The 57,671-nt window shown below is 46.7% G+C and carries 48 protein-coding genes (1 of these 48 running past the window's edge); 25 read left to right on the top strand and 23 right to left on the bottom strand.

Annotated features, from left to right (window positions below; all coding sequences use genetic code 11):
* Positions 1–2,608 carry the 3' portion of a hypothetical protein gene (locus tag ACJ2PR_RS07835; protein ID WP_446876615.1) on the top strand. It extends 1,136 nt beyond the left edge of the window, so the window shows 2,608 of its 3,744 coding nt (coding positions 1,137–3,744); the start codon falls outside the window, past its left edge; it ends in the stop codon at positions 2,606–2,608.
* A 96-nt stretch (positions 2,609–2,704) separates the two neighbouring features.
* Here the strand turns inward: ACJ2PR_RS07835 and ACJ2PR_RS07830 are convergent, their stop codons facing one another.
* Positions 2,705–3,397 carry a chemotaxis protein CheW gene (locus tag ACJ2PR_RS07830; RefSeq protein WP_446876614.1) on the bottom strand — a complete coding sequence of 231 codons (693 nt, stop codon included), beginning with the start codon at positions 3,395–3,397 and terminating at the stop codon, positions 2,705–2,707.
* Between the two features lie 170 nt (positions 3,398–3,567).
* Between ACJ2PR_RS07830 and ACJ2PR_RS07825 the strand changes: the two genes are divergently transcribed.
* Positions 3,568–3,969: a transposase gene (locus ACJ2PR_RS07825; RefSeq protein ID WP_446876613.1), complete on the top strand. Its 402-nt coding sequence runs from the start codon at positions 3,568–3,570 to the stop codon at positions 3,967–3,969.
* A gap of 475 nt (positions 3,970–4,444) precedes the next feature.
* Here ACJ2PR_RS07825 and ACJ2PR_RS07820 read toward each other — a convergent pair whose 3' ends face one another.
* On the bottom strand, positions 4,445–5,320 hold the full coding sequence (locus ACJ2PR_RS07820; RefSeq protein ID WP_446876612.1) for a GNAT family N-acetyltransferase: 876 nt from the start codon (positions 5,318–5,320) through the stop codon (positions 4,445–4,447).
* Between the two features lie 101 nt (positions 5,321–5,421).
* Between ACJ2PR_RS07820 and ACJ2PR_RS07815 the strand changes: the two genes are divergently transcribed.
* From ACJ2PR_RS07815 to ACJ2PR_RS07800, 4 genes are all read left to right on the top strand, one after another.
* Positions 5,422–6,285 (top strand): hypothetical protein, encoded by an 864-nt coding sequence (locus ACJ2PR_RS07815; RefSeq protein ID WP_446876611.1) that lies wholly within the window; start codon positions 5,422–5,424, stop codon positions 6,283–6,285.
* 595 nt (positions 6,286–6,880) lie between these two features.
* Entirely contained in the window at positions 6,881–7,906 is a 1,026-nt protein-coding gene (locus ACJ2PR_RS07810; protein ID WP_446876610.1) for a DUF1350 family protein, read from the top strand.
* A 94-nt stretch (positions 7,907–8,000) separates the two neighbouring features.
* Positions 8,001–8,855: a cyanophycinase gene (locus ACJ2PR_RS07805; protein WP_446856395.1), complete on the top strand. Its 855-nt coding sequence runs from the start codon at positions 8,001–8,003 to the stop codon at positions 8,853–8,855.
* A 505-nt stretch (positions 8,856–9,360) separates the two neighbouring features.
* On the top strand, positions 9,361–10,032 hold the full coding sequence (locus tag ACJ2PR_RS07800; RefSeq protein ID WP_446867449.1) for a LabA-like NYN domain-containing protein: 672 nt from the start codon (positions 9,361–9,363) through the stop codon (positions 10,030–10,032).
* 107 nt (positions 10,033–10,139) lie between these two features.
* Here the strand turns inward: ACJ2PR_RS07800 and ACJ2PR_RS07795 are convergent, their stop codons facing one another.
* On the bottom strand, positions 10,140–11,042 hold the full coding sequence (locus ACJ2PR_RS07795; protein ID WP_446876609.1) for a cation diffusion facilitator family transporter: 903 nt from the start codon (positions 11,040–11,042) through the stop codon (positions 10,140–10,142).
* A gap of 476 nt (positions 11,043–11,518) precedes the next feature.
* Positions 11,519–13,135, bottom strand: a complete 1,617-nt coding sequence (locus ACJ2PR_RS07790) for a C2 family cysteine protease (protein ID WP_446876608.1) — start codon at positions 13,133–13,135, stop codon at positions 11,519–11,521.
* Between the two features lie 147 nt (positions 13,136–13,282).
* Between ACJ2PR_RS07790 and ACJ2PR_RS07785 the strand changes: the two genes are divergently transcribed.
* Positions 13,283–13,624 carry a hypothetical protein gene (locus ACJ2PR_RS07785; protein ID WP_446876607.1) on the top strand — a complete coding sequence of 114 codons (342 nt, stop codon included), beginning with the start codon at positions 13,283–13,285 and terminating at the stop codon, positions 13,622–13,624.
* 82 nt (positions 13,625–13,706) lie between these two features.
* Here ACJ2PR_RS07785 and ACJ2PR_RS07780 read toward each other — a convergent pair whose 3' ends face one another.
* The 3 genes from ACJ2PR_RS07780 to ACJ2PR_RS07770 all read right to left on the bottom strand — a co-directional run bounded on the left by ACJ2PR_RS07780 (position 13,707) and on the right by ACJ2PR_RS07770 (position 15,333).
* Positions 13,707–13,925 carry a hypothetical protein gene (locus ACJ2PR_RS07780; protein ID WP_446876606.1) on the bottom strand — a complete coding sequence of 73 codons (219 nt, stop codon included), beginning with the start codon at positions 13,923–13,925 and terminating at the stop codon, positions 13,707–13,709.
* A gap of 133 nt (positions 13,926–14,058) precedes the next feature.
* Positions 14,059–14,688: a ribonuclease H-like domain-containing protein gene (locus tag ACJ2PR_RS07775; RefSeq protein ID WP_446876605.1), complete on the bottom strand. Its 630-nt coding sequence runs from the start codon at positions 14,686–14,688 to the stop codon at positions 14,059–14,061.
* A gap of 105 nt (positions 14,689–14,793) precedes the next feature.
* Entirely contained in the window at positions 14,794–15,333 is a 540-nt protein-coding gene (locus tag ACJ2PR_RS07770; protein WP_446867455.1) for a CAP domain-containing protein, read from the bottom strand.
* Positions 15,334–15,741: 408 nt separating this feature from the next.
* On the opposite strand from ACJ2PR_RS07770, the gene ACJ2PR_RS07765 reads away from it, so the two are divergent.
* The gene (locus ACJ2PR_RS07765; protein WP_446856387.1) at positions 15,742–16,068 is read left to right on the top strand and encodes a hypothetical protein; all 327 of its coding nucleotides are present in this window, start codon (positions 15,742–15,744) and stop codon (positions 16,066–16,068) included.
* On the opposite strand, the gene ACJ2PR_RS07760 is transcribed toward ACJ2PR_RS07765, so the two are convergent.
* Together ACJ2PR_RS07760 and ACJ2PR_RS07755 are read right to left on the bottom strand one after the other, a co-directional pair.
* The gene (locus ACJ2PR_RS07760) at positions 16,065–17,705 is read right to left on the bottom strand and encodes an ArnT family glycosyltransferase (protein ID WP_446876604.1); all 1,641 of its coding nucleotides are present in this window, start codon (positions 17,703–17,705) and stop codon (positions 16,065–16,067) included. The two genes, ACJ2PR_RS07765 and ACJ2PR_RS07760, sit on opposite strands and share 4 nt — an antisense overlap.
* Positions 17,705–19,435 (bottom strand): ArnT family glycosyltransferase, encoded by a 1,731-nt coding sequence (locus ACJ2PR_RS07755; RefSeq protein ID WP_446876603.1) that lies wholly within the window; start codon positions 19,433–19,435, stop codon positions 17,705–17,707. The genes ACJ2PR_RS07760 and ACJ2PR_RS07755 overlap by 1 nt, the downstream gene beginning before the upstream one ends.
* A 650-nt stretch (positions 19,436–20,085) precedes the next feature.
* Here ACJ2PR_RS07755 and ACJ2PR_RS07750 point away from each other — a divergent pair.
* The 5 genes from ACJ2PR_RS07750 (at position 20,086) to ACJ2PR_RS07730 (ending at position 25,389) form a co-directional block, all read left to right on the top strand.
* On the top strand, positions 20,086–21,054 hold the full coding sequence (locus tag ACJ2PR_RS07750) for a hypothetical protein (RefSeq protein ID WP_446876602.1): 969 nt from the start codon (positions 20,086–20,088) through the stop codon (positions 21,052–21,054).
* 41 nt (positions 21,055–21,095) lie between these two features.
* Positions 21,096–24,299 (top strand): tetratricopeptide repeat protein, encoded by a 3,204-nt coding sequence (locus tag ACJ2PR_RS07745; protein ID WP_446876601.1) that lies wholly within the window; start codon positions 21,096–21,098, stop codon positions 24,297–24,299.
* Positions 24,300–24,334: 35 nt separating this feature from the next.
* A complete protein-coding gene (locus ACJ2PR_RS07740) occupies positions 24,335–24,784 on the top strand; it encodes a tetratricopeptide repeat protein (RefSeq protein ID WP_446867462.1) in 450 nt (149 codons plus the stop codon).
* Positions 24,785–24,893: 109 nt separating this feature from the next.
* The gene (locus ACJ2PR_RS07735; RefSeq protein ID WP_446867463.1) at positions 24,894–25,157 is read left to right on the top strand and encodes a type II toxin-antitoxin system HicB family antitoxin; all 264 of its coding nucleotides are present in this window, start codon (positions 24,894–24,896) and stop codon (positions 25,155–25,157) included.
* Positions 25,150–25,389, top strand: a complete 240-nt coding sequence (locus ACJ2PR_RS07730) for a type II toxin-antitoxin system HicA family toxin (protein WP_446867464.1) — start codon at positions 25,150–25,152, stop codon at positions 25,387–25,389. Before ACJ2PR_RS07735 ends, ACJ2PR_RS07730 begins: the two co-directional genes overlap by 8 nt.
* A gap of 183 nt (positions 25,390–25,572) precedes the next feature.
* Here the strand turns inward: ACJ2PR_RS07730 and nadA are convergent, their stop codons facing one another.
* The 7 genes from nadA to ACJ2PR_RS07695 form a co-directional block, all read right to left on the bottom strand.
* On the bottom strand, positions 25,573–26,544 hold the full coding sequence (gene nadA, locus ACJ2PR_RS07725) for a quinolinate synthase NadA (protein ID WP_446876600.1): 972 nt from the start codon (positions 26,542–26,544) through the stop codon (positions 25,573–25,575).
* Positions 26,545–26,936: 392 nt separating this feature from the next.
* Positions 26,937–28,040 (bottom strand): glycosyltransferase family 2 protein, encoded by a 1,104-nt coding sequence (locus ACJ2PR_RS07720; protein WP_446876599.1) that lies wholly within the window; start codon positions 28,038–28,040, stop codon positions 26,937–26,939.
* Between the two features lie 160 nt (positions 28,041–28,200).
* Positions 28,201–29,178 carry a glycosyltransferase family 2 protein gene (locus ACJ2PR_RS07715; protein WP_446876598.1) on the bottom strand — a complete coding sequence of 326 codons (978 nt, stop codon included), beginning with the start codon at positions 29,176–29,178 and terminating at the stop codon, positions 28,201–28,203.
* Positions 29,179–29,413: 235 nt separating this feature from the next.
* Complete coding sequence (locus ACJ2PR_RS07710) at positions 29,414–30,499, bottom strand: glycosyltransferase family A protein (RefSeq protein WP_446876597.1); 1,086 nt, start codon at positions 30,497–30,499, stop codon at positions 29,414–29,416.
* An 11-nt stretch (positions 30,500–30,510) separates the two neighbouring features.
* Positions 30,511–31,818, bottom strand: coding sequence for an ABC transporter ATP-binding protein (locus ACJ2PR_RS07705; protein WP_446876596.1), 1,308 nt, complete (start codon positions 31,816–31,818; stop codon positions 30,511–30,513).
* Positions 31,815–32,702, bottom strand: a complete 888-nt coding sequence (locus ACJ2PR_RS07700) for an ABC transporter permease (RefSeq protein ID WP_446876595.1) — start codon at positions 32,700–32,702, stop codon at positions 31,815–31,817. The genes ACJ2PR_RS07705 and ACJ2PR_RS07700 overlap by 4 nt, the downstream gene beginning before the upstream one ends.
* Before the next feature lie 1,528 nt (positions 32,703–34,230).
* A complete protein-coding gene (locus tag ACJ2PR_RS07695) occupies positions 34,231–34,779 on the bottom strand; it encodes an RNA 2'-phosphotransferase (RefSeq protein ID WP_446876594.1) in 549 nt (182 codons plus the stop codon).
* Positions 34,780–35,004: 225 nt separating this feature from the next.
* On the opposite strand from ACJ2PR_RS07695, the gene ACJ2PR_RS07690 reads away from it, so the two are divergent.
* Both ACJ2PR_RS07690 and ACJ2PR_RS07685 read left to right on the top strand, forming a co-directional pair.
* Positions 35,005–36,333 (top strand): D-alanyl-D-alanine carboxypeptidase, encoded by a 1,329-nt coding sequence (locus ACJ2PR_RS07690; RefSeq protein WP_446876593.1) that lies wholly within the window; start codon positions 35,005–35,007, stop codon positions 36,331–36,333.
* A gap of 60 nt (positions 36,334–36,393) precedes the next feature.
* Positions 36,394–36,783, top strand: coding sequence for a tautomerase family protein (locus tag ACJ2PR_RS07685; protein ID WP_446876592.1), 390 nt, complete (start codon positions 36,394–36,396; stop codon positions 36,781–36,783).
* Here the strand turns inward: ACJ2PR_RS07685 and ACJ2PR_RS07680 are convergent.
* On the bottom strand, positions 36,780–37,610 hold the full coding sequence (locus ACJ2PR_RS07680; RefSeq protein WP_446876591.1) for a Uma2 family endonuclease: 831 nt from the start codon (positions 37,608–37,610) through the stop codon (positions 36,780–36,782). The genes ACJ2PR_RS07685 and ACJ2PR_RS07680 overlap by 4 nt on opposite strands.
* 12 nt (positions 37,611–37,622) lie before the next feature.
* On the bottom strand, positions 37,623–38,561 hold the full coding sequence (locus ACJ2PR_RS07675; protein ID WP_446876590.1) for a CNNM domain-containing protein: 939 nt from the start codon (positions 38,559–38,561) through the stop codon (positions 37,623–37,625).
* Positions 38,562–38,914: 353 nt separating this feature from the next.
* On the opposite strand from ACJ2PR_RS07675, the gene ACJ2PR_RS07670 reads away from it, so the two are divergent.
* The 5 genes from ACJ2PR_RS07670 to ACJ2PR_RS07650 all read left to right on the top strand — a co-directional run bounded on the left by ACJ2PR_RS07670 (position 38,915) and on the right by ACJ2PR_RS07650 (position 44,689).
* Positions 38,915–39,814 (top strand): universal stress protein, encoded by a 900-nt coding sequence (locus tag ACJ2PR_RS07670; protein WP_446876589.1) that lies wholly within the window; start codon positions 38,915–38,917, stop codon positions 39,812–39,814.
* Positions 39,815–39,918: 104 nt separating this feature from the next.
* Positions 39,919–40,281, top strand: coding sequence for a Lin0512 family protein (locus tag ACJ2PR_RS07665; protein ID WP_446876588.1), 363 nt, complete (start codon positions 39,919–39,921; stop codon positions 40,279–40,281).
* 13 nt (positions 40,282–40,294) lie between these two features.
* Positions 40,295–41,215, top strand: a complete 921-nt coding sequence (locus ACJ2PR_RS07660) for an RluA family pseudouridine synthase (protein ID WP_446876587.1) — start codon at positions 40,295–40,297, stop codon at positions 41,213–41,215.
* 355 nt (positions 41,216–41,570) lie between these two features.
* On the top strand, positions 41,571–42,296 hold the full coding sequence (locus ACJ2PR_RS07655; RefSeq protein WP_446856367.1) for a hypothetical protein: 726 nt from the start codon (positions 41,571–41,573) through the stop codon (positions 42,294–42,296).
* 53 nt (positions 42,297–42,349) lie between these two features.
* The gene (locus tag ACJ2PR_RS07650; protein ID WP_446876586.1) at positions 42,350–44,689 is read left to right on the top strand and encodes a Tex family protein; all 2,340 of its coding nucleotides are present in this window, start codon (positions 42,350–42,352) and stop codon (positions 44,687–44,689) included.
* An 87-nt stretch (positions 44,690–44,776) separates the two neighbouring features.
* On the opposite strand, the gene ACJ2PR_RS07645 is transcribed toward ACJ2PR_RS07650, so the two are convergent.
* The 3 genes from ACJ2PR_RS07645 to ACJ2PR_RS07635 form a co-directional block, all read right to left on the bottom strand.
* A complete protein-coding gene (locus ACJ2PR_RS07645) occupies positions 44,777–46,537 on the bottom strand; it encodes a ribonuclease J (protein WP_446876585.1) in 1,761 nt (586 codons plus the stop codon).
* Between the two features lie 237 nt (positions 46,538–46,774).
* Complete coding sequence (gene dapA / locus ACJ2PR_RS07640; protein ID WP_446876584.1) at positions 46,775–47,659, bottom strand: 4-hydroxy-tetrahydrodipicolinate synthase; 885 nt, start codon at positions 47,657–47,659, stop codon at positions 46,775–46,777.
* Positions 47,660–47,729: 70 nt separating this feature from the next.
* Complete coding sequence (locus tag ACJ2PR_RS07635; protein WP_446876583.1) at positions 47,730–48,770, bottom strand: aspartate-semialdehyde dehydrogenase; 1,041 nt, start codon at positions 48,768–48,770, stop codon at positions 47,730–47,732.
* A 442-nt stretch (positions 48,771–49,212) separates the two neighbouring features.
* Here ACJ2PR_RS07635 and tig point away from each other — a divergent pair, with 442 nt between their 5' ends.
* The 4 genes from tig to ACJ2PR_RS07615 all read left to right on the top strand — a co-directional run bounded on the left by tig (position 49,213) and on the right by ACJ2PR_RS07615 (position 53,917).
* On the top strand, positions 49,213–50,670 hold the full coding sequence (gene tig, locus ACJ2PR_RS07630; protein WP_446856362.1) for a trigger factor: 1,458 nt from the start codon (positions 49,213–49,215) through the stop codon (positions 50,668–50,670).
* Between the two features lie 216 nt (positions 50,671–50,886).
* Entirely contained in the window at positions 50,887–51,579 is a 693-nt protein-coding gene (gene clpP / locus ACJ2PR_RS07625) for an ATP-dependent Clp endopeptidase proteolytic subunit ClpP (protein WP_446876582.1), read from the top strand.
* Between the two features lie 9 nt (positions 51,580–51,588).
* The gene (clpX, locus tag ACJ2PR_RS07620; protein ID WP_446856360.1) at positions 51,589–52,935 is read left to right on the top strand and encodes an ATP-dependent protease ATP-binding subunit ClpX; all 1,347 of its coding nucleotides are present in this window, start codon (positions 51,589–51,591) and stop codon (positions 52,933–52,935) included.
* Between the two features lie 76 nt (positions 52,936–53,011).
* Positions 53,012–53,917, top strand: coding sequence for an alpha/beta fold hydrolase (locus ACJ2PR_RS07615; RefSeq protein WP_446876581.1), 906 nt, complete (start codon positions 53,012–53,014; stop codon positions 53,915–53,917).
* A 57-nt stretch (positions 53,918–53,974) separates the two neighbouring features.
* On the opposite strand, the gene cofG is transcribed toward ACJ2PR_RS07615, so the two are convergent.
* Positions 53,975–54,979, bottom strand: a complete 1,005-nt coding sequence (gene cofG, locus ACJ2PR_RS07610) for a 7,8-didemethyl-8-hydroxy-5-deazariboflavin synthase subunit CofG (protein WP_446876580.1) — start codon at positions 54,977–54,979, stop codon at positions 53,975–53,977.
* Positions 54,980–55,107: 128 nt separating this feature from the next.
* A complete protein-coding gene (locus ACJ2PR_RS07605) occupies positions 55,108–55,833 on the bottom strand; it encodes a helix-turn-helix transcriptional regulator (RefSeq protein ID WP_446867486.1) in 726 nt (241 codons plus the stop codon).
* Positions 55,834–56,307: 474 nt separating this feature from the next.
* Between ACJ2PR_RS07605 and ACJ2PR_RS07600 the strand changes: the two genes are divergently transcribed.
* On the top strand, positions 56,308–57,432 hold the full coding sequence (locus ACJ2PR_RS07600) for a hypothetical protein (protein WP_446867487.1): 1,125 nt from the start codon (positions 56,308–56,310) through the stop codon (positions 57,430–57,432).
* Positions 57,433–57,671: the final 239 nt, after the last annotated feature.

Genomic DNA, 57,671 nt, shown 5'->3' with positions numbered 1-57,671 from the left:
AATGTCCTGGTTACTTTGGCGCTTGATTCCTCCGACAACTCAGGTACAGATTGTTGAATTTTCTACGCGCCTGACTGAAACTCAAGGAATCCCAGCAGCATTGTTAGGGTTGATTTTATTTCCCTACGTGCCTATCACGCTAGCATTGTCAGAATGGTTGCACCAGCAGCAGAAACCAGCCTTAGAAAAACTCGCTGCCAGAATTGCATTAGCGTTGGGAATTTTGTTCACTGGGCTGAGTGTATTTGTGCCCCTGACTCAAACCTGTAATTTATTCTTATCGACTGTCACGCTGGTATGCGTTACCTGGCGCTGTCGTTCTCGTTTAGCCTATGATTCTTTAGTTCATTTCACTCATCTCACTGGGTTATTTACAATTCTATCTGCGATTCACTATTGGTTTCCAGATTTAGACCAGAGCCATTGGGCAGGAGTCTTGCTCGTGTTCACGATCGCAGAGTGGGTTTTTAGCGTAACCGTTCAAACTGTATTGCAGAAAAGCCCCTGGTATGTTGGATTCGGCTTCGCGGCTGCATCCTATACGCTGTTATTAGAGAAAGCTCCACCAATTTTATCAACCAGTTGGTTAGTGATTCCTTTAGCGTTAACTGGAATTGCCGTTCGATTCTCAGACAGACGACGAATTGCAAGCTGCATCAGCACGATCGCGCTTCTGGCGGCTCAGTTTCTTACCTTACAATCTCCAGAAACAGGACTCTTTAGCTTGGGGTTAGCAGCCTTATTGACGGTCGTAAACTCACGCTGTTTGCTCCAACTCGAAGCGGCTCAGATCGCAATTGGGTTCAGCTTAACGTTTATCAGTTGGCTGCTTTGGCATTGGGTGCCGGGAATGCGAGAAGCAGAAAGTTGGCTTTTGGTTGGTGCCATCGCGGCCACTGTACTTTGGCAACTGCGTCGAATCTTTCAAACTCGAACCTCACAAATTCTTGCCCTTTATGAAACTGCCAGCGATGGGTGGGCCCTGTTTCTCTGTGCAGGGGTTTTGATTGGTTCAACGGTTCATGCGATCGCACTTTACGCAGCGCTTACTTCGCCCTCCCTAGTTGTCCTGGCAGCAATTTTCCTCGTGACAGCCGCCAGCACCCGTACCTGGCAAACCCGCTCAGAGCTATCATTTTGGGTCATCGGACTGGGCTTAGAGTTACTAGTTGCCGAAAGCCTGGCCTGGGCAGAACCCTCCATTCCCTATCTGAGCATTATCAACGTCGGATTAGGATTGGCGACTCAAGTGGTGGGCGATCGACGGCAGACAAATGGAGTTTGGGGTTGGCATGGATTGCCATTGGTCTACGGTAGTTTTGCGCTGTTTCTGCGTCTGCAAACCTTTGAGGCGTGGACGGGCATGATTTCTCTGGGTGTGGCGCTGATTGCCATTGGAGTCGGTCGCCGCCTTCCGACGCTTAAACCACTGACTTATTTGGGCGCGATCGGCATCTCTCTATCGGCTTATGAACTGCTGTTTTATCAAATTCAGGCATTAGATTGGAGCGATCGCTTAATGGCTATGGCAACTCTTGGTGCCGTTCTGATGGCGCTCTACAGATGGCTATTTCCGCTGTGGTCAAACTACTTTCGATTAAGTCTTGCCGAAGTGAAACAACTGGCTCATCTTCACTGGGGAATGAGTAGCCTTATTTTAATCGGAGCGGCTGTTCTCACATTACTTGTCCCCACTCCTGGGACTTTAGCGCTAATTGGTTTTACAACAGGAATGATCCTCTCGCTGTATGCCATTTTTCAGGCACGACGACACCCTAGCCTCACAACAGCCGAATTTTGGCTCTACGCAGGTCTCTTAGAAGCCGCAGGATTAGCCTGGTATCTCAGCACAAAACCCTGGTTTAGCGGAATTTTTAGCAGCGTTTTCCGTCCTTATGCGGGGGCACTTACGGCGATCGCTGCCTTCTTGATCTTCGTGACTCCGTGGGATCGGTTGGGTTGGGCAAAGCGCCCCTGGCAAAGGGTTTCGTTGGCGGTTCCTCTTTTGGTGCTGGTGGGAACGGCAGCGATCGTACAGCCGCTCAGTCTGATTGTTACAGGCGTTTTCTATAGTTTAGTTGCTTCCATTCGTCGAGAAGTGCGCTGGACTTATCTCAGCGTTGGCTTACTAAATTGGTTAGTTTTGAGCCAGTTAAATCGGCTGAATGTTGATTTGTTGTTCTGGCAGGTGCTACCGATCGGGGTTTCAATTTTGTACTTTGCTTACATTGAGCCATCTTTTCAGCAATCAGACAAGCATGAATCTCGGCACCATGTTCGGATTTGTGGAGTGGGTTTAATTTGCATTGTTGCTTTGTTTACTCAAGAGAACTATGGTATTCTTCCGGGCATTATCAGTTTGATTGCGATTTTTGCTGGATTGGGACTAAAGACCCGTGCATTTCTGTATGTCGGAACGGCTGTCTTTTTGCTTAATGTATTCAATCAGCTTGTGATTTTAGCTACGGTCTACTCATTCCTCAAGTGGGTAATTGGTCTGTGTATTGGAATTCTCCTAATCTGGGTGGCTGCTAACTTTGAAACCCGTCGAGAGCAAGTCACAACCTTGATGCAAAACTGGCTTTCTCAGCTACAGGAATGGCAGTGATGAGGAAGGAGACTTGAAGGACTCGTAGGGTAGCACTTCTCACTACCCTTTTAGTATCATTTTCCTAAATAACTTTGAACTAGAGAGTTTGTCACTCTACTGAGTGATTAGTCCTTTTGCAAATAATGTAGGTAGATCAAGAATGTACAGCGATCGCTCTTGATAAGGCACTGTTCCTTGAAGATAGTCAACGGGCACGGACTCGATCGCATTTGAGATCTTGGACAATTTGCGTGGATTTAACAAAAACATGGTATCTCGAATTCCATCAACCACGATACCAACCACAAGGCTATTAACCTCGATGACCATCACTTTAGCAGGACTAACAAACGTCTTTAATGGCTGATTTAACAACCCCTTAATATCAATTAAAGTAAGAATCTCACCCCGAAAGTTGATGTTTCCAACAAAATGACCGGGGCAGCAAGGAATCGGAATGACTTGACGAACATCTAGAAATTCTTTGATGATTTTCAAGTCAAACCCAAAGACCTCATTGCCCAACGCGATCACCGCTAAAGAATTTAATCCTTCTGCATGTTTCCCATCTGCGGATTGTTTGAGCCTGTTTGTTCGCTCTTGTAGAATTGCTCTTTCTTCCGAGGTCGCAGTTGAGCAAAATTTAAGCTGCTGTACTGATAAAGATTGAAGACCCTCCGATCGCTCTCCATCGTCATCACCGTTACCATTAGTTCTGTTGTTTAACCAATCAACGCTAGTGATATTTTGTTGAATCTCTGGAAAACAGCCCCACTCCTCTGGAGCGTTTAATACCAAATCAACCAACAAATGATACTCATAAAAATCAGTTAATTAACCGATTTCTATCTCTCAGATTTGAAAAACCCCCATCAGGGAAGCCGTTTCAAAGTCCCCCAAAATGGGGGATTTAGGGGGCGAGGATCTGTATCAGTAACTAGTGAATTTGGTATAAGATAAAGATCTCCTCGTTGATCGTGATATCAGCAATCGTAATATCAGCAAGGATATGGTGTGCAATCAAAGCGACGAATGGGATCAAACGGCATCTGGCGGTTGATAGCTTAGGCTTTCCGTTTTTTACCCACTGCACCAGGGCGAATGTGACCGATGACCAAGGACTCATTGAGATGCTGACCCAGAACATCGACTACTTCCGACAGAAGCCTTCCGACCTGCCCAAGGCGACCCTTTTGCTCGACCACGGCTATCACCCTGACAAGCTTCAGAAAGCGCTGGAGCAGGTCTGTCCAGAGATTATGACTAAGATTGAGTTTGAGGTGTCAGAGAAACCGTCCAAGGCTCAGAAGGCGGCTCAAGGCAAGTCAGGGTTTGTGCCTATGGCAGTGCGATGGGTAACTGAGCGCACAGCCCTGTAGGAGGGTTTCCCTCCGTCCGCCATCGACTGGGCAAGAGAGCGGTCTAATAGTTGGGTGGAACGGTGCAAGAACTTGGTCAAAAACTTTGAGTGGACATTAGAACATGCAAGAACAAAGCTCAATCTTTGCTTCATTCGGTTGATGGTGAAGCGATTAGCAACTTAAATAGATGTCAAATGGATTCTATAGTATCTGCAAATTTTTACGAGATACCCCTGCATTCAAAGAAACCCCCATTATTATTCTTACGGGCCAGAACAAGTCTTCAATTGATCGAACCCGTGCAACAATGGTCGGTGCAACCGAATTTTTAATTAAACCTCCCCACCCTCCAGAGCTGTTGAAACTTGTTAAGAAGCATTTGGATTTGAAGGGCGAGACTAACTCAGCTTCCACATCATAGTTATTAGGTTCATACATTTGAATTAGGTCAAGGCTCCTCTTTTGAGGGTTCCTGAAAAATCAGAGATGAAACCTAACCTAACTCCAAACTGGTGACACCAAAAATACGATCGCTCTCTACGTCTGGAATCCGACCATGATACATGCGGACACAGGTAAACACAGGCTGTAGTCGGTACTTTTGAATTAGAGACGCGATCGCTGGATTCACATCAGGTAGATCAATGAAGACAGGTTGATCTGCAACATGACCGATCAAAGCACGAAAAATACAATCCGCAATGTCAACGTGATCAGCAAACAAAGCCCCAATTTTGAAACCTTGACGACAGGGACGTAACACGCCATATCCCACCAAGCGATCGCTGGACAACACTCCGTAGGCGGCTCCTCCTCGGACAGATATCCAGAATTTTAGAAAGTGAGGACGACTGGCTAAAAAGAGTTCGGCATCATAACGGGCAAGCTCTGCAAACGGCACATTGATTAATGGAGTCACTTCATCAGATGGGACGGGTGCAGATCCTTGTGCATGGCTCGACGCTTGATAAACATGACGAACATGACGATAAGCCGGGATAAACTCAAGGCGGCAACAAGTGGCTTCTCGATCGACCACTCCATCCAGTCCAATCCAGTGCTGAGACGGCTCTAATCTTGTAGATAATTGCTGCCACGCAGCTTGCCAAATCTGTTGCCCGTAGCCCCGTTTCCGCCACTCTGGTTTGACAATGTATAGACCGATGAATGCGAAGGTGCGATCGTAACAAACCGCCGAAATACAGCCGATCATTTCTCCATTGATCTCTGCCTTGAGAAAGCCTGCGGGATCTGCTGCATAAAACGCGATCGCGTCCTCAAGTCCCGGATTCCAGCCTTCCAGAGCAGCCCAATCTAACGCCAATTGCACATCCGCCAGCGACATCGATCGCACCTTCAAATCATTCATTCCTGCCTCCAAAACAGATTACCCGCATGGGCACTGTAGAAGTTTAGGAAAATTAGCAGAATTTGAGAAGTACAGCCTACACCCAATTCTCAAAGGAACCCATGATAGAAGTCTCAACCCTGGAACTCTTGGTCAAGCGGATTGCTCCTAAAATGGCATTACCTCCCGCAGCGCAATCGGTTGCGCGTCGCGTCGTTCAAGGCTACTTTTTGACAATCTCTAACCTCGAAGCCAAAGATCTGAGATATCGATTAGAGTTTCGCATCAGTTTGCCTGACAGTCCCGCGGATATGGATGCGGTCGATCGCATTCTAGAAGGCAACACCTTTTTGATCTACGACATTGCTGGGTTTAACAACATCTTGACGCTCAATCGCATTGGCATGACGGGTCGATATGTGAGCCAGGAGTTCATTATTCCTGCTCAAAAAACGGCTTCTGTCGAACTGCTACCTGATGTCACCAAGTTTGCCAGTTTGCCTGATCCCCAGTTAGAAATTCGCGGCTATGTGTCGCTGTCGTTGCCTCGCGATTTTTCGGGTTCGACTCCGTTTGAAAAACTGATTGGCAAACCCCAACTGCCTCAGCCCGCCAAAGTGCTACTCAATGCTGAAATTCGCGGCACGTTTTTGCCCAACGATTTCCCCAGCAATCCCAACAGTGCTGACTTTGACCAAATCAACTACTCTCTAGCATTGGCAAGCGGCAAAGCGCTGAATCTGGTGCCCTCTGAGCCTTCTAGACTGTTGGTGCCCGGTAGTGCAGTTGGAATCGAAGTCACTTCTGAAATCCCCAGTCTGCCCCCTGCCAATGGAACCGGAACCGACTCCGCAAATCTTGTGTCAATGTTGGCTGCAATGTTATCTAATGGCAACGGTAACGGAAGTGGAAATGGGAACGAAATTGAAACCTTAAATCAATCGTTCGCCGAGCTAAATCTACCGCTGAGAATGTCTGCGCTCTAAGTTGTTAAATCCTTCATGGGGGAACTTTGAACCAAAACTTATGGCTTGAAGTTCTCCCTAACTAGAGGGTTTGATTAGACGACGTGATCAATAACGCAGTCAACGACTTTATTGAATTTACAACAATTCGCGTTGAAGCCTCGATCGACGTAAGTTCGACAAAGTTTTCTGCTTCGGTTTCAGGTGCTTCTGCCTCCCAGCCCTACCGTGTATACACAAGTCGTCGCTTCGTTTCAGGCGGCTTCAGCCCCCTAAATCCCCCATTCTGGGGGACTTTGACCAAGGAAAGATTTCCAAAGTTCAGAGCCATGACGACGGCTCAAAGTCCCCCATTTTTGGGGGATTTAGGGGGCGAAGGATCTCAGCAATGACAGATTGATCAACTTGTGCGTACACGGCAGAACCCCTCAACCTGGGGGACTTTCAGACAGAATCTTTGGTTCAAAGTCCCTTACAAGTGCGGAATTTGAGGGACAACTTGATGCAACCAAACTAAAGCATTGCGTTGAGTTCATCGTCGAATTCTCCTGAGAAACGATCGCTGCCCACAATCACACTTTCCGTTTCCCGTCCTTTCTCTTCCTCCTTCACTGTCATGAATGCAGAATTTTGCTTTCGGCCGCTTTCTTTTAGCTGGGTTGCAATTCATCCTCAACCGAGGGGCGTAGTACAGTTTATGGGAGGCGCTTTTTTTGGCACGTTTCCCACACTGTTTTACCGATACTTGCTTAGACGGGTCTATGAGGCAGGTTATACAGTGATTGCGCTGCCGTTTCGGTTTAGCTTTCGGCATTGGCCGCTGGCGGTAGGTCTACTCAAAGAACAGGATGAACTGCGGCGAGAAATTGCGCTGACGGCTCAACAGTTGGGCTACGAATGTGACCTTTATCAAGACAAAACTCGCTACTTTTGGATGGGTCACAGTCTCGGCTGCAAATACATTGCACTACTAGAATTTTTGAGCGACGATCGCTGGCCTTCTCTTCTAGAAACCTGTACAAATGCTCGTCAAGTTGAGCAACTCAAACACGCCATTGCTGACCTTCGCCCCAATACCGTTTCGATCAAGGGACAACCCTCACTTTTGCTGGCACCCGATATTTCAGATACCGAGAGTGCGATTCCGATTCGGGCGCTGGCTCAACTGCTCGATCGCCTTCAATTAGGTGTATTACCTACGCGCAAACAGACCCAATGTTTGATTGCTCAAAGTGATTTATTTAATTTGACGGGCTTGATCTCTTTTGATCGCGACACCATTGCTGGAAGTGTTGCCAATCCTGGACAAAAACCATACACCGAGAATGATGTTTTGTGGTTACTAAATCAACTTAAGCAACGGGCTTTTCCACTACTCCATCAAGAGCTTTTGGGTAAACATCTCGAACCTGTGGGCGTGAAAATTGGATCATTCATCGTGGATCTCAATCCCTTTGATAAGTTTGTCAAGAGAATTAGCGATCGTCCCCTCGAAGATAATGTTCTTCAATTTCTAAAAGAGTTGCAGCAACGCCAACAAGCTCCTAACCTGGCTTCAAATGTTCAAAGCTTAGAGGACAATAATAGTATAAAAAATAGTATAAAAATTCCAGTGTCAGCAGTCTCTATTTCACAAGACTGAGAGATGTTTTGTATTGAAATCTACCAATTGGATGTTATTTGTGGCTGGGCTGTCATGATTTAGTGAACAACATACTCACAAATTCGGAGGCAGCATGGTCGCAAATCAGGTGCAAGAGGCAGCAGAAACTGAACCTCAAGAAAGTGTCGCATTGCCCGAAACACACGGACAGCTAGTAATCATTGGTGGGGCAGAAGACAAAGAAGGAGATTGCAAAATCCTGCGGGAATTTGTGCGGCGATCGGGCGGTCTGCAAGCGCGACTTGTGATCATGACTGTTGCAACAGGATTGCCCGGAGAAGTTGGCACCCAATACACCGAACTTTTTGAGGGAATGGGCGTTGCGAGCGTCAAAGTTTTGGACAATGCCAAACCAGAAGATGCCAGTGACCCAAGAGCGTTGGAACTGATCGAGCAAGCAACGGGTGTCTTTTTTACGGGAGGCAATCAGGCACGGATCACCGAGTTGCTCAAAGACACAGAACTAGAAGCCTTGTTGCATAAGCGGTTTTCAGAAGGCATTGTGATTGCGGGGACGAGTGCAGGCGCGGCGATGATGCCCGACATGATGATTGTTGAAGGCGAATCAGAAACCAATCCTCGGATGGAAGTTGCCCAAATGGATCGCGGCATGGGCTTTTTGCCAGGTGTGGTGGTCGATCAACACTTTGCCCAACGCGGCAGAATTGGCCGTCTCCTATCAGCCGTTGCTCAACAACCTGTTAATCTAGGATTTGGCATTGATGAAAATACAGCGATCGCTATCAATGGCAAAGAGTTAGAAGTGATTGGCGAAGGGGCAGTGACAATTGTGGATGTTGCCAATATCACTCATAACAACGTTGATGAACTTCTCAAAGATGAGCCACTTGCTTTGTGTGGTGCCACGTTGCACATTCTGCCCCAAGGCTACAAATTTGACTTAGAGAAGCGGCAGCCGATCGACTAGTCAGCAGTGAGTTGATAGTCAACTTCATAGCAAGCTGACAAGTTAAATTCAACATCTCCTCAGATCCCTGGTTTCATCAAGAAGTCGGGGATCTGTTTATGTGAAAGGTTTGATTTACTAATCAGTCATATTAAGTCGGACTAATACTTAAGAAATAATAAGATTTGTGTGTTTGTATCAAACGATGCTAGAGACTGTTAGGGAAATCAAGTAATAGATAAAAAAAGATAAGAACTGTTCAATTTCTTTAAACGCGATTTAGGAGAAGTTTAACCGACTCTTCAATTCTCCGTTTAGGATAGACTGTGAACACGATTCTGAAGGCAGGGTTTGACCTATTCGGAGTTTGAGGCCTGGGCAGTTTCTCCTACTTCCTTTTCAAAACGAGCCACTCTTGAAGCTCTGTGCCTATTTCAGTTCACTGTCATGTTTACTTAATTATTTTAACGGCGAATTTTCCATCCATGAGTTCGATCGAAATGCCGCTCTAAAGGAGTCATTCAAAATGCAGCTAGTTCCACGACCACGACGGGATGGAGAGTCCTCTAAAAAGTTTGAATCTGATCATCCGCCAAATCAACCCTGGATTGCGTTTACCGAGCAGTCAAAGGTGGGAGATGACAGACGCTCTCGTGACCTGCACACTGGAATTTTGCGCGATCGCTACACCGATGACGCTCTAGATTATCGTGAGTCTGATCGCGTGGTGATTTTGGTTGATGGCTCCAATCTGTTTTATGCGGCTTCTCAACTCAATTTAGAAATCGATTATGCGCGGCTGCTGGCTTATTTAACCAAAAATCGTCGTCTGGTGCGGGCTTATTTTTACACGGGGGTCGATCGCTCCAACGAAAAGCAGCAAGGGTTTTTACATTGGATGCGGCGCAATGGCTATCGAGTGGTTACTAAAGATTTAATCCAGCTTCCAGATGGTTCCAAAAAGGCGAATCTGGATATTGAGATTGCGATCGATATGCTGACATTGGCGGCTCACTGCGACACGATGATTTTGCTCAGTGGCGATGGCGATTTGACTTATGCAGTCAATCAAATTAGCTATCAAGGTGTGCAAATCGAAGTGGTTAGCTTGCGTTCGATGACCAATGATACGTTGATTAACGTTGCTGATTCCTACATCGATCTCGAAACCATTCGCCAAGATATTCAAAGACTGTAGTCAAAAGTGTGGCGGTCTTGTTGGGTGATCGGGGTTGTGGGGCAGTCGATCGACTCCTTCCAACTCTCCTGAATCCAAACTGTGGTGTGACTATTCGCAGACGAGTCTTACGATCGCGCCTCATAGCTAATGTGATCTGATTGATAAGCGGGTGGCTCTACGTGAATCAGGACTCTGACAGGACTGTACTTTTCCGCCAGCCGAGTTTCGACTTCTTCGGTAATGTGGTGCGCCGTCTCGACATCTTGAGCATCTACAATCAGGTGCATTTCAATAAAAGATTGACGACCGACCACTCCCCGCGAGGCAATGTCATGACAATTTAGGACTCCAGGCACCTGCGTTGCAGTTTCGTAAATCGCTTCGGGCGCGATCGCCATCTCATCCACTAGCCAGGGCAAATTTTGGCGCAGCACTGACCATCCACTCGTAAAAACCAGAATCGCCACCGGAAAAGACAACGCCACATCCAGCCATTGCCAGTTAAACGCCCAGATCCCAATCAAACCAGCCAACACGCTAATCGTCACCCACACGTCGCTCATGGTGTGTTGGGCATCCGCAATCAAAATCGGACTGCTGACCCGTTTTCCTTCTCCCCGCTCATAGAATGCCACAAAGATATTCACGCCCAAAACCAGCAATAGTAGCCAGAGTTCGGTTGCAGAGATTTGAATGGGTTTGTTGGTGCCAATCAGCCGTTCGATCGCGCCTTGAATAATCTCAAAACAAGCAATTCCTAGAAAGGCAGAAATGCCCAGTGCGCCGACCGCCTCAAACTTTTGGTGTCCGTAGGGATGGTCGCGATCGGGCTGAGGAGATGAAAAGCGACTGGCAATCAATCCCAAAATATTATTAGCGCTATCGGTGAGGCTATGAAGGGCATCCGCCAGCAGACTCAGCGACCCTGTTGAGTATCCAACGACGGTTTTGAGCGCCATGACAAATAGGTTGAGCAGTAGAGTAACGACTAATACTTTGCGTACTGTCGATCGATTGTCCAGAATCACAAGATCCACCTGATACCGTTTAGTTGCTATGACGATTAGTGTAGAACAGAGCGGGCTAAAAAATTCTGAAGTCTTGACTGCTTATAGAATTCAGCTTTCTATAGCGTGTGTGAACTCTTGAGGCTACTGTCAACTAGCGATCGAGCAAGACGGTTAAAAGCGCAAGTCTTTGTGATTGAGAGGCTGTTTCTTTATGTGTATCTTTGTCATTTAAGAAAACGTGAATTCGATGGAGTTTTCTCACTTCGTTATTCAGCACTTCTGCCCCTCAACCCCCCAATTTTGGGGGACTTTGAGACAATATTTCTCGTTCAAAGTCCCTCACTTGTGGGGGATTTAGGGGGCTGAAGCCGATTGAAACGAAGCGAGTCACTCTCATCGAACTGACGTTAAGAAAGTGTTGTTTTCTTTCTTGAGCAACTTAGAATCTATCAATAGGCGGAGCTATCGTTGTTGTCTTCATTTCGTTAAACCTGTCAAGAGACGGTTGTAAAATCCCAACTGCTGAAGTTATCTGCAATCTGTTTGCGTGTGACTTCGATTTGAGTGCCCCAGGGATTGTAAAGCTGAAAGCGATCGCTGATGGCGTTGTAGTTGAGAAGTGTGTAAGAGTGATTGGCCACAATGCCATACTCAACCGTCGCTCTTGTGTTGAGTGCAACCATGCTGCCAGCGTTCATTAAGCTGATCAGATGATTGGCGTTATTGGGTTGGGTGTGACTGCTCGTAGTGCGTCCTGTCAGTTGTGTCAGCGTGTCGTCTGGCCAACCGTAGTTGATTCCACTGGCGTTGGTAAAAGTGGCTGTAGTCGCAATCGTTTTACCGTTGTAAGAGTTGCTATTGTCTTGACCGATCCAGCCTGATTCATTGAGTTGAGCATAGGCTTTCTCGATGAGGGCGACCCACAGTTCGTTATTAGGATTGGTGAAGTGACCGCCCCCCCAACTGGCAAAGGCCGCCGCTCCTTCGGGACGAACGGGCAGAAAGCGATCGACCGTCACATAATCTGCAACGCCCTTGTTAAAAAAGCGAACCGTGTAAGTGTCGTCTCGATTGTCAATCAACATGCTGAGAATGGTATTAGGAGCGCGCAACGCAACCGCCCCCAACGCCGAAAGCAAGTAGCAGTTTGATACATCTTGCTGCACGATATCTTGGTAGCTGATTCCGTTTTGAAAGAGATCGCCATTTACAGACTCGTATTGATAAGTTGTAGTGCGATCGTAGGAAAGCGCGATCGGACGATCCTGTCCCAAAAACCATTTGCCGATCAGACGATCGAGTTGTCCAGCGCTGCTGTTGGCATAGAGACTGCCGATTCCAGAGCGCAGATTGGCGGGTTCACTGTAGACGACTTTGTTGGCAAGAACCTTGACGTATTCTGGCATTCCAAACTGAGCCGCATGAGTCACGATCGCTCTCAAGTCGGTCAATTCTGTAGGGTCGATCGTGCTGTAGTCTTTGGTTTCTCGAAGCAGCGTAATCATGTCGTTGCGATTGAGGGAGCCGTCTGCAAACAGTAAGTAGCGCGCTTCGCCAATCAGTCCTGCATCGCGTAAGTTAGTACTAAACCAATCGCCTTCGGAAATGCTGAGATGATAGCGAGTGTCACCGCTAAATTGTTTGACTTGTACAAAGTAAGTTCCGATAGATAACTCTGCGCCAATTAATTCGGCAACACTGCCCCGTTGAAGAGAATTAACAATAGAATCACTGTCATCTACAATTTTATTACCGTTAGTATCGCGGACTAATTGAATATCTGCGTCACTAGCCAACCCAGTTAAGGTAATGCTGGCAGAAATGCTGGAGGTAACGCTAAATCGATAGTTGTCTGAGGGATTGCGATCGCTCACATCACCCCTTAATATGCGAGTCCCGGCTAGCGTTCCCAAGTCCATCTCCTGAGTAGAGACCCCAGGCTGAACCGAGCCTCCCACACCGGACTGAGAAGCAGCACTCACCGCAAGAGCAGTCTGTAGCGGAGCATCACAACTCCAGAAACTCAAGGGGTTGGCATCAAGTTGGAGGCGATCCGATGTGGGCATCTGTTCTGTCCTTGTATGAGCGATCGGGGCTGATTTGCGACTCATTTTTTAGCTTCACAAATCTAGTTAAGCCTTCCCCCTGTTTTCAATAACAGCACAGGTTTGGGAGAAAATGAAAAAACGGAAATCAAAAAAGACATTTCTAGAAGCCCGATCGCCGTACCATAAAAGAAAGATTTATCGCTTTATGCCATGACATCCCTGACTCTAAATTTAATCGAAGGTTCTGTTACTTTTCGGTTTACCCCCGAAGCCGCTGCCGACCTAAAGGGAGCGATCGCTCAACTGATGGAAAGCCTGAAAGTTACTGCTACCAAGACTCTTGGCACTAGAGCAACGCCCCAAAAGCCGATGGAATATCGCTACACGGGCGATGTTTTTCTAGAAATCTTCTGCAACCCCAATATTTGGCCTACTCCATTCGCCGCCAAAGTGCTGATTACATTGAGGGACGATCGGATTCGCATCACCACCGAAGCTGAACTAAGTCGGATCATTGACGATCTCAACCAGTATATGGAACAATCTAGCTAAATTTTAGTTTGAAAGCAAAAAGCCTCCCTTAGACTGATCTTAGAGAAGCTTTTGCAGGCATTTGTATGTATTTAGATTGGCTCTACTCCATTGGAGAGATGTCGGTTTCTACATGCCAATGCTCGTTACTGGCGTTGTTTGGCGGAGCGCCCTCGACAATTAAATAGCTCCAACAATACTTTTCGCGCTGTGCTCCAAGGATATAACCAGGTCTTTGGTTTACTTGAACTTTTTGCCCAAAGTGAAACTTGGGTGCTGTGAAGGAAATGACTGAGTTATCGATTTGGATTGGTTCAAGCATATTACATCAGAAGGATTTCTATTAAGCCTCTTGTTAGTGAATCTGTAAGAGGTCTGGTTATCGTTCCCAATCTGTAAGAGTTTCAGCCTCGGTGCCAGAAATTCGTCATCAGTGGGATGTTTGAAGATTTTTGTTAATGCTCGAAGATGTTTTGATATTGCAATAAGTCCAGCGATGCAAAGACGGGAAGACATTGGAAACACTGTTCAGCCAGGTCTAGTCGCTCCTCTCGCTCTAGCATGGTGATTAACTTTTGCCGAGCGCTGATCAAATAGCGGACATCATTCGCCGCATAGCGAAGCTGGGCTTCAGATAAATTCATCGCGTTGCCCCAATCAGAGCTTCCAGCACTCTTGTCTAACTCCACCCCCTCCAATTCCTGAATCAGATCCTTAAGACCATGACGCGGCGCATAAGTGCGAATTAGCTTGCTGGCAATTTTTGTGCAAAAGATAGGATTGACCTGAATGCCCAAATGATGGCGCAGCGTCGTGATATCGAATCGGGCAAAGTGAAAGATTTTTGTAATGTGAGGCGCTTCTAAAAGCTGTTTGAGATGAGGCGCTTGAGTCTGACCTCGATCAATTCGCACGACCGTCACCCGATCGCTAGCATCACAGAGTTGAACAAGACAAAGCCGATCGCGCAGAGGCAACAACCCCATCGTTTCGGTATCAACGGCCAGCGCGTCTGTCTGCAAATAAGTCTCCAGCATGTCAGCGGAGAGATCGCCCGTGTAGATTTGAAAATCGTTGGAGTCCATAAAAAAGAGTAGGAATCGGGAGGGAGATGCTGCCCTGCTGTGATTTGCCCGATTATTCTAGTCCTTTTTGATTCCCTAAGCTCCCTTTCCTACTCCCAATTTGTACTATCCACGGATAAACAACTGCGTAAAGTAGATCTCATTTTTGGCATTTTTGCTTACGCCAATCCCGGTGAGATTGAATTGCCCCTGAATGTTTCTCAGATGCCCCGGACTCTTGAGCCAGCCTTGTACAGTCTGAGTTGCCGGATCTTTGTAGCCCATGTTGTAGGCCACATTTTCGGCGGCAGCCCGATAAGCGATCGTCTTACCAATTTCTTGAATGCGCTGGTCAAAGCCTTGATGACCAAAAGACACCCTTCCACTCGCCATATTTTGGCTATGAAGCCTCGCCTGCTGAGTGATAGAAGAATCCAGCTTTAGGGCGGGTAGTTTGCGAGTGGCGCGATATTGGTTGATCTGCTTGAGAATGGATTGCTCCATCGCGGCTAATGATGGATCGGCTTGAGCAATCAGTTTGGGTGCTGTAGAAGTAGCCTGCGGCAGTGTGGCCGGAGTAAAGCTATGAGCGCACTGAGTCAGGCTCAAATTGCTTGCGATCGCTATCGTGCCGATCGTGACTCCAGACAAAAGGTTTTTCAGCATGGACAGCCCTTTTATACAACTTAACGGTTGACGTATCGAGAATTTACAGGTTCCCGCTTTGTAATGATAGTCACTTAGTCGAGTGTGAAATTACAGGTGAAAAAAGAGCTACTTCTGACAGACCGACTGTTTTTTTAGAAGTTTTTTTAGAGATCGATTAGTAGAACGATCGCAAGTCTTAAAAGCTTCACAGTTTTAGGAATTAAATCACGTAAATCTGCTTAAGTGGAAACCCCAATTTGTTATTTCAAAGCCAACAAACCTGAAAAGAAATTATTCCTTAAGTTATAGGGATTTGTTTTTTAGTTCATGAATAATTAAGGATATACTTTGATCCACCCAATCTACTAACTCGAAATGCTCAAAGCTGATTTTTTCACCTCATCGCTCTTTTCCCAGAGGATTTCATTGATTAGTAGATTAGACTCTGTTTTAGGAATTGCCACCTTTAATTTAGAGGGGTTGCCTCAATGCTATTTTGCCACCGAAGACAACCCCAATCTGATGTGGATTCAAACCGCCTTTCAAACGTTGGGACTGCGATCGCTGCTCTCACTCGGTGACTTTGACCACGCGATCGTTTATGGACAAAATCATTGCATTCTGCTCGTTCAGCAACCTCAGACGTATGTAGCAGTTTTGCTGCCTGCGACCGTCAAAGTTTCGAGTGATTGGATTGAGTGGGCCCAAAAGTTTGAAATTAACGAACTGAGCGATCGCTTTCAAGCAAGCTAAGACCTTACGCCACCTGCCGGACGAGGATAAGGTTTGACTAAGGTTTCTCCGCGATAAACATAGAAGGTTTCAACGACAATTCCACCCCGTCTGAGTGGCACTTCTCCTAACTTTTGAAAGGTCTTGAAATAAGGCACAAATTCAGCCGCCGAGTCTTCTCGCTTCTGGTATTGACTTGAGGTGATATATAGCCCAGTTTTGCCGATCCATTCTGTTGCGGCTGACCAAAATGCAAACCCGCGCACGTCTCTTTGATCAAAACAAGTCATCGGAATCGGGGCCAAAGGTGTCAACGCCATTGCCACATGTCCTGATAGATGAAAGCGATTGCTAAACATAAAGTCGGCTGATTTGAGCGCCGCCAAAAGCTGTGGAGAATTGGCAAACTCTCGCCGTAATTGCTGAATATCTACCAGCTCGATCGACGCATCTTCTTCTGGCTTGAGAAATCCTCCCAAAAATGCGGTATTGCTGGGAGTTTGTAGCGTGCCAAAACTGACGTGAGAGAGGGCGATCAGGAGTAGGGTGAAGATGACGATCGCTGACCCATTTAGCCATCGTTTCGTTAGTCTTGGATGCCGTTGTTGCCAGAGCGCGGCCTGTTGACCCAACATCGGGGTGGCGGCAAAAAATCCGGGCATTGTCCAGGTGGGCAAGATTTGCTGATAGCCTCCGATCAGGGTGAAGCTGAGGAAGGCGGGGACGGAAATCCAGAGGAGGAAGCGGGATGGGGGTGGAGGAGGCGTGAGGCGTGAGGCGTGAGGCGTGAGGGTGCGGACGAGTCCCTTAAGGGATACCCACCAGAGCGGCAGTCCGAAGGTTGGAAACAGGTAGGCTGACTGAATGAGGGCAGTTTTGATGACGTTGGGAACGCTGTAACCTTTGGAGGGAATGCCACGATTACTTTGGAAGCGAAAAGATACCCAATCGTGTTGCCCATTCCAATACAAAATGGGTGAAATCGTTAATAGAAACAATCCAAAACTAAGAAGTGTCCAGGGCGATTTTAGAGCGATGCGGTGAGGTGAACTAGTTAACACAAATGCCAACAGACCAAAGCCTAACAAAAAGCCATGATACTTTCCTAAACAGGCGAAGCCGACGAGCAATCCGATCAGCGCTAATCGATAAGTGGGACGGTATATTTGTTCATATGGAAAAAATTCGCAAGCCGCTACCCACAAACAGAGTGACCAAAAAAACATCAACGGCCCATCGGGGAGTGTGAGAATGCCGAAGCCGATTTGAAAGATGGGAATGCAGGAGGCGATCGCCAATGTCCACCAGCCGGCCTTCTGAGAAAATAACTGGACGGTGGCTCGGTAGAGAAAGTACAGCGTTGCGGTGTAGAGTAGCAGTCCCCCTAATCGAATCGTAAATTGTGAGACGTTGCCTGTAAGCCAGATGCCAAAAGCGGTTGTCCAGGCGACGAGGGGCGGGTGGTCAAAATAGCTCCAGTCGGGGTGCAGTGTGTAAATGTAGTAGTACGCTTCGTCAAACCCTGGAGGTAGTAAAAACGCGACGAGACTTCTAAAAACCAGCCCTCCGATCAGCAGAGTGACGATCTGCTTCGGCAGATATCTCTTTGAGATTGCCCGATTCGTTTTGTTGCTCCACCATTTTTGAATTGTTTGCATTACCGACCCAGAAAACGAACGACTTGATAAACGCCTACCTGTTTTAGCATTTCGTACTGCTGAGGTGAGATTTGGGCTTCTTGTAGCGTGCTGCTGGTTGTAATCACCAGAATCGATCGCTGTTTTTTCTGACGGAATTCTTCTAAATAAGGTGGCAGTTTGCGGGCGCGGTTGAGAAACACGATCGGTTGTTGTGTGTAAAAAACCAGACTCGGCTTCTCAAAAGAATTGGTTGCCATGACGATCGGTTCATCTGCCTGACGAATTTGCACCACCGTTTCGGCAACCTTTCTCAAAGGCAGTTGTCGCTCAATATCGATCACTCCAAAAACGGGCGTAACAAACAATAAAATGAACGCTGCGTAAGTGATTAACTGAACGCTCCAAAATCGCTGAATCTTGTGTTGAAAAATCAAAATTGTGCCTGCGATCGCGCCTCCTAACCAGATCAATAATCCAATCCAATCCAATTTTGCTTGTCGAATTCGCTCACCCAGATTGGGCATGGAGGGATCACTATCGAGCCAATTGGGACTATAAAACGCACAAACCGCCAGCGTCAAACACAATGCCAAACTGACATAGACACTCAGCTTAAACGCCCACGATTTGGACTGAGTTTGCATCTGATAATTCCACCACAGGGCGACTAGAATGGCGGCAGCGGGGACGAGCGGCAAGGTGTAAGTAATGTATTTTGTGACGGCGATCGTAAAAAATCCCAGTACAACCCCAAACCAAATTAAAGCAAACAGTCCGAGGTGTTGCGATCGCGGTTTCTGTCTCCAGTTTTGTCGAGCAAAATGACCGATCGCAGCAGGCAAATAAATCGACCAGGGAAAGAACCCCGCCAGCACAATCAAAATGTGAAAGTACCACGGGCCTTGATGTTGGTTGACGACACTGGTGAAGCGATCGACATTATGCACCCCAAAAAACGAGTCTACAAAAGCCGCTCCATTTTGAAGATAGGCCGCCCCATACCACGGCACACTCAACCCTAAAAAGATCAGCATCCCCGGCAAAAGTTTAAGTTCTCTCAGCCCTTCTCGCAGCTTGCCCACGCAAAACAGAAAGAGAAGCACGATCGCTCCCGGCAGCACAATTCCTACGGGCCCTTTGGTCAAGACTGCCAGCGCCATCAGGGTATAGAACGTCAGATAAAAACGCGCTTGAAGTTGGGGGCGATCGACCTGAAGATATGCCAAAAAGAAGGCAAACAGCGATCCTCCAAAGCAAACACTCAACACCATATCCGAGTAGCCCAATCGCCCAAAAAAGAATGACTGAAGATTGAGCGCACAGATGGCGGAGCCGAGGTAGGGGAGGGAGGAGGGAGGAGGGAGGAGGGAGGAGGGAGGCTCGTTGGCTTTGTGATGGATGTTGAGAATGTGGAAGCAGAAGGCAGTGAGGAGCGTGCCAGCGAGGGCGGAGGGGAGACGGGCGGCCCATTCGTTGACTCCGATCGCTTTGAAGCCGATCGCTATCAGCCAGTAGATTAGCGGTGGCTTGTCAAATCGGGTGACTTCGTTGAAATAAGGCGTGATCCAGTTTCCGGTGACGGTCATCTGACGGGCGGCTTCGACAAAGAGCGGTTCTGTTTCGTCGAGTAATCCCGTGCTGCCGAGTCGATCAAAAAAGACCAGACAACTCAACAGGAAGATCCAAACGATCGGCAAAAGACGGATGATCCAGGGCGGCAATTTCTGCCCAAAAATCTGCGGATTCAAGCGATCGAAACTCCTCTATGCAGAAGCAAGTCAGCAAGCGGTAGTTTGACACGAAACCACACTTTTTGAAACCGTAACCAGAGAGGAGTAATGATGTTCTTTGTGGCTGTGATGTTCTCGTTCAGAGGCGCTTGGATCTTTGGGCTATAGCAGTCTTAAATTGGTCGTGAGACAGTTCGGTGGCGTGGTTTTGGTTTTTGGTTATTAGTTATTGGGATCTAAGGAAGGCTAAGGTCAGCGGACAGGGGTCGGGCTTCGAGGCGGCGGTGGATGAGTTGGGGCAACGGTTTGCTCGCAGACCCAAGAAGGTAAAGTCTCAGCAGGCACTCTTGTAGGGTTCAGGCGGATTAGTCGCATTAAAAAAGGAAGCGTTCTCGTTTTAGGCGGGGACGTTCTTGTTCTGAGTTGGGATGTTCTTGTTCTGAGTTGGGATGTTCTTGTTCTAAGTTGGGATGTTCTTGTTCTGAGTTGGAATGTTCTTGTTTTAGATGGAAATGTTTTGGGTTTGGGTAGCAATTGTCCCTCTTTCAACTCGATCGTTCCCTTTCCAAATGAGACAACCGATAAATCGATCGTGGAGTTTCCGGGCGGATTGAGAATTTCTTTGCTAAAAAAGATACAGCCCTTCTCCTCATTCGTCACTAGAATCTATGTTGGAAACAATTCCCCTTTTGCTGGCGACTCCGATCGCAAAAATTATTCTCGATAAGCTCTATGAAGGGGTAGGCTCCAAGCTTGGCGAAAAAGTGGTGGAAGCAGCAACGGCACCGATTCAAAAGTTGGGACAGGTGGTCTGGGATCGTTGCTTTAAGGGCAAGCCGGGAACAGATAAGTTGCTAGAAGCAGCGGCAAAAGGGTCAGAGCCTGAGCTAAAGCAGGTGCAAAATTATTTGCTGAAGGAGATGGAGAATCCAGCATTTGTGGAAATGGTGAGGCCGATCGCTCAAGAAATCCATCAGGTGTTGGTTCGGTTTGAGGATGTGAATGCTAAAAACGTCCAGCAGATTTTTGGTGGGCAAGGATTACAGGTAAATGAAAGGCAAGACCAGCCGATTATTCAAATTCAGGGCAATCCGACACTGCATTTTGGGACACAATCGAAATCTGATAACCCTAAAACCACTCTCATGTCTCACGATCGCTTGCGTCACCTAGAAAATCAGTTAGAAATCCTTCAAGAGCAACAAGCCGAGCTTGAACAAGAAGCTTTGCTGAGAGGAGGATTGCCCAAAGTTCAGATTGAGCAGGAATTACGACTAAAGATTAAGCCGAAAATTCGTGAATACGAGCAAGAGTATTGGCAGATTTTGGCTAAGTCTGCACCGGAAGTGATCGCAGACCCAGATGCTGAAGTCATTGTGGCGGAAATTGTCGAATCGGTGGGTCGGCTGGAGGCGCAGCAGGACTCTCCGACGGAAATCATGCAGATTTTGCTGGGACTACGGGACAAATTGAACCGACCGGAGACTTCGGCGGCGATTAAGGTGAAGTGGGCGTTGTCAGCAATTCCGCCGTTTGTGAGTCTGGCGACGGAAGGTGAGTTGGATTTGGAGAAATTTTTGCAAACGAATTTCCCGACGTTTAGAAGGTGGTCTAAAGAACTGGCAAAAAAGTTGTAGATCGCGATCGCTCTCAAGAGAGGAACGGTCGTGGTACGCGAATGCCTAAATCTCCCTTCTTTGCAGATAATAAGGAGGCGGCATTAAGAGACGTTAAAAACTTTACTGGACGAAGCGAGGAATTAGGCAAACTCGAAAAACTCTTGATCAATTCAGAAGAAGAGCAAGACCGTTACGTTGTTGGGTTAGTCGGGGGTGCAGGTTTCGGTAAGTCTGCTCTCGCTCAACATTTTGCCTACATTTATAGGAAAGAATTTCCAGATGGTGTAATTTCATTGAAAGTTTGTGGTGAGACGGCGATAGCCATTGCTTTTCGTCTTGCACGCCGTTGTGGAGAAGAGATTGAATCAGAAAACAGTTGGCAAGATGCTGAAGCGATTATGCAAGAATTTATTGCAAATCGTAAAATGTTGTTGATTTTCGATGATGTTACTGATCATCGTACTATTGAACCTCTACTTCTCCCTGAAAGTCAATGTTCTGTTATTTTTACAACTAAAGATCATAAGGTTTTCAATTCTCTGATTCTTCCAGAAAACAGAAGAATTTCTGTCTCCAATCTACCTCTCGAAGATTCTCGCAAGCTATTTAGAGATACTTTAGACGATGAATCTCGCTTCGTTCTCAAAGCAGTTGATGACATTATTAAAGCATTAGGGGGGCTTCCATTAGCAGTGAAAATAGCTGCTTTAAATCTTAAGCATCCAAACGATCAGAGTCTCGACAGCTATGCAGCCTCATTAAAAGAGGCTAAAAACACTTTATGGCAGGACAAGGATCTTCTAGAAGAACTTGAATTTAATACTGACCTAAACATTATTATATCGTTGGATTCTAGCCTGCAACGCCTAGAGAAAGATGAACAAGGTGCAGTTGAATTCTTCTCATGCTTAGGAGTTTGTGCTGAACAAGGATTTTCACTTCAGACAGCAATAGTAGCAAGCGGCTGTACAAAATCAAAAACCAAAAAATATCTTACGCGACTTCTCCATCTTTGTTTACTATGTAAAGCAGGAGACCGATATATATTTCATACTCTGATTCGTGTTTACGCTCGATATTGTCTAAGGAAAAGTAACAAACAAGAGGAAGTAGAAAGGCGATGTGCTGAATTTTTCATAGAAACTGTTAGAGAAGTTCAAGGACAAGAAGATGTTTCTACAGTTGCAAAAGATTTTGATGATATTATTTTGGCAGCACAATGGTTACAACGACAAGATAATTCTATATTGAGAACTTACAATTACTTGCAGTTCAGCAACCGCTTAAACCGATTATTTGGAGAACATGGCCACAGCTATTGGTCTCAAGCAATTAGGCTAATGGGAGGATTTCAGAAGTTGGCAGAAGATTCAGCAGATTGGGAGGCTGTAATCACATTCCGCACTCGTCAGGCAAAATATCTTGCTTTTCAAGGACATTTGCTAGAGGCAGAAGAGATGCTAGAGGCTAATATTATTAATTCAACTCTAGCGAAAATTGAAAGCTCTAAAACTTGCCAACGTGCCAGAGTAAAATACTTAGTTCGTCGAGCTAGACTTTTACAAAAGAGGAAATCAGAAGAGGCACTAAATCAGGCAGAAATTTTCTTAGAGGAAGCACGTTTGACCGTAGAGAAAGAGAAGCTAAGTGACCTAGAAAAGCGAAATGTTCTTGATAGTTTAGGAGCAGTTTTACAAGATAAGGAAGATTTTAAGCGCGCTCTAGAAATATATCAAGAGGTCAACACCCTTAACCAAAGTCTTGATGATAAATACTCAATCGCAAGGGGATTAAACTGTGAAGGTTTCTTGCTTGGAAAACTAAGTGAGTCTGATGAAAGTCGGTTTGCTGAAGCCTTAAATAGCTATAAGCGTTCCATTGAAGTTAGTAAAGAATTAAAACAATGGAACTATTTAGCAATTAGCCTAGAGCAATTAAGTAGATTGTACGAGAGGCGAGGTGATAAAGACCAAGCTATATACTACGTTAATTGCGAACTTCAGCTTTGGAAAGATTTGAAAGATGAAAGACGAGAAATTGTTCCTCTAGAGAGGTTAGCCAAGTTGAGTTTATTATTAGAACCTCCTAAAACTGATGAAGCTCAAAAAGCTTTTCAACGCAGAGTCGCCATAGCTGAAAAAATTGGTAATCTGAAACAAACAGCACTTTGCTTAATGCATTTAGGAGGTTTTTTTCATAGACAGCGTGATCTTGAAGATGCCCTAAATAATTTTATACGTGTATTTAAGCTCCGCAGCTATCTTGAAAGTCAAGAAAATTTAGCTTCCACCTTAAGAGATTTATCAAATCTATTTAAGCAGAGAGGTAATTTCAGTGAAGCAAAAAGAACGGTTGAATATGCCATCGAAATTTATACAGAGATTGACCATCTTCAAGAATTAGCAAGTAGCTTGAATATACGAGGATTGCTGCACAAGAGACTGAAAAATTATAATGATGCCCTTCATGATTTTAATTATCAAATTGAAATTAGTCTAAAACTGAACGATCAAAAGCAACTAGAGCATGGACTAAGAGGTATCAATAGTTTACTAGATATTCAGGAGTGGGATGAAGCAGAAAAAAGTCTTGAGGAGTATCGGAATAGATTTGATAAGCTACAGGAGCAACGCAATTTATTAGTATGGTGGAAAATACGCGCTGAGTCCTTTGAAAACCAGAACAAATATCATGAAGCTGAAGATTGCTATAGTAATGTTCTCAGCGAAGCTAAAAAGTTTAGTGATTCTCAACAAAGAGTAAAGGAACAGGTAACTGCTCTTTGTAGGTTGGGGCAACTGTATGCAAAAAACAGCGGTCAGGAAAGCCTTAATTGGTCAGTAAACCATCTTCATGAGGCGATTAAGATTGCTAGCAACACTCAACATTTGGAAGAAGCTCACGCTGCTGTGGAGGAAGCATTTCGGGGAGCAATTCAAGGAACTAATAGACGTAGCGATGTTTTGAATTACTGTGATGAGATATTACAAATTTTACCTGCTCATTCAGGCTTATCAGACTTACGTCAAGGTCTAGTTTCGTCAATAAAAACAGGTTTGGTGTTACATATCAAGACTCATCCTCAGAATAATTACCGATGGGGACATATTGCTCCTCACGATGGAGGAAAAGATATTTATTTCAGCGCTAAATATATTGGCACCAATTGCTTATCACAGTTGCAGAAAGGAACACTTGTTGAAGTCGAGGTGGAAACTACTAATGACGGTTATCATGCAACGCATATCAGAATTTTGAAGTAGAACCATAAAATTTCTGCTCTAAAGAAATTGATTCCTTGCTGAATCCCACGGTGCGATCGCTCCAGATTCGAGAGCAGCAGTTAGGAGGCGACCATCCCGATACGGCAACCAGTCTAAATAATTTGGCACAGTTGTACGACTCACAGGGACGGTATGAGGCAGCCGAACCTTTGTATGTGCGATCGCTCCAGATTCGAGAGCAGCAGTTAGGGCCAGACCATCCCGATGCGGCAACCAGTCTGAATAATCTGGCAGGGTTGTACGCATTGCAAGGGCGCTATGACCAGGCGGAACCCTTGTTGGTGCGATCACTTCAAATTCTGACCACAAAATTTGGTCTAGCCCATCCCGACACCCAGCGAATACAAATAAATCTAGCAACGCTCTATGACGACATGGCGGCACAGTGCAAACTGCAAGGGCGCTATGACAAAGTAGTGGAATACTTGGAAAAGGCGATCGTTCTACGTCAGTCGATCAACTAAACGATCACAAGGGCAGCCATGAGAAACACGATCGCTGGTTAAAATGAAGAGGCGATCACGCTTGCAAACGCGGCTGATACCCTAAAAACAGGTCTTACCATTCAGGCTTATGGACTTCTACACTCTTGTTCTAAGACAAAGCGCAGGATACTGGGTCGCACTCTGCCTAGAGAACGGCGTTGTTGGGCAAGGACACACCCAGGATACAGCCATTCAAAAGCTAAAAGACGCGATCGACTCAGTACAGCTAGTCGATCAGTCTGACAATCTCTACTCTGAACCTGTATCCATCAAAGCGCTGCATGAGTTTCTCAACATTGACTCTCAAGAGCCAACCTTAGAAACTTACGAACTACGGGCAGTCCATGCCTAAAAACATCCCTTCACTCAAGCCAAAGCAACTGATCAAAATTTTAGAACGGGCAGGCTGCACATTCTATCGCGAAGGTAAGGGAGATCACTGCCTGTATCGTCGGATTGTTGAGGATGAGAAAAGAATTGTCCCGATCGATATGGGCGCAGGTGAAATGTCTCCAGCTTATGTGTTGAGGATCTTCAGACAATTTGGCTTTACAGATGAGGAAATTGAAGAACTATTGGGTTGATGCTGTCTAGACCTTCCCTCTAGTGCTGGAGTCGATGGTCTCTTAGGCATGGACTTTTTGACTTTTGTAGGCGCGATCGTTGATATCCAACAAGCTCAAATATCACTCAAGCAAACTCCATGATGATGCTATTCTCTGTTGATGGCTGTTCTGATCTGGATTTCTCAAACAGCTTCCTCAGCCTCAAACACTCATTTCTAGCATTCGCTGCATCGGTCGGAGGGCCGCGAGTCGAGTGGCTTCGGGTAAGGTGATTTCTGGGGTGCGGTTTTTCATGGCGAGATACAGCTTCTCTAGCGTATTGAGACGCATGTGGGGGCACTCATTGCAGGCACAGTTGCTCATCGGTGGAGCAGGAATAAACTGCTTGTCGGGGGCGGCTTTTGCCATCTGGTGAAGAATGCCTGCCTCGGTCGCCACAATAAAAGACTGACTCACACTTTGCTGACAATACTTCAATAACGCCGTTGTCGAACCGATGAAATTTGCATGACGCAAAACAGCAGGTTCACATTCTGGGTGAGCAATCACCTCAGCGTCAGGATATTGAATCTGAAGTTGCACCATTTTCTTTTCTGAAAACGTCTCATGCACCATACAGCTTCCTTGCCACAGCACCAGATCGCGTCCAGATTGCTCACTGACATACTTGCCGAGATTGCGATCGGGCGCAAAAATAATCGGCTGATCGACTGGAATCTGACGCACGATCGACACCGCATTGGCGCTAGTGCAAATAATGTCACTCATCGCCTTAATGTCTGCTGTGCAATTTATATAAGAAATTACCAAATGATCGGGATGTTTTGCCTTAAATTCAGCAAAGGCATCCGGCGGGCAGCTATCGGCCAGAGAACACCCCGCATTCAAATCAGGCAGTAAAACGAGCTTGTTGGGGTTGAGAATTTTGGCTGTTTCTGCCATGAAATGCACCCCCGCAAAGACGATCACATCCGCGTCTGTCTGAGCGGCCTGCTGCGAAAGCCCCAGCGAATCGCCTAAGAAATCAGCCACATCTTGAATATCGGGGTCTTGATAGTAGTGCGCCAAAATGACTGCATTGAGTTCGCGCTTGAGGTCTGCGATCGCCTCAAACAAATCACGAGGCAAATCACGATGCAAACGAACCGTTGGAGAGGAAAGCTGAGTAAACACGATGGCGATCGGTTGAATAAAAGACCTGTGTTCCTGTTATTATAGTTTAATTCACCAAAACTAACAAGTTTACTTTTATCTAAACCTACTAACTCGCTCAAAACTCAGTTCACATCTGTCCAGAAATACAGACTAGAAAGAGCAGTCCCTTTGGGGTGATTAAATGAACATAGGATGATTAAATGAACAGCATTGGCTGAACATAACTTCGCCAATCCTACGATGCGAATACTTGGTACAAATCCTTGGTTGGGTGAAATCGAACCCAAGTGAACCTATGGCAAATGTGCCCTTGTCGAATCAAAACTCAAATCAACCACACGAGACTTGAAGACCAGAGTCCATAATTACTTTGAATCGGCTCTAATCGACCCACTTACACAAACGGTCTCCTAAAACTGCGCTACTTTTCTCCAAACTTTTAATAGAAACTTAGGTGCATAAGGTTTGAGAAAACTCTTAAAAGCTAGAGAAGAGTTGAGATCAGTTTTCCATCGAAACCTTATCAAATGGATAAGCTGTAACCCTTCTATAAGTTTTCTTTGAGCAAACAGATTGACGAGCAATCCTTCCAATAGTTGCCCCCAGACAACTGGCGCTAGCGGACGACTTCTAATGAAATCCCAGAAGGAATTGAGAGCTTTAATATCTCTGTGAGTCAATTCTCCGTCTACTCCTTCCGCCATTAGCCAATATTTTTGATAAGCATCGTTGTCCAATGTCTGAAGCAAAGCCCACCAGAGTCTTTGATAGCTCGTTTCTGGAAGATAGCACTGGGTACCTGTAAGTTCTTGAACAGCATTTAGGGAAATCTTGTAAGCATATTCAAGTTGTTCTTTACGATGGATTGTAGTTATTCGCGACCTGTCATCCATCCGGCGTTTTAGTAAGATTCTAGAAATGTTTTCTAATCGAGACTGACGGCTCAAGCGCCAAAACATATCATAATCTTGGGATCTCAAAAACGTTTCGTTATAACCCCCTATGCTCTGCATGAGGGCACTTTGTGACATCAGAGTTGAATGATGCATGGGATTATTAAACAGAAAAGCTGCTTCTAATCTTTCATGCTCTGAAGGAGGATAATCCTCTCCTATTTTACTCCCTTGGGGATTGATCAACTCAACGGCCGTCCCGATCGTACCCACTTCAGGATGCATTTCCAGATAGTCAAACTGCTGACTCAAGCGATCGAGAAAAGAAATATCATCACCATCCTGACGCGCAATATACTTGCCTTTAGATAAACTCAAGCCCTTATTTAGTGACTTTGTTAGTCCTAAATTACGTTCGTTATGAAGTAATACAATCCGAGAATCTCGATCGGCATACTCAATTAAAATAGGCCAAGTGCTATCTGTAGAACAATCATTGATAATGATGAACTCAAAGTCGGTAAAGGTTTGGTTTAAGATACTGTCTACAGCTTCTCGCAAATATTGAGAGCCATTGTAGACCGACATAACGACGCTGACTTTAGGAGTTGGGTGAGACATAAAATTTACGCTATGAGTTACACGCTGTCGTAGAGGTGATATGAATTACGGTTAGCAATTGAGACTCTTTCAGAACCTGCTTTCCTTCAAACAAAACTCACTACACCCAGGCACTCATTTTTTCAACAACAGGCAGTATAACTGAGGGATTTCCACGCTATTATTCAGTACTTTTTGCCGTATTGAATAATCTGAAAAAATATAGATTTAAATGAGCCTTTATATGAAAGCCGGATGCTGAAAAGGCTCCATTTAGAATTTTTAGCAGCAAATCTCTTTTTAGCAACAGAAAACTCAAGCATCCTGGTCGCTTGACGCAGTAATGAGTCCAAAGTTGCAGAGCAATCCAATATTTTTTCCAACCGCTTGAGCTACTCAATGCTTTAGAGATCAAATATTGATAATGATTGGAAAAGCTTTGTGATTTTAGGTGACGAAGAGACTCCGGAGCGCGGTTGTACGCACCTTCAATGAGTTGTAAGTAAGAGGCTTCTGACCGAAAAATATCTCGAAAGGACTTTGAGCGCATGGAGACCCGATAAAGCAAGTTAACTTTGGGAACTGAAACAAACTCATATTTTTCAGCTAACTTCACATATAAGTCTCGATCTTCGCTATGAGACAGCGACTCGTCGAATCCTCCGACTGCTTCCAAAGCCGCTCTCGCTATCAGTGAGTTAGAACCATTACCCACGATATTACTCAACAACAACTCAGCATGAACATTGCCGGAATAATTACAACGCCCACCTATTCCGATTAATTTGCCAGATTCATCAATTCGATCGAACCAGCTATAGGCAACGGCTGCCTTCACAGGAGGTTGTAAAGCCTTCCATTGATCTGACAGATTATCAGGCAACCACAAATCATCTGAATCGAGAAATGCAATCCATTCGCCAGAAGCTTGAGCAAAACCGATATTGCGGCTAGCCGCAGCATTACCCTTGTCACACACAATGACCTTAATCCGAGGATCTGGTTTCGCTGAAACAATCTCGAAGGTCGAGTCTGAAGACCGATCGATGACAACAATGACCTCGATATCTGAGAAAGTTTGATGGAGCACTGAATCAACAGTTTCTCCGATCGTAGCTTCCGCGTTGTAGGCAGGAATAACAACTGAAATGGTCGTCATGGCTTACTCACCTATTTCTTACAACCAATAATCTAGTGATGAACTAGACATTGTTTTATGCAGGATTGCTGTTCTATGAGAGATTTAAGCGATCGCAGCCCTTGATTTAAAGCTTGGTCAGTTGAAGAGGATGGTTGAGAAATTTTTGACCCACGATAGGATTTTTCCAAACATCCCCAAGGCGACTAGAGTTTTTTCAGCGGTGAGTTGCCCTTATCCAAACTGTTTTGCAAACCTACGAAAATTGGGAGACATCTTCATGGGTGGCAGTCTCTTTATTTTCTGACTCTCCTGAGAAAGTGTAATAAAGATTCAAGATCAAGTTGAAATTCAAGTATGTAGCGACCTTACCCAAGATAAACACCATCTCAAACAACAACACAATGGGAAGCGCCAGAGGAAATAATAAAATCCGGGTCTTATCCTCACGCAGCACAGAGCGAACTTGCGGTATGTTAAGGGGCTTGATGCTCAAGATACTCGATAGAATTCCGCACACGCGCTCAAATGGACTCAGTGTAAAAGAGGTTGAGAGGTTGGTGATTTTAGAGTCTTGCGTGAGGGAGGCTTTGATACACTCTCTGATAACGCTGTCGCGCCCCTTTAGCAAGTACCGCCAAGTTATAAATCCCACTGTAGGAGGCTCATGTAGGGCCTGAGCTTGGGGGCGCTTTATGATCTTCTCCTGGTGGAAACGCTGTAAAAAGTGATGATGAATGTTGCAGTTACCCCGATATAGCGGTAGAGATGTTGGAATTGGATTGCTTAGTAGAAAAGCTCGACGAAAAGCAACATTATTCAGAAAGTAGCTATCAGAAATATAAGTGTCGCTTTGATTAGACAATCGAGGAAAGAAATAATGCAGAGCGATCGCTAGTTCGTAGATAGATCGAATAGGAGTCGTCGTTTCTCCAGCAACCATATTGATGTCTGGATACTGATTAAAGCTGACGAGAAGGTCTCTTAGCCAGTTTGGTGTGTAGACACAATCAGAATCGCAATAAATGACAATATCGCCTGTAGCAAGCGATGCGCCCAGCATTTTCGCTGCATAATAGCCAATATGAGGGGCAGGGTGAACTTGAATCCACGGATAATTTGAGCATATTTCTGCAATCAATTCTGGTGGTGCATCGCCGCTATCAATAATCAAAAATTCGTTGGCTTGCTCTAGCGAAATATCTTGAGTGACCAGGGAGTTTAAGCTCCGATAAATGTTATCAAGCTCAACGCTGGAGAGGTTTTCGGTTTCAAAGACAAGAGAAAACGTTGGAAGTGTAGATTCTCTGGGGCTTGTTGAGATTACGTTTGACAATTGCATAATACTCTCCTTTATTTGGCAACAAAAACATTCCAGCTTCTAGGTTGATAAAAAAGTGACCTGCCGATCGCGTCTTGACCTGGCTCAACAGTAAAGCGAAAAGATTCTACTGCATCTAAATGAAACAGCTTATCTTTCTTGACATATACATCCATTAAATAGTCTCCAAGTCTGAGTCCGAGATAGGGCATTTGTAGTTGGATTTCGTACTCTCCTGGCAGCAACTCGATCGGAATAGAGTCATTGAAACTATTCAGTGAAAGCATCATCTCTCCGCCTTCTGTTAGACCTTTGATGGCGATCGTAATACTCACATTGGTTAAACTATCTAAAACCTTTGCTTGAATACCAATAGAAGTTGCACAACCACTAATCGGCTTTTCAACTACTATGTTCTTTTCATCTCTAAAGACGATTCCTTGAATATCGAAACCTACGGTGGGGCGTTTTTTTAGGGCAGGTATCCCAATAAGACTGGCATCTATTTCGGCATCGATAAACAGATCTTGTTCATAGTGGCTCATCACTGAGGCAACAGGGCCCATACTCTTGAGATGCCCTTTGGCAAAATAAACGGCTTCATCACAAACCGTGAGTATGGAGTGGGCATTGTGGCTAACCAGAATAAAAGCTGTGCCATTTTGACGAAGTTCATGTAGTTTTTGGAAACACTTTCCCCGAAAACGGCTGTCTCCAACTGCTAGGACTTCATCAATCAAGAGAATTTCTGGATTTGTATGGATTGCACTAGCAAAGCCCAATCGGGCTGCCATCCCAGAGCTATAGCTTTGTAATGGAGACTCGATCGCTTCCCCAATCTCAGCAAATTCAACGACCTCCTCAAACCGCTCATCAATTTCCTTCTGGGTCAATCCTAAAATGGACATATTCGCATAGATGTTTTCTCGTCCAGTTAAAATCGGATTAAACCCTGCGCCCAATGCAATGAGTGGTGCAACTCGTCCATTGACGGTTACCGTCCCTGCGTCTGGGTTAATCAGTCCAGCAATCACCCGCAGAATGGTTGACTTTCCACTACCGTTTTTACCGACAAGACCTAGAGCCTCACCTCGTCGCAGTTGAAAGCTTATATCTTTGAGCGCCCAAAATTCTTGCTTGCGTAATTCATTCTTGTGACCACCCCGCGAACCTACTAATTCTGAGGCGATATCTTGCATTCCATACAGCAAGGAGAGTTTCAAATTACGGCAAAACTTCTTTGATACCCCATTGACAGACAAGACAATATCATCATCGCTGGAGGGCGCTAGAATTGCCACCTCTTGAGCAGCACTTTTAGAAAGTGGTGTAATGTTCATGCACTCATTCGTTCAATAACATAAGGCATTGCTAACCGATAGATCACCCAAGCAACCAATAAGCCAACTAGTGCAAATCCACTCACGATCCAAAATCCAACTGGATCTGAGACTACCCCAGTGGTCGGTAGTTCCCGAATTGTGATCAGTAATGGTGTGACTGGGTTTAAGCGAACTACTGACCCAAACCAACCCGCTTGAGGAACTGGATAGATAACTGGAGTTAGCAGCATCCAGGGAGCCGTAATGATCGGGAGTACCTTTGAAATATCACCATAAAGCGTCCCTAGGGGGGCTAACAAAAGCCCGATCGCCGTCCCCAACATTACCAGGTGAACTAACGCGACTGGAGCTAACCAAGCACTCCAAGTTACAGGAATTTTGAACCAGAGAAATAACCCAAGAATTAGAATAAGCTTAATCGCGAAGTTGAAAAACACTTCACCCAACTTTGCTAAAACAATTGCCTCACGAGGAAAATTAATCTTTGCCAGCATTTGCTTGGCTTGTCCGACTGCTGCGATCGGCCCATTCAACGCTTCTACAAAGGTTTGCCAGATAGTCATGCTAAACATCACATAAGCAGGATAGGGCAGATCTGTCTCACTAATATTGATGACTCCACTATTTCGAGCAAGCACTAGTCCCAGCGATGTGACCAAGGGTGGTACAAATGCCCAAAACACCCCTAGAAACGATTGGCGATACTGAGCACTAAGATCTCGTATCAGCAAGCGCCAGGCTAGTTCCCGCGAAGCGAGGAGATCTCGACCCATCTCCCGGAACAACTTTATTGGCTGACGAATCCGACTATCAGTAGAGTAAGAAACGCGCTGAGAGGAACGACGATGCATGTAGGCTCCAGGTTGATTTCGATGATTCATAATTTCAACACAGGAATAAAGGCTTAATCGTGACAGTGTTTGATAACCAGTCGCAGATGAAAGAAGTTCAAATTTAAGTAAGTTATACCAATGCCATATGAACTTACACAAAACTTAAATAACGATAACTCTTGTCAGTGAAGGAATTTTCTATTAAGCTTGTGGAGAGCCAGTATCAGTGAGCACATTAGATAAACTTCAACTAAAATTACTGAAGGTGAATGTAGTTAGAGATTGTTCTATCCACTCTTCTCTTAGCATTTCTTTTGTCAGGACATTCATGAATATCTTCACCCAAGAGAACTTAGGGGTGTTTCTGAGTCTTGCAACTTAAATTAGGATCGCTGTAGTAATGGTACTTATCCTTTGACCTGCCTCAATCTGATATAGATTCTGATATAGATATTGATTCTCAGCCCCTTTGCAAATATTTTCATCTCTAAACCTAACTTCTTCAATTTTAAACAAGATCAGGATTAATCTTGCAGAATCACCGAGGATTTGTGGATAGGTTGTCAGATACCCCTCTTGAATCACTTTGGGCGAAGTAAACAGCCCTCTAAATGCTGAAAAGCCTCTCCAGCAAGCTGTCTAGCATTTGCACTGCATTTACTACTCTCTTGAAGGAACAGAAACAAATTGTGAATGCTAAAACGTTCACTGAGAAAGAGTTACATCGTTTTTGAGTAATTTTGCTTCGTCTGGAGTGATAGTAGAGGAGTATGTTCCAGATGATCGCCCTTGGCCTTGAGGACAGGGTGATTTTCATTCTCGGTTTTCCACCGACTTCTCCCGACACTGACGACTTGCGGTACGGTTTCGGCAGTAAGGTCGTGATTGGTGACAAAGGCATTAGAGTACAGCACTTTCCCATCGGATTCTCGCAGTAGGGTCACTAGAAACGATTCGCATTGCATCAAGAACACTGAAAACGCTCCGAGCATCACGTCGCTCAATCAGTAGCGTGTCGCGTTGCTCACTTGACAGGGATCTCGAATCTCGCTGACCGCCTTGCAGAGATCGCCCAGCAATTTTTCAAAGCTCAAGGCCGGGGGGTATGGTTCTGCGGTTCCCTCTCCTTGGGGAGAGGGCTAGGGTGAGGGTGAAATTTCGAAGTTATTTAATCCACGATCCTTAGTACAACGATAGAACGATCGTAGGATGAGCAAAATTTTACAGATTCACTCATCCTAGATTCGGTTATGAAACACTTAGAAAAGTGATTGAGCCAAACACTCGTGATTGAATCACTTAATCGATCTGGAATCTACCAGCTAATGCTTAGAACTAATCCTTAGAAAACAAAAGACAGCAGTTTCCATACTTCATAGACTATAAAAAGCATCCCGTTTGAAGAAATAAATCCAACTCACCGTAGAATGCTTTAAGATCACATGAAATCACTCAATGCACACACTTAAACAAAAGCTCATTTCAGCCTAACTTCTACGATCGCTCACCCCAATCACCTCACCAAAACCCGCATCCCGTCTGATGATCAACAAGTCCCGATCGTCACCTGGCTAGCTCACTTTTGCAGCACTAAAAACTCTGGAGGCACAAAATCCACCAGCCACACGTCATTCTCAGAACAGTAGAAAGTAAAGTTTGCCGCCTGCATTCTCGCCGCATCAACTACAAAAATAATCGGGCGACCCTTTCGACTACCGACTTTGCGAGCAGTTTCGAGATCTGAGGAAAGGTGAACGTGATGGCGGGCCATTTTGAGTAATCCCGATCGCACGATCGCTTCCTCTAACGGTGCGCCTGTCCCGTGATACAGCACGTCTGGCGGAAACTGAGGTTCTAGCTGCAAATCGACGGCGACACTGTGCCCCTGGTTGGCTCGAATCAGCGTACCTGTAGGATCGATCGCAAATCGCTGCTTGTCACTTTTGGCGACCACTTCTTGCAACTCAGTCAGAGCGATCGGAAACTGATGGACGGTGCAGGCTGAGAGAAGATCGGCGATCGTCACCCATCCCCCCGGCATCAAGGTTAAGCCAAGTCGTTCTGGCTGGTGACGCAGATGTTTGCTGAGATATTTGCTGACTTTAACCAGGCGTGAGTTTTCCATTGTCCAGAGTGGGGAGCGATCGTTCTGACTACATTTATACTACAAACAACTACAAATTGCATCCCAATCCAGCGTGTAAGATCACCAGAGTTCATTAGCTTCTGAGATCGAGCAAACTGATCCAATTAGTACAAAATAGTACAAACGACCGCCTAACATAGTCAAAGAAGCGTTGCACAATGTTGATGTTGTGGCGATGCCCCTTATTGTCAGAAAAAAACCGCTATGTCAAATTCTCGTTCTTTCGCCATGCTTTTGGGACTGCTGCTGACCACGGTGGGCTGTTCTGTTGCGGAATCGTCTAAATCTGCTTCTGAGTTACCGACCCCGGTTTCTTCTCCAGCGGACAGCCAGCAGCCTTTACCCTCGTTGACGATCGCTCCCACAACAGCGCCCGATCCTCAGACCAGCAAGGCCATTGAGCAATATCTGAGCAAGCTCACTACCCAAGGCTTTTCAGCAAAATCTCACGGCGTTTGGATGCAGTCAGGCAGCACTTTGTTGGCCAATCATCAAGGCACCACACCGCTCCCGGCGGCTTCTTTGACCAAGGTTGCGACTTCTTTAGCGGCTCTACAAACCTTTGGCCCCGACCACCGATTTGAAACACAGATTGGCACCACAGGCACGATCGAGAATGGCATTCTCAAAGGCGATCTGATTGTGCAGGGCGGGCAAGATCCGTTTTTTGTATGGGAAGAAGCGATCGCGGTGGGCAATCTGCTCAACAAGCTGCAAATCCGACGAGTTACGGGCAATCTCATCGTCGTGAACGGATTTTATATGAACTATGAGTTAGACCCGCAAAAGTCAGGTGCCCTGCTCAAAGAAGGAATCAACGCCCAAAGTTGGTCAGCAGACGCGCAAACTCAATATCAAACCCTGCCTCCTGGTACGCCTCGCCCTCAAGTCGCGATCGCTGGCTCGGTCAAAGTGGCATCCTCGGTGCCCGCTAATACAAAACCGCTGGCGCGTCATCGATCGCTGCCGTTGGCTGAGTTGCTCAAAAAAATGAATCGCTATAGCAATAATCTGATGGCGGAGATCATCGCTAGTTCGGTTGGGGGGGCAAACGTTGTGGCCTCGAAGGCGGCTGAAGCGGCTGGCGTTTCTCAAAGTGAAATTTTGCTGGTCAACGGATCTGGTCTAGCGGTTGAAAATCGGATTTCTCCGCGTGCTGTTTGTGCGATGTTTTTGGCAATCGATCGCTCACTCCAACCCGTGAAGCTGACGGTTGCAGATATTTTCACGATCGTAGGCAAAGATACAGGCATTCTCGACGAGCGTAAGCTGCCTGCGTTGGCAGTGACAAAATCGGGCAGTCTCAATGAGGTGAGTGCGTTGGCGGGTGCCTTACCAACCCAAAAACAGGGCGTTGTCTGGTTTGTAATTATGAATGGCGGCGGCGCAAATTTAGAAGGATTTCGATCGCAGCAAGAGACGATTTTACAAACCCTAATGCGCCAATGGGGAACGGTGCAATCTTCGCCCGCAGAGCTATCGGCCAATGGGGAGCGATCGACCCAAACTTCGCTGAGTGAGGCGGTTAATTAGCGTTATGAATTGACGGGCTGACTAACATTATTGAGTTAAGAATGTAGTGAGTTGAGAACGATGGCACAAATCAAAATTTATGGAAGTTCAGACTTTCTCAGTCAAAATCGGACTTTGATTTCTGATGCGATTCATTCTTGTGTAGTGGAGGCGTTGGCATTTTCAGTAGAGAAAAGAGCGCATCGATTTATCTTGCTGAAACCAGAAGATTTCATCTATTTTTCAACTCGAACTCATCAGCATATTGTGATCGAAATCAGTCTGTTTGAAGGGCGCACCGTTGAAACTAAGAAAAAGCTGATTCATCTGTTGTTTGATCGTCTCTCAAGCCAAGTCAAAATTGACCCGATCGATGTCGAAATCACCCTCACAGAAACGCCGAAACACAACTGGGGAATTCGAGGCAAAACAGGTGATGAGTTAGCGTTAAATTACACGGTAGAACTTTAGTCTGGATCGATGTTGAGCGACCCCTTGCGGGTAACTCGAAGAGATCGTAGTTGGGCTTCTAGTCGTTCTGCTCGACGTTGGGCTTCTTGAGCTTGCTGTTGGGCTTCTTGAGCTTGTTGTTCAGCCTCTCGTATCTGTTCTTGAGCTTGCTGTTGGGCTTCTTGAGCTTGTTGTTCAGCCTCTCGTATCTGTTCTTGTGCTTGTCGTTGAACAGTTTGAGCCTCTTGTACAGCAGCGATCGCCGCTTCGCCAGCAGTGAGAGCAAGATCACCTTGAGGGGTGAAATAACGTAACTGGCGATCGTGAATTCCTAGATAAAGTCCAAGCGCTTCACTCCAAAGTAATCCCTGATCGTTGGGCGAAATCGGTTGATAGTGTTGACTGACCAATCGAAAGCCAGCAAACTCTAAACTATCCGGTGAAAACCAAAAATATTCATGGGTTCGGAAGCGATCTTGGTAGAGATTTTTCTTGAGTCCACGATCGACGTTTGCAGTTTCATCAGACAGTAATTCAATAATTAAATCAGGATATCGACCGTCTTCTTCCCAGACTACCCACGATCGCCGGGGATGGTTTTGAGTTTGCTGAACTAAGAAGAAATCAGGGCCGCGAAAGTCTCGATTTTTAAGCTGTTGACGACTGAAATAGAGGGTTAAATTGGCACCGATAAAGAAGTCGTCGCGGTCACGCCACAGCCATTCTAAACAAGTCACCAAGAGAGCAAGCTGATCGTAATGTGCAGAAGTTTCCATCTCTGGTTCGTCACTGTCAAGCTGAGTCGCATCAGGCATCAGATCATCCAATTGTTGGGCAGTCAGAGCCATCACATTCGCCTCCTAAGCGGGAATATCTTCTAGCGTACTCGGAGTTAGAACTTCTGATCTGACGGGAATCTGAAGCTTGAGATCGCCAAACGGACGAGTGACTTGACGCAGCAAAATCGTTTCGACCCGGTTTTCTTGAATGGAGACGGCTTCAAACTCCAACTCGCCCCACTGAAAGCGATCGCCCTCCACAGGCATCCGTCCCAAATGGTGAATCATAAAGCCTGCCAGCGTACTGTGCGTATTTTGAACGGGAATATTTAGACCCAATTTTTCATTCAAACTGTGCAAATCTAACGCGCCCGCCACAAAAACTGAGTGAGCATCATTGGAGACCAAAGGCGTGTCTGAGGCAGGCAAAATCGGCTTGGCATTTTCGCGATCGAACCACCAGCCCGTCAGCAACTTCACCGTCCCATTCAAAACCACCAGCGCAGGATAAAACAGATAGGAGCAGATCTGAAGCGGCCCAATCAGCAACAGAGCCGTTTTTTCGGGCGCATGGGCCGCCAACACTTTAGGAACCAGTTCGCCCAGCACAATCTCAACATACGTCACGAGCAAAAACGCGATCGTCGCCGCGATCGTATGAGACGTGATCATGACAGGCAGATGAGCGATCGGAATGCGACTAATCCACGGCTCAATCCAATGCACCGTTGCCCCTTCTCCAAGCCACCCCAAAAGCAAACTGCCTGCTGTGACTCCGGTTTGGGTGACAGACAAGTATTTTTCCAGGTTGGTTTGAGCATAATGAACTCGTTGAGCCGCTTTGCTGGTTCTCGGATCGTCTGCTTTTTGGGATAGCTGATAAATTTCGCTTTTGGAGGCAGAGACGATCGCCAGTTCAGCGGCGACAAACAAGGCAACAATAATCACCAAAAGCAGCAAAATCGAGAGCCGCACAAGCGTTTCTGCTGTTTCAAGTTCAAAGGTTTGCAGGCTAGTCAAGATTGAAATCTCCTGGTCGTATAGGCGGATACCGATCGTTATTCTCAGTCTAGTGAATAGGTGAGCGCCTGAACTTGTATCCGCAGAAACAAATCAGAAATGGGGGAGGAGGGAGAACTTCGTTCTGCTTTGCGAGGAGGGAGGAGGGAGGAGGGAGGAGGGAGGAGGGAGGAAAGGAAAATTAGAATTGGCTGTATCTCTAGTTCTCTGTTTGATAGTAAGTTTGATAATGCAGTGTTGAATTCGGGAGGTAAATTGCTGTCTGGAGCGGTTGAAAGTGTTGTGTAGAAGTCCTGACTGCAAACGTCGCACAATGCTACTGTGAGGGAGAAGTTTCACCTCGACTTCAGGTTATGTTTCAACGACCTCTGATTTGTACCGATTTTTCTGACGGTTTGCAGCGTCTGGTTGATTTTGTACCAAGCCTGGTGGCGGGTGGCATGTCCCAGATTGTGTTTTTGCATATTGTCCCTCTTGAAGAAAGTAATATTCCTCGCGTCAATGCAGAACGAGTCGATCGCGCTAAGTCCAAACTCTCTGCCGCCCTCAATCAGATTCCAGCGGGGACTGAAGTTAAGGTTGAGGTGGAGTCAGGACGAGCGATCGAGTCCATTCTCAAAACGGCGGAGCGGTATCAGTCAGACGTAATTATTTTGGGCACTCCCAGCCGCACGTTGCTCACCGAAAAGCTATTTGGTAGCACCACAATGGGCTTGGCCCAACGCACCAATATTCCTTTGTTAACGCTGCGGCCTCAGTTGATTTCGACTTATACTTCTGAAGAATTAAACCTGCGCTGTCGGCATTTGTTTCGCACATTGTTGCTGCCTTTTGATAATAGTAATGCAGCGCGATATACCGTTGAGAAGATTAAAGAGTTGGCTCAAAAACGTCCGATTCAAGAAGTTTCTTCTCAAGCAGACAAGTCGTTAGAAAAGATTTTGTTAAGCTGGGTTGCCCAGGAAGGGGGACGATCGGAGCTATCTGAAGCAGAACAGCAAAAAATCGTCTGTGACACGATCGAACCCGTTCGCGATCAGCTAGTTAATCAAGGTTTGACCGTCACTATCGATGTGAGAAGAGGCAGCCCGATCGTGGAAGTTTTGACCGTCGCTCAGGAATCAGATGTGAGTACGATCGCGCTTTCTTCTGACAATTTAGGCAAACTTTTGGAATGGTCTACGCCCAGTTTTGCAGGCGAAATTATGCGACGAAGCTGGCATCCGGTTTTGTATTTTCCGCCAAAGCGCTGAAGGGATGAGGGATGAGGGATGAAGAAGTTGCTTCACTTAATTTAGGGATGGCAACATTCCTCGTTTATTCCTAATAGCAAAAGATGTGAAATTGTGAACAAGCGATGGCTCGAAAACGGTTGATTATTGAGATGGGAATGGGGGTCGATCAACATGGTCAAGAACCTACGGTCGCGGCGGCTCGTGCGGTGAGAAATGCAATTGCTCACAATGCGCTACCGGGCGTGTGGGAAGTGGCGGGCTTGAGCCACCCCGATGAGATGATTGTCGAAGTGCAAATTGCTGTGCCTTATCCCGATCAGGTGCGCGAGGCGGAAGTGCTGTCTGTATTGCCGTTTGGACGCAAAACTTTGACCGTGGAGGCAGGCGGAATGGTGGTGCAAGGACGGGCGATTTCTGAATTTAACGACAAAAATGATGAAATGCTGGTTGCGATCGCGTCTGTCACTGTTTTAATCGAGACTTAGAACACTATTGAGAATGGCGATCAATCAAGGCTGGATCTACTCAGAACAAGTTTCTCAGAATGCGAATAACATTACAATTCTGAACTATTATGTAACGCATTACACACATTCCTCACGACAAGAATGGAGGGATCGTATTCAGTCTGGACTCGTATCTGTCAATGGAAATGTGATTACAGAAGGTGACACGCTTCTCAAATCTGGGCAACATCTGGCTTACCACCGTCCACCCTGGGTAGAACCTGACGTACCAATGGATCTGGACATTCTCTATGAAGATGCAGAACTGCTGATTTTACACAAACCTTCTGGACTACCTGTATTGCCGGGAGGTGGCTTTCTAGAAAACACGCTTTGGGGTTGGTTAAAGCGTCACTATGCTGATCCGCCCAGTCCTCTGCATCGATTGGGACGAGGCACGTCTGGCATAATGCTGTTGGCAAAAACGGAGGCGGCTAAATCTAAACTGTCACGAGATTTTCGCAACGGGAAGATTCACAAACTCTATCGCGCCCTGGCTACAGGAAACGAAATGCCCGATCGCTTCACCATCACCCAACCGATCGGCAAAGTTTCTCATCCCACGCTCGGCTATCTCTACGCAGCGACGGCAACTGGGAAATCGGCAATCAGTCACTGTCAGGTATTGCAGCGCGATCGCATTCCAGGAGCCAGTTTGTTGGCGGTGACGATTCCCACAGGGCGGCCGCATCAGATTCGGATTCATCTGGCGATGGCAGGCTATCCGCTTTGGGGCGATCCCTTGTATGGAGTGGGCGGCGAGGCGATCGACCAGACTTCTGTCCCAGGCGACTGTGGCTATTTTCTCCACGCTCATCAGATCCAATTCACGCATCCCGCCACAGGGAATTTGCAACAGATCACCGCAAAACCGCCCCCATCAATTCTCTATCCATTAGGCAGAAGTTGGTAGAACGCAGACAGGGCTTAGGCATGAGTCGCCAGTTGCGCGCCTTCTGAATAGTAGTTTTCTCAGTCTGACACAAATAAACCCCACATCTCCTTCACAGCAATCCTTCTACACACTTTTGCGTGATGGATAGCTTCGTGAGGAGGGCAATTCATACTTGCATTCAGCAATGCCAAGAAAGAATGGGGATAGGGATTAAAGCCTGACTCAACACTTTAGCCCTTACCAGAACTTCTAGTCTTGGGTCGATCGCGCCTTCCAATTTGCCCCAAAACGTAAAGTCATCGCCATCTTGCCCGTTTCCATGCCACAATTTCCTCAAAAGCTCTCTCTCAACCCTCGATCGAGGACTCAACAGATGCAAATTTGGAATGTGATGCGGTCTAGAAAAATGCGCGGGTCTGTAGCACCCCTGGTCACGGTTAGCTTGTTGGCGATCGCCCTTCCCATTGCGCCAGCCAAAGCCGAAATATTTGGAGGCATTTTTAGCAATCAGCCCAATCCCTATCTAGTCTGTTCGCGCGATTTGGCGGGGGCTAAAATTTCGACGGCTGATGCAGCCAGTGCTTGCGCTCAAGCGTTGCGCCCCAGAGATCTCGGAACTTGTGTCGTGCGGATTGCCAACAACAAAATTGCCGGAACGGATGCGCTGTCGGTCTGTCGTCAGGTGCGTCGCCCCGTCGAAGCCGGAAACTGCGTCGTGAGAATTCGTCAACAAGCCTCGGATGCTGCCGTCGTGGATGTGCTAGATAGCTGTCGCCGGAGTTTGCTGCCTGAGCGCTATGCCGAATGTGTCGTGGGGCTAAATCGTCAGCTTAAAGTGGCAGGCAAAGAAGCGATCAATACCTGTCTCAATGCCAGCGATCGTCCCTCTGATGTGTTGCCGACCTTTATCCCGGCGGGTGCTGAAATTCCGGGTGCATCTTCACCTGTCCCAACTCCTGTTGTTCCCAATTCTACGGAGTCTCCGGCCCCGATTACGCCCACCCCTTCAACCACAACGCCTACCCCTTCAACCACAGCGCCCGACTCTTCAACGACTGCGCCTGCGTCTACCAATCAGCCAGTTCCAGCGCTATATTGATTGAGCTAGTTTGCTTGAGCTAGTTTGCACTTCGTTCATTTTTTCGATCGCGCATGTTGAATATTTCGCAACTTTTGGCAGAAGAACTTTCTCTGCGTCCTGTTCAGATTAAGAGTGCACTGGAATTGTTTGCAGAAGGGGCAACGGTTCCGTTTATTGCGCGATATCGCAAAGAGCGAACGGGCGAAATGGACGAGGTGCAGCTACGAGATTTGAGCGATCGCTTCACCTATTTAACTGAGCTAGAAGATCGCAAAAAGAGCATTCTTGACTCGATTGAAACTCAGGGCAAACTCACCAATGAGTTAAAGCTAAAGATTGAGAATTGCTTGCAAAAAAATGAGCTAGAAGATCTGTATCTACCGTTTCGTCCGAAGCGCCGCACGAGGGCAACGATCGCCAAAGAAAAAGGGTTAGGTGGATTAGCAGAATTCATCAAATCGCTGAATCAACCAGTTGCGTCAGGGTCATTTGAGACAGAAGCGGAAAAGTATTTAGACGAAGAAAAGGGCGTTAAAACGACTGAAGACGCTTTGAAAGGTGCCGCTGATATTTTGGCAGAAGAAGTGTCTGAAAAGGCGGAGCTTCGGGCTTATCTGAGAGAATTGTTGTTAGATGGAGTGTTTCGATCGCGCATCAAAGACGATCATCCCGAAGGCTCAACAAAGTTTGAGATGTATCGCAACTTTCAGGCGAAGGTGAAAGCGATCGCGCCTCATAATCTGCTGGCACTTTGTCGGGGAGAAACGGAAGGAATTCTCAATGTTGATTTGGATTTTGATGAGGATGCAGTCTTCAGCTATCTAGAATCTCAAGAGATCCGCACAAAGGCGAAATCGGTGCGAGATTTTTATCGCTCAATGCTCAAAGATGCTTTCAATCGATTGATGAAAACGTCTTTAACGAGTGAAGTTCGAGCCGAGAAAAAGACAGAAGCTGATATTGAGTCGATCAAAACCTTTGAGTCAAATCTGCGCGAATTGTTGTTGTCTGCCCCAGCGGGAATGAAGCCAACATTGGCACTCGATCCAGGATTTCGCACAGGTTGCAAAGTCGCTGTCTTAGATCAAACTGGGAAGTTTTTGCAATATCAGGCAATCTTTCCACACACAGGGCAGGGACAGCGCCGACAAGCCGCCGAAACGCTCAAAGAACTGCTGACCAAGCATCAGATCGAACTGATTGCGATCGGAAACGGCACCGCCAGCCGAGAAACCGATGAATTCGTCGCCGAAGTTTTAGCAACGCTAGAGAAAAAGCCGATTACCGTAATCGTAAATGAATCGGGAGCGTCAATTTACTCAGCCAGCAACGTCGCGATTTCAGAATTTCCGGAGCTGGATGTGACGGTGAGAGGGGCGATTAGTATTGGGCGACGTTTACAAGATCCGCTGGCAGAATTGGTAAAGATTGATCCCAAATCGATCGGCGTTGGACAATACCAGCATGATGTCGATCAAAAACTGCTGAAAAAGAAGCTGGATGAGACGGTTGAGAGTTGCGTTAACTATGTCGGAGTCGATCTCAATACTGCGTCTAAAGAATTACTCACCTTTGTTTCTGGTATTAGTCCCACCATTGCTAATAACATTGTCGCGTATCGAAATGAGAACGGTGCTTTTCGCGATCGCAAGTCGTTACTCAAAGTCCCCAAACTGGGTGCTAAAACCTTTGAGCAAGCGGCAGGATTTCTGAGAATTCGCGATGGTAAAAATCCGCTCGACAATACCGCCGTCCACCCCGAAAGTTACAGTGTGGTTGAAGCGATCGCCAAAGATTTCTCAGTTCCTTTAGTTCAAACCAGCGAGATTGCCGATCGGCTCAAAACAAACTTAAAGAAATACGTGACGGAGGCGATCGGAGAACCCACGCTACGCGACATCATCAGCGAACTAGAAAAACCGGGACGTGACCCCCGCGCCGAATTCAAATACGCCACCTTCAAAGCAGGAATTAAAGAAATCTCCGATCTACAAGTCGGCATGGAATTGGAAGGCGTTGTCACCAATGTTGCAAATTTTGGTGCTTTTGTCGATGTGGGCGTTCACCAGGATGGCTTAATTCACGTCTCACAATTGTCCGATCGCTTCGTCAGCGACCCCAAACAAATCGTCAAAGTCGGTCAAGTCGTCAAAGTGCGCGTATTAGAAGTTAACGAAAAACTGAAGCGTATCAGTCTATCGATGAAATCACCCGATCGCACAGATAGCCAACCCACCCGGACACAAGAACGGCCACAAGGACGACCACCAGAACGCAAACCGGAAATTCAGCCTCGTAAATCAGAAGTTCAACCCAAACAAAAATCAGAAGTTCAACCGAAACAAACTCAGTCTGAGAATAAAGCACCAACGCTGGACGATCTACGATCGAAGTTTGGCAAGAAACGCTAGAGTTCACACAAAAAACTGCCCTCAAGGTCACAATGACGATCAGGGCAGTAAATTCATTAAATCAAGTCGAACCAGCCTGACATCAGACTAGGAAGCAACTCTAGTGGCGGCTCTCTGACGAGTGGGTGCAGACTTGACGATCGCAGGTTCAGGATTCTGCATCAAGAACACCAACAGCGGATTACTCTGCAATTCTCGTCTCAGCAATCTCTGAATCTCACGCTCAATCTGCACCTGCAAACCTGTCCAGTCCACTTCAAGCTGACCGTCTAGATCACGAGCAAACTCAGACCAGCGATCGCGCAAGGTTGCCTCAATCGCACCTTCCACTTTGTCTTGCAAAACAGACCGTTCGATCGTCGTCACGACCCCACTTAAATGCACTTCTGGCTTAGTAAACAAACGACCTTCTGAAGTGACAGTAGACGCAACGGTGACGATGCCATCTCCTGCTAAATGCTGCCGCTCTTTGAGAACCTTCTGGTTGACCATCCCAGAGCGAGAAGTATCTACTAGCTCAATCCCTGAAGGCACTTTGCCACCAATGCCGATCGAGTCTTTGGTTAGTTCAACCACGTCGCCATTGTTGATGATCACCATATTCTCAGCCGGGATGCCCATACTCTGAGCCGTCTGCGAGTGCTTCACCAACATCCGATGCTCACCGTGAACGGGCAAAAAGAACTTAGGACGAGTCAGAGACAACATCAGCTTCTGGTCTTCTTGAGCGCCATGACCCGAAACGTGAATTCCTTGTTCTTTGCCATAAACCACCTTGGCACCCTGAATCATCAGCTTGTCGATCGTATTCACAACGGCGATCGTATTGCCCGGAATCGGATTGGCAGAAAACACAACTGTGTCACCCTTCCGCACCTTAACTTGACGATGTTCACCGTTAGCAATGCGTGTCATGGCAGACATCGGCTCACCCTGCGATCCAGTTGTGAGAATCAGAACGCTCTCGTCGGGCAGCTTGTGCGTCATGTGCAACGGTTGCAGCAAATCATCTTCACATTTGATGTAGCCCAAATTTCGAGCGTGAGCAATCAAGTTGAGCATCGATCGACCAATCACCGACACGACGCGATTGTGCTTCTTCGCCAATTCCAAAATCATATTGATTCGATGAACGGAAGAGGCAAAAGTGGTCACCAGCAAGCGTCCTTGAGCCTGACCAAAAATGCGATCGAGATTTGGGAAAACCGCCCGCTCAGATGGCGTAAAGCCCGGAACTTCAGAATTGGTCGAGTCGCTGATCAGACAGTGAACGCCTTTCTCGCCATACTCTGCCAGCTTTTGAAAGTCAAAGTATTCACCGTCAACTGGCGTGTGATCAAACTTAAAGTCGCCTGTGTGAATGACAATCCCAACCGGAGTATGAATGGCAACGGTGAAACTATCGGCGATCGAGTGCGTATTGCGAATAAACTCAACAAAGAAATAAGAGCCAATTCTCACAATGTCGCGGGGGCGAACGGTGCGGATCTCGGTGCGATCGGCGACCCCTGCTTCTTCCAGTTTGCCTTCGAGAAGGGCCATCGCCAGACGCGGGCCATACATCACCGGAATGTCAAACTGCTTGAGGTGAAAGGGAATGCCGCCAATATGGTCTTCGTGTCCGTGGGTGACAATCATGCCCTTGATTTTGTGGCGATTGTCGCGCAGATAAGTCGTGTCAGGCAGCACGATATTCACGCCGTGCATTCCATCGGTGGGAAACGCCAGACCTGCATCTAGCAACACAATCTCGTCGCCATACTCGAAGACACAGGTGTTCTTACCAATTTCGTGTAGTCCACCCAGCGGAATAATTTTAAGCGTATCAGAACCGTTACTTTGGGTCATTTGCGTCCTTGAATCGGATAGTTTAGGAAGTTCAGTTTTCAATGGTTTGAAGGGTAATTTGTACTTGTTGAAAGGCTGTGTGGCTCACTTAAGAGTCAGAAGGCATTGGAAGTTTGTTATCCGTACATAGAGATTCATCTTTATAGAAGAAACTAGGAGAAACAGACGATCGCAGAACGTTGATCGAAGGATTTACTTGAGGTATTCAGTTGTCTAGAAACCTGTTGGATACTTGTCTCACAGCAGAGCAAGTTCATCCATAACGTTTTTGAGCGCTATCCGAGCCGTTTCATCCGAGTCGCAGAGCGGCAGGCGTAGAGAACCCACATCCCAACCTTGGATTTTTAGGGCTGTCTTAACGAGAATCGGATTGGTTGTCAGAAAAAGTGCTTTAAACAAAGGGAAAAGCTTGAGATGGATTTGAGTTGCCGCTTGCACTTGACCGCTTTCAAATGCCTGGATCATTTGCTGAAGTTGAGAGCCGACCAAGTGACTTGCCACACTCACAACACCTTTGCCCCCGATCGCCATTAATGGCAGTGTCAATGAGTCGTCTCCAGAGTAAATCGCAAATTCAGAAGGTGTCAACTGCCTAATTTGACTTGCCTGATCCAAATTACCGCTTGCTTCTTTAACGGCGACGATGTTAGGAATCTCCGCAAGACGCGCAACTGTCTCCGGCAAAAGATTTTGGCTTGTACGTCCAGGAACATTGTAGAGCATAATCGGCAAATCGGGTGAAGCTTGCGCGATCGCTCTAAAGTGGTGATAGAGTCCTGACTGGGGTGGCTTATTGTAGTAAGGAACAACTTGCAAACTCCCATCTAGCCCCATTTTAGCGGCTTTTTGGGTGGCTGCGATCGCTTCTTTAGTCGAATTTGATCCGGTTCCCGCCATGACTTTAGCTTTCCCAGCTACGGCCTTTTTGACCACCTGGAATAGCTCAAATTCTTCGTCCCAGGTGAGGGTTGGCGACTCTCCAGTCGTTCCACAGACCACTAGAGTATCGGTTCCATTCTCAGCCAAATGCACCGCCAGCTTTTCTGCCACAGCGTAGTTAACCTGTTCACCATTCTCACTGAATGGCGTAATCATTGCGGTTAGAACACGTCCAAAATTCACCACACGCTCTCAACACTCCTTTTATCACGTTCTAAATTAGCTTCTATGACTCACCGTTTGCGCCTCTGTCTTAAGTTCTGGCGACTAATGCAGGTTTCAACAGATTTCGCTCAATTAATAGCTCTGCAATCTGAATGGCATTGAGGGCCGCACCTTTGCGAATTTGGTCACCACAGAGCCACAGTTCTAACCCGTTAGGATTAGAGAGATCTTGGCGAATGCGACCAACCAGAACGTCATCTTGGCCGCTGGCATCGATCGGCATCGGGAAATAATTTGCCTGCCAATCTTCGACCAGTTTGACTCCGGGTGCCTGACTCAAAATTTCTCTAGCCTGACTGACACTAAATGGACGCTCAAACTCTAGGTTAATCGCTTCAGAGTGGGCACGTAAGACGGGAACCCGTATACAAGTTGCCGTAATTCTCAGCGAGTCTTCTCCAAGGATCTTGCGCGTCTCATTCACCATTTTCATTTCTTCTTCGCAGTATCCTTGCTCGTTAAGCTTGGAATTGTGCGGAAATAAATTGAACGCCAAGGGATACGGAAACAATTCAGCTTTTGGTTCTTGTCCATTCAGAATCGCCTGAGCCTGGGTTTTGACCTCCTCCATTGCTCTAGCCCCCGCGCCACTCGCCGATTGATAAGTAGCTGCTACAATCCGCTGAATTGGCTGCACCTGATGCAAAGGATAGATCGCCACCGACATCAAAATCGTGGTGCAATTAGGGTTTGCAATGATGCCTTGATGGGTTGCGGCCGCTTGGGGATTGACTTCGGGCACAATCAGCGGCACAGTTTCATCCATCCGGAAGGCGCTGGAATTGTCAATCATCACAGCACCAGACGCGATCGCCGTTTCTACCCAGGCTCTAGAGATCGAAGCCCCCACCGACGCAAGCACAAGGTCAACATTTTGAAAGGATTTGGCTGTCACGGCCTCGACCGTCAGCTTCTCACCGCGAAAGGGCAGTAGACTTCCTGCTGATCGCTCAGAGGCCAGCAGCTTTAAGTCTGAAACCGGAAAGTCACGGCTCTCTAACAGTTCCAACAACTCGGCACCCACGGCACCGGTCGCTCCTAAAATCGCAACTCGATAGGATTGACCCAAAATTAGTTTCCTCCAAACCCACAGAAATAGAAGTTTTGAATAGACTGAAGAAGATCTTTAACAATAAAACCTAAATTCACCTAGAGACTATCGCGTTCTCTATTAATTTGCAGCAAGATTTGTGTAAATTTGCTTGAAGCAATCGTTGAAATTAAATGTTCTGATCTAGGTTTTCATAATTATCGCAGATGACCTGAATTTTAAGATTCAACCAAACGATCGACTCAGGTGCCACAAGGATCGGTTAGTATAGCTTACTGCGGTCGCGTCAACGATGCCCAATCGTTTGGGAGAATTCGGGATACGAGGAGTTGTCGCCTGAGATTAGGGTGCTGCTCAGACAGAAATATTCGAGAGCAATTCTAAACAGAGTTCGCTACGATCGTCTGACCACCGCCAAACTTGCTGAATCAAAAATATATCGTTTGCAACTCATACGCCAATGAAAGTTACCCAGGAAAAACTCCCCGCCAGCCAAATTGGTCTGGAGATCGAAATCCCGTCGGAGATGTCCAAAAAGGCTTACGAGCAGGTGTTACAAAACTACACACGCTCGATGAATATTCCTGGGTTCCGTAAAGGTAAAGTTCCTCGTCAGGTGCTAATCCAACGCTTTGGGGCGGCTCGGATCAAGGCAGCGGCGATCGAAGAACTCGTCGATTCTGCGCTCAAAGAAGCGATCAAGCAGGAAAAGATTGAAGCGATCGGCAACTTTCAACTCAAATCTTCTTTTGATGATCTGATCGGCAATTATGAGCCAGGAAATCCGCTGACGTTCTCCGCCTCTGTAGATGTGCAGCCAGAAGTGACGCTCAAACAATATCAAGGGCTGACGGTTCAGGCAGAAGAAGTGAAGCCCGATCCCGATCGCGTCGATCAAGTGCTGGGCAATTATCAGAAACAGATGGCGACCCTGGTGCCTGTCGAAGGCCGCCCTGCTCAAAAGGGAGACACTGCGGTTGTTGACTACCACGGGAAATTTACTCCCGCAGGCGAAGACGCTGGAGAGCAAGACGTTCCCGGCGGTCAGGCGCAAGATTTTCAGCTAGAACTCGAAGATGGTCAGTTTATCGAGGGCTTTATTGAGGGTGTCATTGGCATGAACCCCGGTGAAAATAAAGAAATCTCCGTTACCTTCCCCGAAGATTACCCCCAGGAAACCTTAGCGGGCCGTCCAGCTATTTTCTCGATGACCCTCAAAGAGTTAAAGGAGAAGGAGCTACCCGAATTAGATGATGATTTTGCTCAAGATGCTAGCGGCGGGGACTATCAGACGATCGCCGACCTGCGCGAGTCTCTGGAAAAACGCTTTAGCGAAGAAGTTGAGCAAAAAACAAAATCGAATAAAGAACAAGCCATTCTCGACGAACTGCTCAATCAGATTGAAGCTGACTTACCCGAAACCCTGATCGAGCGAGAAGTTGAGTTTATGGTGACTCAAACTGCCATGCAGCTTCAGCAACAAGGTATCGACATCAAGCGATTGTTGAACCAAGAAACGCTGCCGATGCTTAAGGAGCGATCTCGCCCCGACGCGATCGACCGCATCAAACGCACCCTGGCAATGGGCGAAGTCGCGAAGCAAGAAGCGATCGAGACGACCGAGGCAGAAATTAACGAGCGAGTCAAAGAAGTTTTGGCTGATCTCGAAGGTCGCGATGTTGATCCCGATCGTCTCCGCACAGCCGTTGCTGAAGATTTGCTGAAGGAAAAGATTCTCACCTGGCTAGAAGCGCATAATTCAGTTGAGCTTGTGCCCGAAGGAACGTTGAAGAAAGCTGAAGACGATGAGGATGCCGAAGACGCGATCGGCACAGCAACGGATGCGATTGAAGTTGAAGCCGAAGAAGTTGAAGCTGAAGTCGTCGAAACCGAAGAAGCCCCAACCGAATCAAAATGACGCTTAATCTTGCGTTAAACTACCGTCTGAGGCTGAAATTCCTTCACAAACCTCGCTAGATCAACCGAAAGTAAGTCTTTGTGCCAGAACAACCCAGTCTCAGATTAGTTAAGGCATAATGTGTGCATAGCCTGAGCACAGTTCGCAAAGTGAAAACTCCAAGAACTGTCGCCAGAACCCTTGATTCATATTGCTTTCAAGCAACGACCTGACTCTATGTTTGACTCAAAAATCCCCGATTACTCCATTACCAACTTGAGCTTCTTGGACGTGGTATCCCAAACCCCCAGCAACGTCGTCCCGATGGTTGTGGAACAATCTGGGCGCGGAGAGCGGGCGTTTGACATTTACTCTCGCCTTCTAAGAGAGCGCATCATTTTCCTCGGAACCCCGGTAGATGACGCAGTGGCAGACTCGATCGTCGCTCAACTGCTTTTCCTGGAAGCTGAAGATCCCGAAAAAGACATTCAACTTTACATCAACTCTCCTGGCGGTTCTGTAACCGCAGGCATGGCTATCTACGATACGATGCAACAGGTTCGCTGTGATGTGGTTACCATTTGCTTTGGTTTAGCTGCTAGTATGGGCGCGTTCCTGCTCTCTGGCGGCACCAAAGGTAAGCGGATGTCCTTACCCAGTTCGCGGATCATGATTCACCAACCGTTGGGCGGTGCTCAAGGGCAAGCGGTTGATATTGAGATCCAGGCAAAAGAAATCCTTTATCATAAGCGCAAGCTGAATGAACTATTGGCTGAACACACCGATCAGCCGTTTGAAAGGATTGAAGCCGACACGGAGCGTGACTTTTTTATGTCCGCTCAAGAAGCGAAAGAGTACAGATTGATCGACCAAGTGATCACCCGGCAGAATCTCCCTAAACCAGATTTGTCCGCCGTTCCCGTAGGTTAAGAGGCAGGTATGTCTAAATACGACTCCCATCTAAAATGTTCCTTTTGTGGCAAGTCTCAAGAGCAAGTCCGCAAGCTTATCGCTGGGCCGGGGGTCTACATTTGTGATGAATGTGTAGACTTGTGCAACGAAATTTTAGATGAGGAGTTGTTCGACTCTAGTTCAGTTCCTCAGCCTGTGCCGCGTAAGGAGCAATCTCCCGAAAAGCGTCGAACTCGTTCAGCTAATATCTCCCTAAGCCAGATTCCAAAGCCACGGGAAATTAAGAAATATCTTGATGAGCATGTGATCGGGCAAGACGAAGCTAAAAAAGTTTTGTCAGTGGCGGTTTACAACCACTACAAGCGGCTCAGCTTTACCCAAACCAAGAGCAACGGTAAAGGGACTTCTGATGACACAGTTGAGCTGCAAAAATCTAACATTTTATTAATTGGGCCAACGGGCTGCGGCAAAACGCTCCTAGCCCAAACTCTGGCAGAAATCCTAGACGTTCCCTTTGCGGTTGCAGATGCTACAACGCTGACAGAGGCGGGTTACGTTGGTGAAGATGTCGAAAACATTCTGCTGCGCCTTCTGCAAGTTGCGGATTTGGATGTCGAAGAGGCTCAACGTGGCATCATCTACATTGATGAAATCGATAAAATTGCTCGTAAGAGTGAAAACCCTTCGATCACGCGCGATGTCTCCGGTGAAGGTGTTCAACAAGCTTTATTGAAGATGCTAGAAGGAACGGTTGCAAATGTCCCTCCGCAGGGTGGGCGAAAGCATCCTTACCAAGATTGCATTCAGATTGATACCAGCAACATTCTATTTATCTGCGGCGGTGCCTTTGTAGGATTAGATAAAGCCGTCGAGCAGCGAATTGGCAAACGATCGATGGGTTTCGTTCAGGGCGGCACCGAAAATCAAAGCACTAGAGAAAAACGGGCAGCGGACATCCTCAAACATTTGGAACCCGATGATCTCGTGAAATTTGGCATGATTCCAGAATTCATTGGGCGGATTCCGGTTATGGCAGTTGTCGATCCACTGGATGAAGATGCTTTGACTGAAATTCTTACAGAACCTCGTAACGCCTTGGTGAAGCAGTTCCAAAAACTGTTAAAAATGGACAATGTGCAGCTTGAGTTCAAGCAAGACGCTGTGAGAGCGATCGCTCAAGAGGCCTACCGTCGCAAGACAGGTGCCCGCGCCCTTCGCAGTATTGTCGAAGAACTGATGCTGGATGTCATGTATGAGTTGCCCTCTCGCAAGGATGTCACGCGCTGTTTGATCACTCGCGAAATGGTGGAGAAGCGATCGACCGCAGAACTATTAATGCATCCTTCCTCTCTTCCCAAACCCGAATCAGCCTAAAATCAGGGATGGGTGTTGAATTCTGAGTCAGTTAACGAAAGCTCAACACTCGACACTCATCACTCAAGATATTCCGATGGCACAGGCTTTAGTTAACGGTTTTAATCATTACTACGAATGGATTACGCAGCCAGAGGACTCTATTCCTTCTGGCAAGCCTGTGATGGTTTTTGTGCATGGCTGGGGTGGTTCGTCTCGCTACTGGGAAAGTACTGCAAAATCCCTTTCTGATACGTTTGATTGCTTGCTTTACGATATGCGAGGCTTTGGGCGATCTCTTCGAGTTACCCGCGAGGGGTCGCGTTCGCAAGAAAAATCTCCCCTTGCCACGCCCCCCGAAACCGCAGCAGAACTCAGTTATGAGCTAGAAACTTATGCCAAAGATTTAGCTGGACTACTCGATGCGTTGGGGCTGAAGCGAGTTTATCTAAACGCTCACTCAATGGGAGCTTCGATCGCCACTTTCTTTTTGAACCTGTACCCTGATCGAGTAGAGCGAGCTATCCTGACCTGTAGTGGCACCTTTGAATACGACGAAAAAGCGTTCAACGCCTTCTACAAGTTTGGAGGCTACGTCGTCAAGTTTCGTCCCAAATGGCTATACAAACTGCCCTTTGTGGATCGGCTGTTTATGCAGCGATTTTTGCATCGTTCGCTCCCTGGTGAAATCAGCCGCGCCTTTTTAGATGATTTCTTGATGGCGGACTACAATGCGGCTTTGGGAACGATTTTCACCTCTGTCAGCAAAAAAGCAACCGAGGTGATGCCCCAAGAGTTCGCTCAAATCAGGGTGCCGACGCTACTTGTTTCTGGACAGTACGACATTATTATTCCCGCTGAAATGGGTCGTCAGGCTGCTGCTCAGAATGACAAGATTGAATATTTTGTGATTCCCAACACTGCTCATTTTCCGATGCTAGAAGATGCACCCACCTATTTACAGAAAGTTCGGGAATTTTTGGGCGTAGGGGTTGCAGCTTAGGTGGCTTCAAATTTTTGGAAACAATCTCTTTGAGTTACCCGCAAGAGGTCGCTCACTTCAAACGCCACTCCGCCCTTTGCTGCGGTAGTGGGTGACGATCGTTCGCAATCGGGCAGGTAACCAGTCATCATACTGGGCATAGACAGGCAGCCGAGCAACAAACTCCCAGCCAGCTTGCTTGAGAACATCTGTCAGTTCTTGAACTTTGGGATGTGGATAATCTGGATTGACCTCATCGTAAGGACTGATCCCGCCCAGATCCCGCGCCCCAGCCTCTAAGCAAGCAATCAGCATCTGTGGATCTTGAACTAGATTTGGCGGCACCTGAAGCTCCACGGACTCAGGCAAAATCTGACGGGCTGTCTGAATCAACTTCAGCAATTGGTTGGGCTGAAACGGTTCACTTGAAAAAGCTTCAAACTGTCCGGGACTGTAAGGCTGCAAAATCACTTCTTGAATGTGCCCCCAACGCTGTTGAATTTGGGCGATCGCTTCCAGGCTCTCAATGCGATCGCGCTCCTTCTCGCCAATTCCCAACAGCAAACCCGTCGTAAACGGAATTTGTAACTCTCCTGCCCAGACTAATTGCTGCGATCGTACCTCTGGCACTTTGCTAGGCGCAGACTGGTGAACCGTTTTCAACAATGTCGGAGTCAGTTGTTCTAGCATCAACCCCATCGACACATTGACCGATTTCAGCCGGGTCATTTCTTCAAAGCTCAAAGGGCCGACATTCGTGTGAGGAAGAAACCCCAGCGAAAGCGCCAGTTCGCAAAGATCATAAATGTGCTGAAACCAACTCGATCGCCGTACACTCTGCGGATGAACCTCTCCACTCAAAACCAGAATCTCAATCACCTCGTTTTGCAGCGATTTGAGGATTTTTTCTGCTTTGGTCAAAGACAACCAGGGACTCGTGCCCGGATCAGCGCGAAAATTACAGTAGCTACAGCGATTAAAGCACTCATAAGTGGGAACCAGCGTGTAAGCAGGGCTGTAGGTCACCACTTGAGAAGGAAGAGCAACCCTTTGCAGGTCACTCGAAAAGATTGCAGGTTTCATCCATTACAGGTTAAGAGACATTAAAAAACTCTAGACCTGAAACTGATCAAAGTTCAAAGTCCAGAGTCTTTTTGATCCATAGTGCTCATTGCACGAAACCGGGTAGCAGACAACTTTTGGCGACTAATTTATCTGGAGTACCAGACTCTTCTTTGCCCCAGAGAACTTCTGCGCTTTGCGTAAACATTTTTAACGTGAGTCTTCACTGTATTCAAACTAATTTGCAACAGTTCAGCAATCTCTTGATAAGTGTGTTCTTGTCGCAGCAGCATCCAAATCTCCGCTTCTCGCTCTGTCAGGTCATACTTTTGACGATCGACTCGCAGGTCTTCTTCAAGCTCCGTTTGACGGTTTTCTAGCTGCACCAAAATATATGGTTCAGTCTCTTCAGAAGAATTTCTGCTGGAGTTAAGCGTTAACCAGCGCACCCGGAGGCGAATGACTTGTCCTTGATGCCCCTGATACTCAACCATTAGGGCTTCATCCGTAACACGACCCTCTTTGAGCAATCGATGACAGGCCTCGGTGATCACCCCAGGGAGACTCGCCTCTGTCTCTTCATCAGGCATCAACATTTGTTGACAAAGTTCCTTTGCTCTCATATTGGTGTAGACGGGCAGCAGATTGTGGGCAATTACCAGGACACCATCTTGCATAGACTCAATCAGCGTAATCCAGAGGGCATTGAGTCCAGGACTACCAAACGTCGAACCACTCTCTGAAGGAATTGTTTTCGCTTGCTTGCCCGATCGAGCATAGGCATGACTAGAACTACGTCTTGGAGAACGATAACTCGACCAGGCACCCATCACGGGCTGAACTTTGGACGACATCAAAACTAAGGGGGCTGTCATAGAGCAGAATCCTAAAGCATGAGGATATTCTGCGACTTGTCACCGCGAAGATGCAATGAGTAACCTGTAGCGCACTCCAGAGTTCCGAAGTAATCTAGAAGAACCTGAAGGGAGGTGAAGTAACCCGAAGTGTTGTGAAGTTTTAATGGTTTATCTGCTCCAGCGAAACTTAAGCGCTGAATAATGAATAAAATAGGCACTCAGTAGAGAGTAAATGAGCTACAAGCAAGAAATCGGTTCATTTTCTTGCCGAAGTGCAACTTTGCTCTGCGTAATTACTTGAGTCACTAGGCGACAAAGCTAGATACACCAATGTCAAAACTCAGCGTTCGACATTCTGGCTTTTATCTTCGACCTTACAAAACCCATAAATCCACAAGGACGGTGTGAGGGTAAAACGCTTAACTCGTCTTTGTGACTCATCTTGGACTCCCTTCCCTGGAATGTACCTCAATCAGTTTGAGACTGCTCCTAATGAATTATCTTCATTTTGAGTGGATTGTTCTCAAAAATGCGTCACCCGATCGGGTCTTTTTTGAACACTTTGTCCCTGTGTGGTTCCGCTCCATGAATCCAGAATTTTTAGACAACCTATTCCCAATTGACCGCCAGCAAATCTACAGTTCCACTCTACAAAAACGCAGCGGTCTGACACGACGTAGAGCCGAATATTTTGTCAAACTCTGGGCTTATCTACTGCTCAAGCAACGCGAAGAACTAGGAGAGCGCATTCTTCAACCCCTCACTCATTTAGACCCGCCAGAGGGCTTGATTGTTTGCACTCATCGAGAAGCGTCTCAACTCTTTTACGGCAACAAAGAGAGAGGAAGCGATCGCGCGGCGGGCATGATGATTGATCGCTTTGCAGCCTTGGGGCTATTAGAAAAGCAGTATGACGGACAAACCTTGTGTTTGAGAGTGCGGTCACTGCCAGAGTTGACAATGCTGCAAGTTGAAGAACCTGTAGACCTGTTTATGGATGACTTTAACCCGCGCACTGATGCCGTTCCGGTGGCTAATCTCACTGCCCGCAGCTATGGAGAACTGGTACGAGACGGAGCGGCGATCGCCAAAATCTCCAGAGCTTTGAGAACATGGGCAAAGCAGTACCCTACTGGAATGCGTGTGATGCGTCGCTCAGACAATCTCAACATTGTGGGGGTGTGTATTCTTTACCCAGTTAGCAGTGAGTCAGAGTTCAATTTCTTTCAGCCTCCCAGCAAAAGTTTTTATCTCACGACTGACAACCCAATTGATCCGTTTCAGATGTCACCGCCAGGGGACGCAAGCTGCACGTCTGTTTTCCTGCGGGTTTGGGCGATCGATTCTCCCTTCATTAATAGCGTCACCCTCCAAAAGCTTCTAGAAGATACTCAGGTGACGCTTAGACGAATGCAATCTGACTTTCCCGAACTTTGCGACCTCTACTCGCTCTTGATTCATCCAATTTATGAAGAAATGAGACGATTATTGGGGTTCGATCGCATTTGTCAAGACAATCAGCGCTCTTATTCCTGGATTTATTTGGCAGTCGATCGATTTCTGAGTACCGATATTAAGCAAACTCTTAGCAATCTTAAATTCGGTGAACCTTCATAACTCTCGTATTCAGAAGGCTGAGAGGACAGATAGCGTTGGAATCGAGCAACAATCAGAAGTCGTCAGGTACAAGATAATTACAAATATGAGAGCAATCTTAATTTGACGCTTTACAAAAGGAAATAATTGCTCTAATCTATAAGGGTGGGTCGGAAAACCGCCCTACATCAAACAAACACATTGCAATTATTCACCATGACGACAACACTACAGAGACGCGAAAGCGCCAACCTGTGGGA

The sequence above is a fragment of the Phormidesmis sp. 146-33 genome (genome assembly GCF_052939515.1).
This window is presented reverse-complemented; position numbering and strand designations above follow the sequence as displayed.

Excerpts from the sequence above, each read along its gene's own strand:
- ACJ2PR_RS07820 (WP_446876612.1), bottom strand. The coding sequence starts at position 5,320 with ATGAATGATTTGAAGGTGCGATCGATGTCGCTGGCGGATGTGCAATTG.
- ACJ2PR_RS07815 (WP_446876611.1), top strand. The coding sequence starts at position 5,422 with ATGATAGAAGTCTCAACCCTGGAACTCTTGGTCAAGCGGATTGCTCCT.
- ACJ2PR_RS07810 (WP_446876610.1), top strand. The coding sequence starts at position 6,881 with ATGAATGCAGAATTTTGCTTTCGGCCGCTTTCTTTTAGCTGGGTTGCA.
- ACJ2PR_RS07805 (WP_446856395.1), top strand. The coding sequence starts at position 8,001 with ATGGTCGCAAATCAGGTGCAAGAGGCAGCAGAAACTGAACCTCAAGAA.
- ACJ2PR_RS07800 (WP_446867449.1), top strand. The coding sequence starts at position 9,361 with ATGCAGCTAGTTCCACGACCACGACGGGATGGAGAGTCCTCTAAAAAG.
- ACJ2PR_RS07790 (WP_446876608.1), bottom strand. The coding sequence starts at position 13,135 with ATGAGTCGCAAATCAGCCCCGATCGCTCATACAAGGACAGAACAGATG.
- ACJ2PR_RS07785 (WP_446876607.1), top strand. The coding sequence starts at position 13,283 with ATGACATCCCTGACTCTAAATTTAATCGAAGGTTCTGTTACTTTTCGG.
- ACJ2PR_RS07780 (WP_446876606.1), bottom strand. The coding sequence starts at position 13,925 with ATGCTTGAACCAATCCAAATCGATAACTCAGTCATTTCCTTCACAGCA.
- ACJ2PR_RS07775 (WP_446876605.1), bottom strand. The coding sequence starts at position 14,688 with ATGGACTCCAACGATTTTCAAATCTACACGGGCGATCTCTCCGCTGAC.
- ACJ2PR_RS07770 (WP_446867455.1), bottom strand. The coding sequence starts at position 15,333 with ATGCTGAAAAACCTTTTGTCTGGAGTCACGATCGGCACGATAGCGATC.
- ACJ2PR_RS07760 (WP_446876604.1), bottom strand. The coding sequence starts at position 17,705 with ATGCAAACAATTCAAAAATGGTGGAGCAACAAAACGAATCGGGCAATC.
- ACJ2PR_RS07750 (WP_446876602.1), top strand. The coding sequence starts at position 20,086 with ATGTTGGAAACAATTCCCCTTTTGCTGGCGACTCCGATCGCAAAAATT.
- ACJ2PR_RS07745 (WP_446876601.1), top strand. The coding sequence starts at position 21,096 with ATGCCTAAATCTCCCTTCTTTGCAGATAATAAGGAGGCGGCATTAAGA.
- ACJ2PR_RS07735 (WP_446867463.1), top strand. The coding sequence starts at position 24,894 with ATGGACTTCTACACTCTTGTTCTAAGACAAAGCGCAGGATACTGGGTC.
- ACJ2PR_RS07730 (WP_446867464.1), top strand. The coding sequence starts at position 25,150 with ATGCCTAAAAACATCCCTTCACTCAAGCCAAAGCAACTGATCAAAATT.
- ACJ2PR_RS07720 (WP_446876599.1), bottom strand. The coding sequence starts at position 28,040 with ATGTCTCACCCAACTCCTAAAGTCAGCGTCGTTATGTCGGTCTACAAT.
- ACJ2PR_RS07715 (WP_446876598.1), bottom strand. The coding sequence starts at position 29,178 with ATGACGACCATTTCAGTTGTTATTCCTGCCTACAACGCGGAAGCTACG.
- ACJ2PR_RS07710 (WP_446876597.1), bottom strand. The coding sequence starts at position 30,499 with ATGCAATTGTCAAACGTAATCTCAACAAGCCCCAGAGAATCTACACTT.
- ACJ2PR_RS07705 (WP_446876596.1), bottom strand. The coding sequence starts at position 31,818 with ATGAACATTACACCACTTTCTAAAAGTGCTGCTCAAGAGGTGGCAATT.
- ACJ2PR_RS07700 (WP_446876595.1), bottom strand. The coding sequence starts at position 32,702 with ATGAATCATCGAAATCAACCTGGAGCCTACATGCATCGTCGTTCCTCT.
- ACJ2PR_RS07695 (WP_446876594.1), bottom strand. The coding sequence starts at position 34,779 with ATGGAAAACTCACGCCTGGTTAAAGTCAGCAAATATCTCAGCAAACAT.
- ACJ2PR_RS07690 (WP_446876593.1), top strand. The coding sequence starts at position 35,005 with ATGTCAAATTCTCGTTCTTTCGCCATGCTTTTGGGACTGCTGCTGACC.
- ACJ2PR_RS07685 (WP_446876592.1), top strand. The coding sequence starts at position 36,394 with ATGGCACAAATCAAAATTTATGGAAGTTCAGACTTTCTCAGTCAAAAT.
- ACJ2PR_RS07680 (WP_446876591.1), bottom strand. The coding sequence starts at position 37,610 with ATGGCTCTGACTGCCCAACAATTGGATGATCTGATGCCTGATGCGACT.
- ACJ2PR_RS07670 (WP_446876589.1), top strand. The coding sequence starts at position 38,915 with ATGTTTCAACGACCTCTGATTTGTACCGATTTTTCTGACGGTTTGCAG.
- ACJ2PR_RS07665 (WP_446876588.1), top strand. The coding sequence starts at position 39,919 with ATGGCTCGAAAACGGTTGATTATTGAGATGGGAATGGGGGTCGATCAA.
- ACJ2PR_RS07660 (WP_446876587.1), top strand. The coding sequence starts at position 40,295 with ATGGCGATCAATCAAGGCTGGATCTACTCAGAACAAGTTTCTCAGAAT.
- ACJ2PR_RS07655 (WP_446856367.1), top strand. The coding sequence starts at position 41,571 with ATGCAAATTTGGAATGTGATGCGGTCTAGAAAAATGCGCGGGTCTGTA.
- ACJ2PR_RS07650 (WP_446876586.1), top strand. The coding sequence starts at position 42,350 with ATGTTGAATATTTCGCAACTTTTGGCAGAAGAACTTTCTCTGCGTCCT.
- ACJ2PR_RS07645 (WP_446876585.1), bottom strand. The coding sequence starts at position 46,537 with ATGACCCAAAGTAACGGTTCTGATACGCTTAAAATTATTCCGCTGGGT.
- tig (WP_446856362.1), top strand. The coding sequence starts at position 49,213 with ATGAAAGTTACCCAGGAAAAACTCCCCGCCAGCCAAATTGGTCTGGAG.
- clpP (WP_446876582.1), top strand. The coding sequence starts at position 50,887 with ATGTTTGACTCAAAAATCCCCGATTACTCCATTACCAACTTGAGCTTC.
- clpX (WP_446856360.1), top strand. The coding sequence starts at position 51,589 with ATGTCTAAATACGACTCCCATCTAAAATGTTCCTTTTGTGGCAAGTCT.
- ACJ2PR_RS07615 (WP_446876581.1), top strand. The coding sequence starts at position 53,012 with ATGGCACAGGCTTTAGTTAACGGTTTTAATCATTACTACGAATGGATT.
- cofG (WP_446876580.1), bottom strand. The coding sequence starts at position 54,979 with ATGAAACCTGCAATCTTTTCGAGTGACCTGCAAAGGGTTGCTCTTCCT.
- ACJ2PR_RS07605 (WP_446867486.1), bottom strand. The coding sequence starts at position 55,833 with ATGACAGCCCCCTTAGTTTTGATGTCGTCCAAAGTTCAGCCCGTGATG.
- ACJ2PR_RS07600 (WP_446867487.1), top strand. The coding sequence starts at position 56,308 with ATGAATTATCTTCATTTTGAGTGGATTGTTCTCAAAAATGCGTCACCC.